The 57,671-nt window shown below is 55.8% G+C and carries 51 protein-coding genes and 1 tRNA gene (1 of these 52 running past the window's edge); 30 read left to right on the top strand and 22 right to left on the bottom strand.

What is annotated here, in order from left to right; all coding sequences use genetic code 11:
* From ADIMK_RS00275 to cysG, 5 genes are all read left to right on the top strand, one after another.
* Positions 1-526: the 3' portion of a nitrite/sulfite reductase gene (locus tag ADIMK_RS00275; RefSeq protein WP_036182260.1), read on the top strand. The gene continues 1,133 nt to the left of window position 1, outside the view; the window shows 526 of its 1,659 coding nt (coding positions 1,134-1,659); its start codon lies off the left edge, out of view; the stop codon is at positions 524-526.
* Complete coding sequence (locus tag ADIMK_RS00270; RefSeq protein WP_036182258.1) at positions 510-992, top strand: DUF934 domain-containing protein; 483 nt, start codon at positions 510-512, stop codon at positions 990-992. Before ADIMK_RS00275 ends, ADIMK_RS00270 begins: the two co-directional genes overlap by 17 nt.
* 15 nt (positions 993-1,007) lie before the next feature.
* The gene (locus ADIMK_RS00265; protein ID WP_036182256.1) at positions 1,008-1,631 is read left to right on the top strand and encodes a phosphoadenosine phosphosulfate reductase domain-containing protein; all 624 of its coding nucleotides are present in this window, start codon (positions 1,008-1,010) and stop codon (positions 1,629-1,631) included.
* Between the two features lie 182 nt (positions 1,632-1,813).
* Positions 1,814-3,934: a hypothetical protein gene (locus tag ADIMK_RS00260; RefSeq protein WP_036182254.1), complete on the top strand. Its 2,121-nt coding sequence runs from the start codon at positions 1,814-1,816 to the stop codon at positions 3,932-3,934.
* Positions 3,935-4,001: 67 nt separating this feature from the next.
* Entirely contained in the window at positions 4,002-5,399 is a 1,398-nt protein-coding gene (cysG, locus tag ADIMK_RS00255) for a siroheme synthase CysG (protein ID WP_036182252.1), read from the top strand.
* Between the two features lie 24 nt (positions 5,400-5,423).
* Here the strand turns inward: cysG and nhaD are convergent, their stop codons facing one another.
* Both nhaD and ADIMK_RS00245 read right to left on the bottom strand, forming a co-directional pair.
* Entirely contained in the window at positions 5,424-6,665 is a 1,242-nt protein-coding gene (gene nhaD, locus ADIMK_RS00250) for a sodium:proton antiporter NhaD (protein WP_036182250.1), read from the bottom strand.
* A 473-nt stretch (positions 6,666-7,138) separates the two neighbouring features.
* Positions 7,139-7,687 carry a tRNA1(Val) (adenine(37)-N6)-methyltransferase gene (locus ADIMK_RS00245; protein WP_156042707.1) on the bottom strand — a complete coding sequence of 183 codons (549 nt, stop codon included), beginning with the start codon at positions 7,685-7,687 and terminating at the stop codon, positions 7,139-7,141.
* Between the two features lie 63 nt (positions 7,688-7,750).
* Between ADIMK_RS00245 and ADIMK_RS00240 the strand changes: the two genes are divergently transcribed.
* A complete protein-coding gene (locus tag ADIMK_RS00240; protein WP_036182248.1) occupies positions 7,751-8,032 on the top strand; it encodes a GIY-YIG nuclease family protein in 282 nt (93 codons plus the stop codon).
* Between the two features lie 253 nt (positions 8,033-8,285).
* Here ADIMK_RS00240 and ADIMK_RS00235 read toward each other — a convergent pair whose 3' ends face one another.
* The 3 genes from ADIMK_RS00235 to ADIMK_RS21130 form a co-directional block, all read right to left on the bottom strand.
* Complete coding sequence (locus ADIMK_RS00235) at positions 8,286-10,022, bottom strand: DEAD/DEAH box helicase (protein ID WP_036182246.1); 1,737 nt, start codon at positions 10,020-10,022, stop codon at positions 8,286-8,288.
* A gap of 149 nt (positions 10,023-10,171) precedes the next feature.
* Positions 10,172-10,786 (bottom strand): glutathione S-transferase N-terminal domain-containing protein, encoded by a 615-nt coding sequence (locus tag ADIMK_RS00230; protein WP_036182244.1) that lies wholly within the window; start codon positions 10,784-10,786, stop codon positions 10,172-10,174.
* Positions 10,787-10,807: 21 nt separating this feature from the next.
* Entirely contained in the window at positions 10,808-11,569 is a 762-nt protein-coding gene (locus tag ADIMK_RS21130; protein WP_051692218.1) for a hypothetical protein, read from the bottom strand.
* A gap of 196 nt (positions 11,570-11,765) precedes the next feature.
* Here ADIMK_RS21130 and smrA point away from each other — a divergent pair, with 196 nt between their 5' ends.
* From smrA to ADIMK_RS00210, 3 genes are all read left to right on the top strand, one after another.
* Positions 11,766-12,347, top strand: a complete 582-nt coding sequence (gene smrA, locus ADIMK_RS00220; RefSeq protein WP_036182242.1) for a DNA endonuclease SmrA — start codon at positions 11,766-11,768, stop codon at positions 12,345-12,347.
* 131 nt (positions 12,348-12,478) lie between these two features.
* Positions 12,479-13,216, top strand: a complete 738-nt coding sequence (locus ADIMK_RS00215) for a hypothetical protein (RefSeq protein ID WP_036182240.1) — start codon at positions 12,479-12,481, stop codon at positions 13,214-13,216.
* Positions 13,213-15,339 carry a tRNA(Met) cytidine acetyltransferase TmcA gene (locus ADIMK_RS00210; RefSeq protein WP_036182237.1) on the top strand — a complete coding sequence of 709 codons (2,127 nt, stop codon included), beginning with the start codon at positions 13,213-13,215 and terminating at the stop codon, positions 15,337-15,339. Before ADIMK_RS00215 ends, ADIMK_RS00210 begins: the two co-directional genes overlap by 4 nt.
* Position 15,340: 1 nt before the next feature.
* On the opposite strand, the gene ADIMK_RS00205 is transcribed toward ADIMK_RS00210, so the two are convergent.
* Together ADIMK_RS00205 and ADIMK_RS21125 are read right to left on the bottom strand one after the other, a co-directional pair.
* Positions 15,341-16,141: an MOSC domain-containing protein gene (locus ADIMK_RS00205; protein ID WP_036182368.1), complete on the bottom strand. Its 801-nt coding sequence runs from the start codon at positions 16,139-16,141 to the stop codon at positions 15,341-15,343.
* A gap of 9 nt (positions 16,142-16,150) precedes the next feature.
* Entirely contained in the window at positions 16,151-17,545 is a 1,395-nt protein-coding gene (locus ADIMK_RS21125; RefSeq protein WP_051692216.1) for a methyltransferase, read from the bottom strand.
* A 122-nt stretch (positions 17,546-17,667) separates the two neighbouring features.
* Here ADIMK_RS21125 and ADIMK_RS00195 point away from each other — a divergent pair, with 122 nt between their 5' ends.
* From ADIMK_RS00195 to ybaK, 3 genes are all read left to right on the top strand, one after another.
* Positions 17,668-17,889: a DUF3820 family protein gene (locus tag ADIMK_RS00195; RefSeq protein ID WP_197027437.1), complete on the top strand. Its 222-nt coding sequence runs from the start codon at positions 17,668-17,670 to the stop codon at positions 17,887-17,889.
* A gap of 69 nt (positions 17,890-17,958) precedes the next feature.
* Positions 17,959-18,522, top strand: coding sequence for a hypothetical protein (locus tag ADIMK_RS21120; protein ID WP_051692214.1), 564 nt, complete (start codon positions 17,959-17,961; stop codon positions 18,520-18,522).
* A gap of 13 nt (positions 18,523-18,535) precedes the next feature.
* Positions 18,536-19,012 (top strand): Cys-tRNA(Pro) deacylase, encoded by a 477-nt coding sequence (gene ybaK / locus ADIMK_RS00185; RefSeq protein ID WP_036182234.1) that lies wholly within the window; start codon positions 18,536-18,538, stop codon positions 19,010-19,012.
* Between the two features lie 53 nt (positions 19,013-19,065).
* Here the strand turns inward: ybaK and ADIMK_RS00180 are convergent, their stop codons facing one another.
* Together ADIMK_RS00180 and ADIMK_RS22385 are read right to left on the bottom strand one after the other, a co-directional pair.
* Entirely contained in the window at positions 19,066-20,457 is a 1,392-nt protein-coding gene (locus ADIMK_RS00180) for a sigma 54-interacting transcriptional regulator (protein WP_036182231.1), read from the bottom strand.
* A gap of 207 nt (positions 20,458-20,664) precedes the next feature.
* A complete protein-coding gene (locus ADIMK_RS22385) occupies positions 20,665-21,000 on the bottom strand; it encodes a dodecin (protein ID WP_438267739.1) in 336 nt (111 codons plus the stop codon).
* Between the two features lie 34 nt (positions 21,001-21,034).
* On the opposite strand from ADIMK_RS22385, the gene ADIMK_RS00170 reads away from it, so the two are divergent.
* Positions 21,035-22,018, top strand: coding sequence for a hypothetical protein (locus tag ADIMK_RS00170; RefSeq protein ID WP_036182228.1), 984 nt, complete (start codon positions 21,035-21,037; stop codon positions 22,016-22,018).
* Between the two features lie 5 nt (positions 22,019-22,023).
* Here ADIMK_RS00170 and ADIMK_RS00165 read toward each other — a convergent pair whose 3' ends face one another.
* The 6 genes from ADIMK_RS00165 to ADIMK_RS00145 form a co-directional block, all read right to left on the bottom strand.
* The gene (locus ADIMK_RS00165; RefSeq protein WP_036182225.1) at positions 22,024-22,761 is read right to left on the bottom strand and encodes a J domain-containing protein; all 738 of its coding nucleotides are present in this window, start codon (positions 22,759-22,761) and stop codon (positions 22,024-22,026) included.
* Between the two features lie 37 nt (positions 22,762-22,798).
* Positions 22,799-23,494: a vWA domain-containing protein gene (locus ADIMK_RS00160; RefSeq protein ID WP_036182223.1), complete on the bottom strand. Its 696-nt coding sequence runs from the start codon at positions 23,492-23,494 to the stop codon at positions 22,799-22,801.
* 83 nt (positions 23,495-23,577) lie between these two features.
* Positions 23,578-25,332 carry a bifunctional ornithine lipid synthase OlsF gene (gene olsF / locus ADIMK_RS00155; protein ID WP_051692212.1) on the bottom strand — a complete coding sequence of 585 codons (1,755 nt, stop codon included), beginning with the start codon at positions 25,330-25,332 and terminating at the stop codon, positions 23,578-23,580.
* A gap of 89 nt (positions 25,333-25,421) precedes the next feature.
* Complete coding sequence (locus ADIMK_RS22045) at positions 25,422-25,598, bottom strand: hypothetical protein (protein WP_197027436.1); 177 nt, start codon at positions 25,596-25,598, stop codon at positions 25,422-25,424.
* Between the two features lie 72 nt (positions 25,599-25,670).
* Complete coding sequence (locus ADIMK_RS00150) at positions 25,671-26,012, bottom strand: HopJ type III effector protein (protein ID WP_368085812.1); 342 nt, start codon at positions 26,010-26,012, stop codon at positions 25,671-25,673.
* Positions 25,999-26,985, bottom strand: a complete 987-nt coding sequence (locus tag ADIMK_RS00145) for a ketopantoate reductase family protein (protein WP_036182221.1) — start codon at positions 26,983-26,985, stop codon at positions 25,999-26,001. The genes ADIMK_RS00150 and ADIMK_RS00145 overlap by 14 nt, the downstream gene beginning before the upstream one ends.
* Before the next feature lie 139 nt (positions 26,986-27,124).
* Between ADIMK_RS00145 and ADIMK_RS00140 the strand changes: the two genes are divergently transcribed.
* A complete protein-coding gene (locus ADIMK_RS00140) occupies positions 27,125-27,436 on the top strand; it encodes a DUF6482 family protein (protein ID WP_036182219.1) in 312 nt (103 codons plus the stop codon).
* Between the two features lie 8 nt (positions 27,437-27,444).
* Here the strand turns inward: ADIMK_RS00140 and metG are convergent, their stop codons facing one another.
* Positions 27,445-29,484 carry a methionine--tRNA ligase gene (gene metG, locus ADIMK_RS00135; RefSeq protein ID WP_036182217.1) on the bottom strand — a complete coding sequence of 680 codons (2,040 nt, stop codon included), beginning with the start codon at positions 29,482-29,484 and terminating at the stop codon, positions 27,445-27,447.
* 143 nt (positions 29,485-29,627) lie between these two features.
* Here metG and ADIMK_RS00130 point away from each other — a divergent pair, with 143 nt between their 5' ends.
* The 7 genes from ADIMK_RS00130 to ADIMK_RS00100 all read left to right on the top strand — a co-directional run bounded on the left by ADIMK_RS00130 (position 29,628) and on the right by ADIMK_RS00100 (position 38,963).
* The gene (locus ADIMK_RS00130) at positions 29,628-30,830 is read left to right on the top strand and encodes an HDOD domain-containing protein (protein WP_036182215.1); all 1,203 of its coding nucleotides are present in this window, start codon (positions 29,628-29,630) and stop codon (positions 30,828-30,830) included.
* 90 nt (positions 30,831-30,920) lie between these two features.
* Positions 30,921-32,009 carry a tRNA (uridine(54)-C5)-methyltransferase TrmA gene (gene trmA / locus ADIMK_RS00125; protein WP_036182213.1) on the top strand — a complete coding sequence of 363 codons (1,089 nt, stop codon included), beginning with the start codon at positions 30,921-30,923 and terminating at the stop codon, positions 32,007-32,009.
* Between the two features lie 23 nt (positions 32,010-32,032).
* Positions 32,033-35,554, top strand: coding sequence for an acyl-[ACP]--phospholipid O-acyltransferase (locus ADIMK_RS00120; RefSeq protein WP_051692210.1), 3,522 nt, complete (start codon positions 32,033-32,035; stop codon positions 35,552-35,554).
* Between the two features lie 43 nt (positions 35,555-35,597).
* Complete coding sequence (gene apbC / locus ADIMK_RS00115) at positions 35,598-36,692, top strand: iron-sulfur cluster carrier protein ApbC (protein WP_036182211.1); 1,095 nt, start codon at positions 35,598-35,600, stop codon at positions 36,690-36,692.
* 148 nt (positions 36,693-36,840) lie between these two features.
* Entirely contained in the window at positions 36,841-37,407 is a 567-nt protein-coding gene (gene dcd, locus ADIMK_RS00110; protein WP_036182209.1) for a dCTP deaminase, read from the top strand.
* Between the two features lie 20 nt (positions 37,408-37,427).
* Complete coding sequence (locus tag ADIMK_RS00105; RefSeq protein ID WP_036182207.1) at positions 37,428-38,069, top strand: hypothetical protein; 642 nt, start codon at positions 37,428-37,430, stop codon at positions 38,067-38,069.
* Between the two features lie 105 nt (positions 38,070-38,174).
* On the top strand, positions 38,175-38,963 hold the full coding sequence (locus ADIMK_RS00100; RefSeq protein WP_036182206.1) for a hypothetical protein: 789 nt from the start codon (positions 38,175-38,177) through the stop codon (positions 38,961-38,963).
* Positions 38,964-38,977: 14 nt separating this feature from the next.
* On the opposite strand, the gene ADIMK_RS00095 is transcribed toward ADIMK_RS00100, so the two are convergent.
* From ADIMK_RS00095 to ADIMK_RS00085, 3 genes are read right to left on the bottom strand one after another with little or no spacing between them, the layout of a single operon-like run.
* Positions 38,978-40,276 carry a TolC family outer membrane protein gene (locus ADIMK_RS00095; protein WP_036182204.1) on the bottom strand — a complete coding sequence of 433 codons (1,299 nt, stop codon included), beginning with the start codon at positions 40,274-40,276 and terminating at the stop codon, positions 38,978-38,980.
* 1 nt (position 40,277) lies between these two features.
* Complete coding sequence (locus tag ADIMK_RS00090) at positions 40,278-41,495, bottom strand: GGDEF domain-containing protein (protein ID WP_036182201.1); 1,218 nt, start codon at positions 41,493-41,495, stop codon at positions 40,278-40,280.
* A gap of 54 nt (positions 41,496-41,549) precedes the next feature.
* Positions 41,550-42,737, bottom strand: coding sequence for a pyridoxal phosphate-dependent aminotransferase (locus ADIMK_RS00085; protein ID WP_036182198.1), 1,188 nt, complete (start codon positions 42,735-42,737; stop codon positions 41,550-41,552).
* 256 nt (positions 42,738-42,993) lie between these two features.
* Here ADIMK_RS00085 and uvrB point away from each other — a divergent pair, with 256 nt between their 5' ends.
* The 7 genes from uvrB to ADIMK_RS00050 all read left to right on the top strand — a co-directional run bounded on the left by uvrB (position 42,994) and on the right by ADIMK_RS00050 (position 52,395).
* Positions 42,994-45,009, top strand: a complete 2,016-nt coding sequence (gene uvrB, locus ADIMK_RS00080) for an excinuclease ABC subunit UvrB (RefSeq protein WP_036182195.1) — start codon at positions 42,994-42,996, stop codon at positions 45,007-45,009.
* Between the two features lie 177 nt (positions 45,010-45,186).
* The gene (locus ADIMK_RS00075) at positions 45,187-47,031 is read left to right on the top strand and encodes a methyl-accepting chemotaxis protein (protein ID WP_036182192.1); all 1,845 of its coding nucleotides are present in this window, start codon (positions 45,187-45,189) and stop codon (positions 47,029-47,031) included.
* A 251-nt stretch (positions 47,032-47,282) separates the two neighbouring features.
* On the top strand, positions 47,283-48,362 hold the full coding sequence (locus tag ADIMK_RS00070) for a TRAP transporter substrate-binding protein (RefSeq protein ID WP_036182189.1): 1,080 nt from the start codon (positions 47,283-47,285) through the stop codon (positions 48,360-48,362).
* 83 nt (positions 48,363-48,445) lie between these two features.
* A complete protein-coding gene (locus ADIMK_RS00065) occupies positions 48,446-48,982 on the top strand; it encodes a TRAP transporter small permease subunit (RefSeq protein ID WP_197027435.1) in 537 nt (178 codons plus the stop codon).
* An 18-nt stretch (positions 48,983-49,000) separates the two neighbouring features.
* The gene (locus ADIMK_RS00060; RefSeq protein WP_036182186.1) at positions 49,001-50,287 is read left to right on the top strand and encodes a TRAP transporter large permease; all 1,287 of its coding nucleotides are present in this window, start codon (positions 49,001-49,003) and stop codon (positions 50,285-50,287) included.
* Positions 50,288-50,373: 86 nt separating this feature from the next.
* On the top strand, positions 50,374-51,732 hold the full coding sequence (locus tag ADIMK_RS00055) for a cache domain-containing protein (protein WP_036182184.1): 1,359 nt from the start codon (positions 50,374-50,376) through the stop codon (positions 51,730-51,732).
* A 9-nt stretch (positions 51,733-51,741) separates the two neighbouring features.
* Positions 51,742-52,395 (top strand): response regulator transcription factor, encoded by a 654-nt coding sequence (locus tag ADIMK_RS00050; protein ID WP_036182181.1) that lies wholly within the window; start codon positions 51,742-51,744, stop codon positions 52,393-52,395.
* On the opposite strand, the gene ADIMK_RS00045 is transcribed toward ADIMK_RS00050, so the two are convergent.
* Complete coding sequence (locus tag ADIMK_RS00045; protein WP_081849602.1) at positions 52,383-53,213, bottom strand: ABC transporter substrate-binding protein; 831 nt, start codon at positions 53,211-53,213, stop codon at positions 52,383-52,385. The genes ADIMK_RS00050 and ADIMK_RS00045 overlap by 13 nt on opposite strands.
* 63 nt (positions 53,214-53,276) lie before the next feature.
* On the opposite strand from ADIMK_RS00045, the gene ADIMK_RS21115 reads away from it, so the two are divergent.
* Together ADIMK_RS21115 and ADIMK_RS00035 are read left to right on the top strand one after the other, a co-directional pair.
* Complete coding sequence (locus ADIMK_RS21115) at positions 53,277-55,922, top strand: bifunctional diguanylate cyclase/phosphodiesterase (RefSeq protein WP_156042705.1); 2,646 nt, start codon at positions 53,277-53,279, stop codon at positions 55,920-55,922.
* Between the two features lie 134 nt (positions 55,923-56,056).
* Positions 56,057-56,133 (top strand) — tRNA-Val (locus tag ADIMK_RS00035).
* A 200-nt stretch (positions 56,134-56,333) separates the two neighbouring features.
* Here ADIMK_RS00035 and ADIMK_RS00030 read toward each other — a convergent pair.
* Together ADIMK_RS00030 and ADIMK_RS00025 are read right to left on the bottom strand one after the other, a co-directional pair.
* Positions 56,334-57,230, bottom strand: a complete 897-nt coding sequence (locus ADIMK_RS00030) for a shikimate dehydrogenase family protein (RefSeq protein WP_231516963.1) — start codon at positions 57,228-57,230, stop codon at positions 56,334-56,336.
* Positions 57,208-57,671: tripartite tricarboxylate transporter permease (locus tag ADIMK_RS00025; protein ID WP_036182176.1), on the bottom strand; the 464-nt coding region annotated here is incomplete at its 5' end. The genes ADIMK_RS00025 and ADIMK_RS00030, both read right to left, overlap by 23 nt.

Below are 57,671 nucleotides of genomic sequence, written 5' to 3'. Positions count from 1 at the left end.
TCTGGTGCTGGCCGATGTAAAAAACGCCGACCTGTACGCCGTGTGGCAGAAGCTGGCCGAGCACAATATGGCGCGACCAAATATCGGTACGCTGACCGATATGATTGTCTGCCCGGGCTTCGATTTCTGTGCACTGGCAAACGCCAAAACCCTGAATATCGCTGAGCAGATCAATCAGGCGTTTGACGATATGGATTACCTGTATGACCTCGGTGATATTCGACTGAACATGTCCGGCTGTATCAACGCGTGTGGCCATCACCATGTCGGCAATATCGGTATTCTCGGTGTCGATAAGAAGGGCGAGGATTGGTATCAGATCACTATCGGTGGTTCTGATCGCGAAGATGCGTCTCTGGGCAAAGTGCTGGGTAAATCAGTAGCCGCCGATGATGTCGCCGATACATTGAAAAAGATTCTGGAAGCCTACGTCGAGCAGCGCACCGACGAGGAAAGCTTCCTCGAGTGTGTGCGCCGTGTGGGTGTCGACCCGTTCAAGGAGAAAGTCTATGCCGTTGCTCATTGATCGACAGATTGTTAACGAAAACGGCTGGCTTCTTGTGGAAGAGGCTGAGACGCTGCCGCAAAGCGCTGATCTGTTGCTGCCGCTCGCGCTCTATCTCGAGTGTGGCGAGACCCTCAAGGGGCATAAGGGCCGGATTGCGGTGAAAGTAAACGGTGATGATGATTTGACACCGGTACTCGAATCCAAGGATCTGTTCGCAATGATTGCCATCGAATTTCCGGCCTTTCGTGATGGTCGAGGTTTCTCGTTGGCGCGCATTCTGCGTCGAGCAGGCTACAAGGGTGAGCTTCGTGCTGTGGGCTCACCGGCACGTGACCAGCTTGGGTACATGGAGCGTTGTGGTTTCAATGCATTCGAGTTTGCCGATGAAGAGTTCTCGGACGATTTTCTTAAAGCCTTCGGTGAGATCAGTGTGCGCTATCAGGGCAGTTCGGATGATCCGCGCCCGGTTTACCTGCAGAATTAATTCAGGAGACAGGATATGAGTATCGATCTGGCGGCTGCGAACGCAGCTCTGGCAGGTAAAACCCCTCAGGAGATTATCAAGTGGGGGCTGGATCAGGCCAAGCGTCCTCTGGTGACGACGAACTTTCGTCCCTATGAGGCAGTGATCCTGCATATGGTTACGCAGATCAAACCTGATGTTCAGGTGTTGTGGGTCGATTCCGGATACAACACATCAGCAACCTATCGTTTCGCCGAAAAGGTGATCCAGGATCTGAATCTGAACATCGTGACCTACATTCCGCAGATGACGGCCGCGCGTCGTAACGTTCTGATGAAGGGTATTCCCGATATCGATGATCCGTTGCACGAAGAGTTTACCCGTCAGGTCAAGCTTGAACCGTTCCAGCGGGCGCTGGCCGAGCTCACACCTGATCTGTGGTTCAATGCCATTCGCAAGGATCAGACAGAGTTTCGCCAGTCATTGGATGTTGTAACGGCAAGCAAGGATGGCGTGATTAAGGTGGCTCCGCTGTTCCACTGGAGTGAAGCCCAGATGGACGAGTACCTCGCGCAGCACGGTTTGCCCAATGAAACCGACTATTTCGATCCGACAAAAGCGCTTGAAACGCGTGAGTGTGGTTTGCATACACAGCTCTGATCGGCATCGTTAAGCAGGTTCATGTAAAGCCGGACGGTTCGCCGCCCGGCTTTTTCATATCCAAACCTGACCTCAGGTGGCAATTTTGCGCATGACAAGGGTCACGCCATCTCGTTGAGTGGGTTAGAATCCGGTCAATCGATCACAAGGCTTTCGGGTCTTAATAGCAGGGAGCGAACACAATGAACAAGCTGGCAATACCAGCACTGATACTGGCCGCGGTTGTGGTTATTGGAGCCTGGCTATGGAAACCCGGTGCGGGGGCAGGTGATGAGCTGACGGCGTATGTGCCGGCGGACACGGCGTTGTATCTGGGGGGGCAGGCGAATGCCGAGGTCAGCAAGCGGATGCAGGATTACCCCATCGGCGCGATTGACCCGGCCCAACTGGAGATGTTGTTCGAGCGCTTGGAGGCTGATGGTGCTTCTAATGCACCGGGCGCAAAGCTATTGAAAGCGATGCTGCTTGATTTTGCGGCGCACTCCAGCACCTACGGTACCCTGTTCTCGCACTACGGTTTCGACTTGAATGCGTCGCAGGCTGTCTACATGCACGGTCTGTTTCCCGTCCTGCGAATGCATATTGCCGACAAGGTGGCGTTCGACGCTTTTTGGGCAGGCCTGACAAAAGAGTCGGGTGTGACGCCGAAAGAGGAAGTGCGTGAAAACGTGACCATTAAGCGCTGGCCGCTGAGCAGCGAGGGCGCAAAGGGCGCTATCGATCTTGTGGTCGCGATGCAGGACTCGCTGGCGACGGTAACCTTGTTCTCGTCCACCGATAGCGACGAGGCTCAGCTGGAGCGCATCGGCTTGCGCAAGCCGCAAACGAGTCTTGCTGACACCAAAGAGTTGCCGGAGCTGATCAAGGCTCAGGGCTTTACCGACGATTTCGTTGGCTTTATCCATATTCAGCGGCTGGCTGAAGGATTGCTGGGTGCGAAGGACGGTGCGCTTTCGCATGATATTGGCGCGCTTGCCGCGTCTGAGGGGCAAACTAACCCGTTCGATCGCGATCTGTCACTGGTGTGTCGAAACGAGATCGCCGCACTCTTTGCCGGTATGCCGCGAATGGTTTTCGGTTACCAGAGTGTCAATATCAAGGACGAGAGCGTCGAGATTAACGCGCGCTCTTTGCTTGAGGTAGCGTCCGCCGAGGTGGTGGGGCCTTTGATGGAGTTGCGTGGACACCTGCCGGGGCATATCGACGGTGAGCAGATGCTGGGCGTGGCAGTGGCCACCAATATGGATACCCTGGTGCCGGCCTTGACCAAGCTTTGGCGTGCGGCGGGCCAGCAGACGTTCCAGTGTCCACAGCTTCAGCAGGCGCAACAGAAAATGATGGCGACCAGCCCGGCTCCGCTCGGAATTGCGACCGGCATGGCGCAGGGTATCAAAGGTGCTGCGCTATCGCTCTACGACATACGTTTTTCCGATGCCAGTGGCATGCCTGAGGCTGTTGACTTCCTGTTTAGTCTGGCGACAGAGAACCCGGAGCTGGTGCTTTCCCTGTTCAATACAACCGTTGTGCCTCAATCCGGTGGTCGGGTGCCTGAGTTGCCGCTTAATGGCGAATTGACCGATGTTGATCTGGGCTTTTTGTCACCGGGGCTGAAAGCCACTTTGGGTCTGCAGGGTAGTCATCTTGTGGTGTATTCGGGCACTCAGGGTGAGGAGGCTGCCAAAGCGCTGGCCAGTGAAAAGCTGGAAAGTAACGGTTTGATGGCGGTGAGTGTCGATTACCCGAAGATTGCGCGTTGGGTGTCTTCGCTTCCGGATTCGCTTTTGAGTCAGGTGGCTGGCGCAAGTGAGGAGTTTTGTCTGGGTCAGGCGCGTATACGTAAGGCGATGCAGAGTCAGCCGATGCGAATGACCTACAGAACCGATATGGAGTCCGGCGGGTTGTCGGGACAGACTCGCATGGAGATGCTGCCGGTTTCCCAGCCTGCACCCAAGGCGGAGGATCTGGTGGGTCGTTATGAACTGCGTGATCTGAATCAGAACTGCGGTCAGCCGCCGATGATCGGGCATGAAGAGATCAATACCGACGGCACGGGTTTTTACACCGAATATGATGCGACCGGGCAGTGCGAAACCCTGCGTTACAATTACCGCTGGACTAGTGTGGGTGATCAGCTCCGCTTCGATGTTCAGGGGGGCGAGTATCGTGATGGCTGCGATCTGGAGTGGGAGGCGCTGGATCCTCACACTGCACGTTGCGAAATTCTTGCCACAGATTCCGGGTTTGATTGCATCTACACTGATGATGACGGTGAGGGAATGTATCGCTACCAGCGCGTGAACTGACACGGAACTCGGCAGGGAGGCCGCATACGCCAAACCTAACCGCATTTGAATATCGGGAGTACAACAGGTGGACTACCTGCCACTGTTTTTTGATCTGAAATCACGGGTCGCGCTGCTCATCGGTGGAGGTGATGTGGCGCTACGTAAGGCTCGGCTCCTTGTGCGGGCCGGCGCCTGTGTGCGTGTCGTCTCGCGTGAGGTGCATGCTGAGCTCGATGAGCTTGTCGAGCTGCATCAGGGGCAGGTAATCATTGGGGAGTACCATCCAGCGCTGATGGACGAGGTGGCGCTGGTGGTGGCTGCCACCGACGATCAGGCGTTGAATGAGCGCGTGCACTATGATGCGCTCGCTCGCTCATTGCCGGTCAACGTGGTTGATAACCCGTCCCTGTGTACTTTCGTATTCCCTGCAATTGTGGATCGCTCGCCGATTGTCATCGGGATAAGTTCTGGTGGTCAGTCTCCGGTGCTGGCGCGCTTGCTGCGGGCCAAGCTGGAGACGCTAATCCCCAGTGGCTACAGCCGTCTTGGTACGCTGGTCGGCGGATTTAGGGATCGGGTGAAGGCGCGTTTTTCGAACGTTAACGAACGGCGCAAGTTCTGGGAGCACGTGCTTCAGGGTGAAATAGCTGAGCGCGTCTTTTCTGGACGTGACGAAGAAGCGGCTGAAATGCTCGAGCAGGCGCTGTCGTTCGAGTCCGGTGAGGCCGTGGGCGAGGTTTATCTCGTGGGGGCCGGGCCCGGGGACCCGGAGCTACTCACCTTCAAGGCACTGCGGTTAATGCAACAGGCAGATGTGGTGATTTATGACCGCTTGGTGTCCCCCCAGGTGCTGGATCTGTGTCGACGTGATGCCGATCTGATCTATGTCGGTAAGGAACGCGATAATCATAGCGTGCCTCAGCATGGGATTAATGCGCTGCTCGTGGCCCATGCTCGGCAGGGGAGGCGGGTCGTACGTTTAAAAGGGGGGGATCCCTTTATTTTCGGTCGCGGCGGCGAGGAGATTGAAGAGCTGCGTGCAGCGGGTATCCCGTTTCAGGTAGTGCCGGGTATTACGGCTGCCAGCGCCTGCTCGACCTATGCCGGGATTCCCTTGACGCATCGGGAGTACGCTCAGTCGGTCAAGTTCGTGACGGGGCAGTTGAAGAACCGGACCTCCGATCTGAATTTCAGTGAGCTTGTGCACCCCAATCAAACGATCGTGTTTTATATGGGCCTGCATACTCTTGATCATCTATGTCGGGGATTGATCGAGCACGGTAAGCCGGAAAGCACGCCTGTAGCGATTGTCTCGCAAGGGACTTCGCCGCAGCAGCGCGTCTTGACTGGAACATTGTCGGATATCGTTGCGCTTCAGCAGGTGGCTCAGTTACCTGCGCCAGCGGTTGTCATAGTCGGTGAGGTCGTTGAGTTGCAGTCGCGTCTGTCGTGGTTCGGAAAGGCAGAGGGGAGTCAGGCTTGAGCCTGAACCCCTCGCTCTGCGTTATCAGTGCAGGATGCTACCGATAACCAGACTGCCGGTAAACCCGATTGAATATGCGATAAGCAGGTAGAAGGAGTAGCGGGCAAAGGAGCCGAATGTAACCGCCTCCACTTTGCTCATAGCCACGATACCGGCCGCAGAGCCGATCACCAACAGAGAGCCGCCGACGCCGACTGAGTAGGTCAATGATAGCCATTGGCCGTGCGTCATGGCGATATCTGCTTTTAGTAGTGCAGCCGTCAGCGGTACGTTGTCGACCAGTGATGACAGCAAGCCCATTACGAAGTTGGCGCCTGTTGTCGGCAGCATGTCGTAAATTCCCACCAGCGAGTGCAGAACACCGATCTCTTTGAGCATGCCAACGAGCAGCAGTATACCGAGGAAGAACAGCAGGGTGTCGTACTCAATCACACGGATATAGTCGAGCAGGCTCTCGCGTTCATCGTCCTTGTAGCCTACGCGGCCGATCAGGAACATGATCGAGAGACCGAACAGGAAGGTCAGTACGGGCGGGATGCCAGCGATCACGTTCAGTATGATTGTGCCGATAATGGTCGACAGAAAGATAAGGGCGATGACCTTGCCCACGCGGTCATCGCGCCGCTCAGTCGGTATTATTTCCACTTCTCCCTGGAGTGGGCGGGCCAACAATGTAGCCAGTACCATGACGCTGATAAGCGCCGGTAATGAGAGGAACAGCAGGTCTTCTATGGCAACTTTGTTTGCCATGAATATCATCAGTGTGGTGACATCGCCGGTGATCAATGCAACCCCGCCTGAGTTAACCGCAAACACCACCATGACGGCGAAGCGAAGTGTTTTCTTCGCCTCCATTCTCAATGACAGCACGAGAGCGATCGATACTAGTGTCGCTGTAATATTGTCCGACAGTGAAGAGAACGCGAATGCAAACCCTGCAACCATGAACATCAGCTTGCGTTCACTCACTTTGCGGGGGAGTACTTTGTAGATCAGTGTTTCGATCAGACCCTGATGGTTGAGGAAGGCGACAAAGGTCATTGCTGCCATTAAGAACAGCCAGAGGCTGGCAATTTCAAGAAGGTTTTCGTCCAGTTTCTCGAGAATGGATTCCTGTGTTTGACCCGCTTCGGGAAAAAGAAATATAAGCATCCAGGAGAGGGTGCCGAAAAAGAGTGTGGTTTTGGCTTTGTTGACGTGAATGACGTCCTCGAGCACGATCGACAGGAATGCCAGTCCTGCAATCAGGATTAGAAGAGTATGCATGCAAGATGCTCCGGTAAGTGAACGCGCAGCGGCTTACTTACGGCGGGGCGACCGTGCGTGGCGAGAGGGCAAAACGGTGCAGAGGGGCTGGTTTATAGACCCAGAAGATCGTTTCCCGAGCGATGCAGAGGGTCAGTCCGTATGACTGCGCAGAGTTGCGCCCAATTCTACTCCCTGCCTAAGGTAATCGAAAGTCTAGTATCCTACTGATTTAGTACCGAATTCGCTCTCCTGATGTACAGGGTTGGGAGCGGGCTCTGAGTTTTGTTCGTGTCAGCGCGAGAACTCCGGTGATTCACATCTCAGTCGGGTATAAAACGGGTAGAACAGTCGGCCGGCTTCTACGCTGTGGATCGGGTGTTTTGCATAGAGTATGAGCGAGGTTTGCTGTAGGTCGCCTTCCTCCGGCGAGATGGTCAGAATCACTCGATGTGGGGCATCGTCGGGTTCACTGGCGATTGCAAACGTGTGTCTCAGGTGGAGCCCGTGGCACTTAAGGCAATCGAGTGATGGTGCTGCATCAGTGGGCAGCAGCACATACGCTTTTCCGTGCGGGTTAAGTAATCTTCGAATGCTAGCGAGAAGTGCATCGAGCGATAGGTGTGTATCGTGCCTTGCCTTGCCTGGCTCAGGCGTGAGCAGTCGTTGAGTGTAGAGTCGCTGAAAAAAGGTGGGTTGCAGAGGATGGCGTCGTAGGTCTTGCCGGTGGTGAACGTCGTGATATCGCCTTCGATCAATGTGAGACGATCATTGAACGGACTCAAGTTGAAATTGCTCCTCGCCTGAAGCGCGGACTCGGTATCCAGCTCTATCGCATCAACCGTGGCGTTGGGTGCCCGCTGAGCGGCGAAAAGTGCCAATAGGCCGCTGCCGGTTCCGATGTCGAGGATGGTTCGGGCGCTTTCAATAGGTGCCCAGGCTCCCAGGGTGCAAGCATCGGTTGTTACCTTCATGGCTGCGCCTGATTGTTCGATACGAAACTGCTGGCATTGGAAGTATGGATTGCGTTGGCGTCGGGTCATGTCGGGCAGCTGCTGTCTCAATAAGCATGGCGCATTGTCGGGGGAGCTGGCACACTCGCGACCATGCAGAACTGGTATGTCTATATTGTGCGGTGTGCCGACGGGAGTTTCTATACCGGCGTCACTACCGATCTTCAAAGGCGTGAGCGAGAGCATAATGGCGAGGGTGGTCCGGGTGCCCGCTACACGCGTGCCAGACGTCCGGTCGCGATGGTGTGGTCCGAGGTGCAGAGTGATCGTTCATCGGCGCTCAGGCGAGAGTACGCGATCAAGCGTCTGCGTCGTGCTCAGAAACTGCGATTGATATCAAATGGTCGTGTTTTGGGGGCTGAAGGTGAGGCGTGAATATCGATGCGCGGACTGCGCGAAGGGATGAAAATCTTTCAGGGCAAAGGTTGGCTTTTCGGCGGGCAGTTTCAATGTGCTTGTCTATACTGGCAGAGTATCAGCACACGAAAGGTGTGGTGAGCAGCAGGCATCCATTACCTCCATGCCTTAGCATGGTCCTTAGCCGGAATCTTTCCGGCGAATACGGGGGCGCCCTCGGCGGGGGCGCCCCCATTTTATTGCCGTATTACAGCAGGGTGTATTTCAGCGTTCAGGCGCGCTTTTGGTAGGGGCGTTTGGCTCCACCCTGACGGCGCTGGCCACCACCTCGGTTTTCTGTCCAGGGGCGAATCTCCAGACGCTGTCCGCAAATGCGTGCACGCTTGAGTGTCTGCAGCGCATCGGCAGAAAGTCCGCGCGGAAGGTCAACGGTGCTGAACTCATCGCTGATGTTGATGCGGCCAATGTTGTTGCTTTCCAGACCCGCCTCATTGGCGATAGCGCCGACGATATTGCCGGGTTTGACGCCGTGCTGGTAACCGACACCGATCCAGAAGCGCTCCATGCCCTCAGCCGGCGGCGCATTGCGTACCGGCTTGCGACCGTTGCTCTGGCCGTTGCTCTGGCCGTTGTTGTCGCGCGGTTCGCGGCGCGGACGGGTGGCATTCGGGTCAGGCTCATTCTCGTTGAGCAGGAACGGCTGGTCGGCATAGAGCAGCGATAATGCCGCGGCACAAACGTCGGCCGGCGCCATGGCGTCGTCACCGTCGGTCAGCGATGCCACCAGTGTGTTGAACTGGTTGATCTTGTCGCTTTCGGCGGCCGTCTTGATCCGCGTCTTAAGGCGTTCGATACGCAGCGCATTGATCTCTTTGGCGGTCGGCAGAACGAGCTGCTCCAGCGGCTGGCGCGTGGTGCGCTCGATCTGGCTGAGCAGGCGCTGTTCGCGCGGTGCAACAAACAGAATGGCATCACCTTCACGACCAGCACGGCCGGTGCGGCCGATACGGTGGATGTACGATTCGGCATCATAAGGGATGTCATAGTTGATGACATGACTGATGCGCTCTACATCCAGGCCACGGGCCACAACGTCTGTAGCGATAACTATATCGAGCTCGCCACGCTTGAGCTTCTCGACGATGCGTTCGCGCTGTTGCTGTGCGATATCGCCATGAAGTGCTGCTGCCGGGAAGCCAGCGGTACTAAGCTGTTCGGCGAGCTCCTCTGTGGCGGTTTTGGTGCGTACAAATATCAGGCTGGCATCGTGCTCCTGAAGTTCGAGCAAGCGAGTCAATGCAGCCATCTTGCTCATGCCGCGAACGGTCCAGACACGCTGTCTGATCGTGCTGGCTGTAGCGGTCTGGGCGGCGATCTTGATCAGCGCAGGTTCACGCAGATAGTTGTCGGCGATATGACGGATTGCAGTCGGCATAGTGGCCGAGAACAGGGCGATCTGGCGCTGCGGAGGCGTATGCTGAAGGATCCATTCGACATCGTCGATGAAGCCCATGCGCAGCATTTCATCTGCTTCGTCCAGCACCAGAGTCTGCAGCTTGTCCAGCTCAAGCGTACCGCGACGGACGTGGTCCATGACGCGACCGGGTGTGCCGATGATCACCTGTACGCCGCGGCGAAGCGCGCGCAGCTGGCTGTCGTAACCCTGACCACCGTAAATGGATAGTGTGCGCAAGCCGGTCAGGTGGCGGGCGTATTTTTCACACGCTTCGGCAACCTGCAGAGCAAGTTCGCGAGTCGGTGCGAGAATCAGTAGCTGCGGATACTGTTTAGCGGTGTCGATACGCTGTAGCAGCGGCAGCGCGAAAGCAGCGGTTTTACCTGTGCCGGTCTGTGCTTGACCGAGAATGTCGCGACCTTCCAGCAGCGGCGGAATTGCGCCGGCCTGGATTGGAGATGGGGTTTCGTAGCCAACCTCTGAAAGAGCCTGAAGAATAGGAGCGGAGAGTCCCAGATCACCAAAAGAGGTGGGAGCTTCGGAATTTGACATGCTGTGATTGTATACCTGAGTCGAGAAGAGGCGTTGCTGCAGGAACAATCAGGCAGCGTTGCCAGTAGGAAAGGAGCACATACTACGCATGCCGAGGAGGAATGTCCATGCTGGAATGTATTATTGTATAAAAAATGTCCAATTGTTGATCAGGGTACCTGCATCCCGCGCTGGACAAAAGGCAGCCGCGCCATGCGTTGCATCCATTGGGCAGCAGCGGGGAAATCGGCGAGATCGACCATCTGCCACTCGTGGCGACAGGCCCAGGGGTAGATCGCAAAGTCAGCGATACTGAGCTCATCAACGATAAACTCGCGATTTTCAAGCCGGGCGTCGAGCACCCGCCATAAACGCTGGGCATCCTTGTTGTAGCGCTCGATGGCATAGGGGATTTTTTCCGGCGCAAAACGGTTGAAGTGGTGTGCCTGGCCAAGATAGGGGCCGAAACTGCCCATCTGCCACATGAGCCACTGAATCACTTCATAGCGGGCGCTGGGTTCGTCAGGTATGAACTGCCCGCATTTTTCCGCCAGATACATCAAGATCGCGCCGCTTTCGAACAGGCTAATCGGCGCTCCGTCAGGGCCATCCTCGTCGACGATGGCAGGAATCTTGTTATTGGGCGAGATCGATAGAAAGTCAGGTTCAAACTGCTCTCTATTCTTGATGTCGATCGGGTGCACGTTGTAATGGAGTCGGCAGGCTTCGAGCATTATCGAAATCTTGCGGCCATTAGGTGTGCTCCACGTGTACAGATCGATCATGTTGGTCTCCAGTCTCTCTCGCTATTCGTTGGCGAAGTGGTTATAGATGCTAATCAGCTCCTCTTCACTGAAGCGGATGATCAGCAGTTGCTGGCCAGGCTGAATCATATCGGGATCACGCCCGAGCAGCCCCTGACGGTAGTTATAGACCAATGTGTCCTTAACTTTTCGATCGAGAATGTTGCCAAGAAATGAGCTCGACTTGTCTGCAAGGCGCTCGTCGGCATCCTCGGGTATGACAGCACTGAGCGTACGACTCTGCTGTCCGAGTCGAATGCCGCGGGCGAAGGTTTCGGTCAGGCCCCTTTGCATGATGCCCCACAGACCTTGTCGGTCATAGTGGTCAACCGCGTGTATATAGAACACATCATTCGGGTTGCGGTTGGGATCATTCAGCAACTCCTTCAGACGTACCCGGTTGAGCTCAGGCAGATCAACCTCGGAGAGGTTGCTGGTGGTGCCGATCAATCCCAGATCGACACCGAAACTGGTGGCTGAGCTGGCACTGCTGGTTTCCGTCACGATTTCTGCGTCGACTGCACTCTGCTCTGGCAGTTCGATCAACTGCTCGGCTGTAACGAAATTGTTGGCTGCCGCAACGTCGATGGGCTCTTTGGCGCTGTCCCCGGTCAGGGATGCGATGTGCTCCTTGGCGGCCGCTACCGTTTCCGAATCGATGGGGGGGCTGGTTTGTTCTTCAGGTCCCGATGGAGAGGGGGCCCAGAAAAGATAGACAGCAATGGCGAATATAACTGCAATCAGAATGGCGGCAAGTTTCTGCATAATGATATCCGCAATAGTCCCTTGTCGGCGGCACGTGAGTGGATACTAGATGTGCCGGTGCTGTGATCTCACCATAATCGACTCTTGCGTTTAGGGAAAGTTGCGGATCAATCAATATGAGTTCTGGAAGGTGGCGCAGCAGTAGCGTTATGCTCGGGTTCTGTCGAACGGTGTATCTAGACGGAGGGCCTAAACCATGAGCGAAGAGGATGAGTTCTTCGAAGTGATGGCGACGGACGGGGTGCGGCCTATCAAGTCTGACAGCCGGGTTCATGCGCGTCGCAGTGCACGCCCAAGGCTTGATCCAAAGCATATAGCCCGCCGAATCGCAGCTGTCGGGGGCGAACGGGAAGGAATGCCGATATCCCCGCAGTGTCTTCTTGATCCGCTGGATCCCATAGAGTGGAAGCGCGATGGTGTGCAAGAGGGGGTGTACCGTAACCTTCGTCTGGGGCGTTACACAGTGGATGCACGATTGGACCTTATGCACAGAGCGCTTGCCCAGTGTGTTGATGAGGTGGTGGACTTCGTACAGCAGTGTGTCGAACTGGGAATTCGCACGGTACTGATCAATTACGGTCGTTCACGTGACAGAGAGTCTCATGCCAATCGTGTCAAAAGCGGACTGGCTGTCTGGTTGCCCGCACTGGATGAAGTGATGGCATTCCACAGTGCTCAGCCCCAGCACGGTGGAAATGGGGCAATATATGTCTTGCTACGCAAAAATGAGCAGCAACGCCTTCAAAATCTGGAGCGTCATCTTCATCACGGGCGTTGATACTTCTGGTTGTTTTGCCGCGTATCTCGTTGCAGGCAGGAAGAAAAAACGCTTTACTGTCAGTAGTTAAGGGATGGGCCTTTGCAGTCTGTGCCTATGAAAGCTCGAATTTAGGCGAGAGCATTAGAACGATGGAACCCTCTTTTCACGAGGAAGGCTGGCGCGGCCTTGATGTATTGTTGCTAGCAGCAGCGATTGTCATATTGGTTGTGGCAGGTTTTTCCGCCGTACAACAGGCGTCACTGTGGCTTCCAGGTCTTGCGGGGCTGGCCTTTGTTTTGCTCATACTTGCTTATCTGAATTTGAGACAGCGGCGCGCGCGGCTATTGGGGCGCTTGAGAGATCTGGAGCGCTCGCTGATAGGGGAGCGCATGACCGATAGCGAGACCGGGGTGGCCTTGCCGCAGTGGTTTGCCAGAGTACTGGACACCGAGTGTCGCAGAGCCGTCAGGGATTTTACGCCGATAACGCTGATGCAGCTTGATATCAAGGCTGGCGATCCCGCACTTAAAGCGATGATGCGGGTTAAGCTGGCCGCTATGTTGACCGAAGAGATCTCGCGTCCCGGTGATCTGGTCGGCATCGGAGAGCTTGGCGACCTTCAACTGCTGCTGCCATCCACGAATGAAAATGCTCAAGCGCTCGCCATGCGATGCATCGAAAATGCAGCTTCGCAGGTTGAAAGTGATGCAATCGAAGTGCGTCTTGCGGCTTGTACGCTTCAGCCGAAAGCGGATTTGAACACCCGAAAAATTTGTGATCAGCTCGATCGGCTGTTGCAAGAGGTGCGTAATGAGCCGAGCGGTAGCTACCGCTATCATGCAGAACCTGCTGGAGTGGGCGCGTTTAACTCTGCCGTCACCTCATGATCGGCGCCGAGCTCTGTGAGCTTCAGACTTATCTTGGCGCAGCTCGTCACCGGGCTCTGATATGGATAACCGGTGCGCGCGATGAATCACATCGCCTGGCCGCTGGTTTAGCTGCTGGATTTCCACCTTCTACCACCGGTGCGGTCGTCAGCGATATCTCCTGCGCCTATTCCGAAATCACAAGGCTCCCCTCCCAAACCACTCAGCTTTTAGGGCGAACTCTTGGCTGGGCTGTCTATGATGCATTTGCCGGCTTCAATCCGAATAGCTTTGCCCAGATTGCGGGGACGGTGGCCGCCGGTGGTTGGCTGATTCTGATTACGCCTTCCAAGACTGATTGGATCTCTTACGACGATCCCGAGTACCACAAGCTGCGGGTAGAGCCCTGGACAGCGGGTATGCTCACCCCGCGATATCTTGCTCGTCTTGTGCGACTCCTGGAGGGCGACCGGTCCGTTGTTAGATTAGGTAACGGCGCCTTGGCGCTGCCCAACTGGGTCCACGCTGATAGCGCCATTGAGCCGGTACAAACACGACCACCGTTTATGAGTCCTGATCAAGAGCGGGTGGCAGGGGTTCTGACCGGAAGTATCGCCAAGCGACGCTGCGCCTATGTTCTCAGCGCCGACAGAGGGCGCGGCAAGTCTGCAGCAATTGGCTTGGCACTGGCCGCGATGGCGTGCGGAAGACCGCTTCGAGTGCTGATTACTGCGCCGTCAAAATCGGCATTGTCTGCTGTATTTGAAAGGATCGAATCGGCAACAGGCGCGTTGCAATGGAACGGGGAATTCGCGCAGGTTGGCGAGCTTGAGATCGTCTACTTGACGCCAGCCGAGGCCTGCCAGCGACTGCCATCAGCGGACCTTCTGGTTGTCGACGAGGCCGCGGCAATTGCAACCCCTCTGCTCAAGAAACTGAGCGGCCATTACGGTCGGTTGATTTTTGCGACGACCCAGCATGGATATGAGGGCAATGGGCGCGGGTTTACACTGCGCTTCCTTGATGAATTAAAGCGCTTGGTGCCCAGTGTCGAAGAGTTGCAGATGAGCACACCTGTACGTTGGGCTGAAGGTGATCCGCTTGAGCAGGTCGTTACACGGATGCTTCAACTTGACGCCGAGTCCGAGGAGCCTGTCGTTCGGGGCCAAATACCGTTGGTCGTCGAGTGTCTGGACCGGGATAGGTTGGTGGTTGACGAGTCTTTGCTTCGACGCTTATTCGGGTTGTTGATTCTCGCCCACTACAGAACAACCCCCGGTGACCTCAGGGTAATGCTCGATAGCCCCAACTTGCAGATTTATGTCCTGCGACGAGGGGATGAGCTGATTGGTTGCGCGCTTATAGCCCAAGAGGGGCCGATATCAGAAGAGCTCGCTCGGGGGGTGTGGGAGGGGCATCGCAGGCCCACGGGGCATTTGTTGCCTCAGGCATTGATCGCACACGAGGGCGAGATCTGCGTCGCACCTTGGCGGGGGTGGCGGATTTTGCGTATTGCGGTTCACCCGGCGGTGCAGCAGCAGGGGATGGGGAGCTATTTGCTCCGGATGATCGTTGAAAAGGCGCAAGACGCCAGTGTCGACTATCTTGGTGCCAGTTTCGGTGCAACGGATGCGCTTCTTGGCTATTGGCGCAGAAGTGGTTTCTTACCGGTGCGCGTCGGTGACCAAGAGGATCCTGTATCGGGGTGTCATTCAACGCTTGTGCTGAATCCGCTCTCGGCACAGTGTCGAGCCTGGTTTTCCGGTATGAGGGCGCGTTATGCAAAGCGTTTGCGTTATCGATTGAATGGGACGTTATCCAGCCTGTCGATAGAGCTCCTACCGAGCCTCTTCAGTGAGTTGTCCTTAGCGAGGCTCAATAATGATGATACGAGTCGGCTGGTGGGTTTCGCACGGCATAAACGCTCCCTTGAAAGTACTTTGCTCGAAATGGATCTGCTTTTGCTGGCGACGGTCGCCAGTTGGCCTGATCTGGGCTTAGCTTCAGAGGATCAGGCGCTTCTGGTCGATCGTGTATGGCGCCAGCGGGATGCATCCGAGGTGAAGCATCCGCAAGGGCGTAATGCGCAACTTGAGCGTCTGAGGCATCTGACGGCCCGCTTACTGGACGCTCTTGCGGACTGAGTTATTCCAGTATTGTCACGGGTTCGCCAACAGTGAGCAGTCCCGGTTTGGTTACCATCAGGTTATGCCCGAAACAGACGCGCCCATCATCGCTTCGATGAATGCGTGCGAGGGTACGAAGTGGCTCTGATCGCGGGTGCTTCTCGCCGGTTAGTGGGTCACGGGTGATCAGTACACAGCGTTCGCAGGGCTTTACCAGTTCCAGTTCCACTTCACCGATGGCAATCCGGCGCCAGCTATCTTCTGCCCAGGCTTGCACACCTTTGATCACGACATTAGGTCTAAAACGCCGCATTTCGATATTGGATACACCCTCATCTCTGATCGCTTGAAGCGAGTCCTCGTTGGTCAGCAATAAGGGATAGCCATCGGCAAACAGCACAGGGCGTTCTGGCGTGCGCCCCGCTACGCGGTAGCTGTCGGGGTCGTTGTAAATCAGATGAACCGGTTGTTCCAAGTAGTCGCCGAGCCATTGATCGACGGATTCGGGAACCCGTTTGCCGGCAACAATATCGTTCCAAACCTGAACATCCTGACGCTGATCGCGAATATCCTGATAGTGCAGATAGATCGGCAGTTTTCCCGGGGCGCTCAGAATCAGTCCGTCATGAACCAGAGTTGAAATCAATTTCAGCAGTCTGGGTTCTTCGCGTGCGGTAATGAACCGGCCTTCCGGATCGCAGACCATGAATCGCCTGTCCATCGCCAACCCCCGGGTTTCCACCCAGGCACTGGGCAACGAAATAGGGGCGCCAGATTTAACCGGATATATGAACAGTTCACTTAGAACAGGAGAGGGCATGTTCTTTCCTTAGATTTCGCCGCCGGTGAGCTGTTTCGGGCGACGGCAGATTACCAATAAGCCTGAAATCATCTTGCCCTGTTCCTGTCGTAACGGGAAGCGTTCGCAGCTTAGCAGCTCAAGGCCTGCTGAGTGGGCGCGATCCCGAATGTGTGTCTCGCTGTGTCGATAGCGCCCTGACGAATGCAAAAGAAGGTCTGTATCCGTGGACTCGACGCTGAACGCGAACAGTCCGCCGGGTTTGAGGGCCATTGAGGCTACTTTGAGTACAGGGTACAGATCACCGGTGTAGATCAGAACATCGGTTGCACATATCAGGTCCATCTCGAGTTGTCGTGCCAGCCAGGCATTCATCTCTTCGTGATGAAGTTGGTCATAACCGCCTTTTTGCCGGGCCTGTTCAAGCATGCCCGAGGACAAGTCGCAGCCTAGCAGTTCACTGAGTACGAAGTGCTTACGCAGGGCTCGCCCCAATAGTCCGCTGCCGCATCCGAGATCGGCAACCCTGCCGATTTGTTTGGGAAGCAGCGCGGCAATTCGTTCCACAAGAAGTTCAGGGGCCCTGTATTCAAGCCGTCGCACAAGTTGACGTTCAAACTGCTCGGCGTGAGCGTCGTACAGATTGCGAACGTAGTCTGCGGGCGCGCTGGCCCCGATGTGGCCGCATGAGGCATCGATCATGTGCCGGGCACCTGCGTGCGATGGGTCACGCTTCAGCAGGAGCCGGTATATGATGAGTGATGCGTCGGTTTCACCCTCTTCGGCCATGTAGTCTGCAACGGACTGCAGCTGCTGTGGACTCATATGATCGCACTCAGCCAACAGTTGAGCCTCGTTGCCGGTCAGCAGCATCGCGAGGGCATACTCGCCCTGTTCATCAGCTTCTAAGTCGCCATATGACTTAAGCTGCTCGATGTGGAGCAAGGCATCCTGGGTTTTGCCTCTCTTGCGTGCGGCCCTTGCCAGCGTGAACTGTGCATCGGGCATTTTGCTGAGTCCAGGGAAGCGCTCAGTTGCCTCTGCTATTGCATCCCAGCGCTCAAGATTATCCAGCAGGTTCAGGTAGTTGAGCTGGAACGCGCCTTCGTCGGATTGCAGACTCAAGGCCTGCTCGATTGCAGTCAGCGCCTCTTCAAATCGTTCCCGCTGCTGTAAAGCTAGCGAAAGATTACTCAGCGCCTGGGCCTTGAAGCGTGGCGCCACGGGTAGCTCGGCTGCGCGCTTTAGCTCTTTGCAGGCAATGATCGGGTTGCCTGATCGCATTTTGATAACACCAAGCAGGTGGCGAGCGTTGAAATCGTTCGGGTTGCGCTCGAGCAGCGACTGGCAGATAGCCTGGGCACTGGTATAGGCACTCTGCTGCATCAGCATCAGTGCTTGGTGTAATGGGTTGGTCTCGGACATGGAGCTGAGGTTCTGTTCTTTGCAGCTTTGATTTCAGTGGTGAATTTTACCGCCTAAGCTTGCTCCCCTGCCAGATTGTAAAGGGTTCGACGGTGTATACTGCGCTGATGTGAGGGGGGTATATGGAACTGGATAGTGATCAGCTGGTCGACCTTGTGAATATGAAGATGCCGTTCGGCAAGTACAAGGGGCGTGTTCTGCTCGACTTGCCGGAGCCCTATCTGGTCTGGTTTGCAGGCAAGGGGTTTCCCGCGGGGAAGCTGGGTGAGCGGCTTGCTTTGCTGTACGAGATCAAGTTGAACGGTCTCGAGTCTATACTCGAACCGCTGAGAAAAAGGGTATGAGCCCGTTTGGTTTGGGTTAAGCCAAGGCTCGTTAGCCTGGCTGGCAGGCATTAAAAGGAAGGTAATACGATGAGAAAGATTTTGCTGAGTGCTTTGGTCGTTGTGTCATTGCCGGTTCTGGCGGCCAAGCCCGAGTGGGTGGACGATAAACATCAGGGTAAAAAAGGCAAACCTGAGCTGGCGCAGGAGTCTTCAGTTTCCCATCGAAACGAAGATCACGGTAAGGAGCGCGATAGAGCTGATGGCGGTCGATATGAGTTGCGTGATCGCCTGTCCGTTGATGATCGAGATCGCTTGCTCAGAGGGGTTCTCGTCGATCATTATGGTGTTGAGTACCAAACTGAAAAAAAACGGTACAAGTCGCTGCCGCCGGGGCTTCGCAAGAAGCTTGAGCGCGGAGGGGAGTTGCCTCCGGGATGGCGCGACAAACTGGTTCGTGGAGAGGTGATTGATCCGGTTATCTATCGCAATGCCGAGCATCTGCCCTCTGATCTTCTCAACCGTTTGACCGGGCGCCAGGACGGTATCGAATTGTTGCGGGTTGGCGATCGGATTGTGCGCGTGATGGAAGGTAGAGGTACCGTTTTGGATGTGATCGATCTGACCGATCGCGCACTCGGACTTTTCGAATAACGGTGGAGAATGGATGACCCCAGCCATAAAAGCGCTTGAGCGTGCAGGTGTCGCATTCAGCATTCATGAGTATCAGCATGATCCTGCAACGCCGGCCTATGGGTTGGAAGCTGCGGAAAAGCTGGGGTTCCCCGCCGAGCAGGTTTTTAAAACGCTGCTGGTTGCGGTGGAGGGCGATGCTCGCCGGCTAGCCGTTGGCATTGTGCCGGTCAATGGCATGCTGGACCTAAAGGCGATAGCCAGCGCGTTGAAGGTCAAAAAGGTTGCCATGGCGCAGCCGTCAGATGCCGAGCGTGCCACCGGATATGTTGTCGGTGGAATCAGTCCTCTGGGGCAGAAAAAGCGCCTGCAGACGGTGCTTGATGCCAGTGCCAGTGGTCAGGAAACGATACTGGTCAGCGGTGGGCGCAGGGGCTTGGATATTGAGCTCTCGCCTGAGGACCTGTGCTTGGTAACAGGGGCCAGCCGAGCTGCAATCGCTCGGGTGTGATTGCTCGACACGCATGAGCATGAATGAAAAAAGGGCCAGTTGGCCCTTTTTTGTTATCCCTGCGTGCCGGTGCGATCTTGAGTCGCTGCCGCATCGCTTTTCGCGCGACGACGGCGAACCTTGAACCGGGAGGGCTCCAGATCATGTTTGCCCAGAAGCTTGTACAGATCGGTTCTGTTGCGCTCAGCTATGCGAGCGGCATGGGTAACGTTGCCTTCGGTAATCTGCAGAAGTTTGATCAGGTAGCGTCGCTCAAACTCGGCACGTGCCTCGTTGAACGAGGGGATGACGCGCTCCTGATTATCCATCGCCTGTGAGATCAGGGATTCGGAGATGACGGGGGATGTGCTGTTCGATACCGCTTGAGCCACCACTTTTTTCAGCTGTGCGACATTTCCGGGCCATGCGGATAGGCCAAGCAGGTGGATGGCGCCTGGAGACAGGTTGCGCACCCGGCGGCTTTGTTTACTTGCTTCCTGCGCCAGGAAGTGGCGTGCCAGTAGTGGAATATCTTCTGCGCGCTCCTGAAGCGACGGGACGTCCAGATTGACCACATTCAGCAGGTAGTAGAGCGATTCGTCGATCTCGCCGTTGAGCATCGCATGCTCAAGGTTGCGCTGGGAGCTGGCGATAACTCGAACATCAACAGGCTCGTCCTTGTCGCTGCCGATGGCGCGTGTCCGGCCGGATTTCAACGTGGTCAGCAACTTGGCCTGAAGAGCCAGCGGCAGATCACAGATGTCCCGCAACAGAAGCGTGCCGCCCTGAGCGCGAGACAATACTCCCTGCTGTTCGCTGTTGGCGCCGCTGAAGGCGCCGCGGCTGTGGCCAAAAAGCTCCGATTCCAGCATCTGCTCGGGCAGGTCGCTGCAGCTGAGGACTTCGAATGGATTGTGTGAGCGGCGGCTCGCTTCGTGAATTGCCTTGGCCAGCTGTTCTTTGCCGCTGCCATCTGGTCCACTGATTATCAGATTGACGTCCGAAACGGCAACCCGGCGGGCCTGGTCAAGAAGATTCTCCATGATCGGACTGCGGGCAATAATTTCGGCGCGCCAGCGCTGGTCACGGCGTTGGTTGGCAGCATCCAACGCCGCGCGCACGGTGTCTAGCAGATGGGCGCGATCGAAAGGTGGCGTCAGTATGCCAAAAGCACCTTGCGCGGTGGCTTCGAGTGCTTCTGGAAGTACCTGTTGGTTTACGATCAGGATTCGCGTGATAGCGGGGTAATCATGTTGAATCAGTTCGCTCAGCGTTAGTCCATCGCGTGCACTGGTGCGTAGATCGCACAGGGCAAGTTCAATTTTTCTCGAGTCGAGCAGTTGCAGCGCTTCGTCACCGGATTCTGCTGTACGCACTCGGTAACCGGCGCCAACCAGGTACTCATTGAGCTGCTGGAGCTGTTCGCTGTTTTGATCGACAAGAAGAATTTGTGGGGTGGCGGTCATCTTTTGGGCTCCTGGCACGGCTCGACTAACGGCGATGCTACGATGAACACGGGTTCAGTTCCGTTGAGTCGCGGCTGCACGTAGGTAAAAGCAGCATCTCTTTTGCGACACTATTGAGCAATTGTAACAGTTGTTTTAAATTTATCGAATAGCTAAAAGCGCATCGCACCCGAAGGCGAAGCGCCTGTTAGTTGTTGTTAAGTCATATTATTCGAGGCGAAAACCGATCTTCAGGACAACTTGGTAGTGGGCGACCGCGCCATCCTGTATATGGCCTCGCATCTCTTTGACCTCCCACCAGTTCAAATGTTCATAGCGCGAGGCAGCTTCGGCGACAGCGCCCTTGATCGCGTCTTCGTAGCTGCTGGTAGAAGAGCCTGCGATTTCGATGATCTGATAGTTATGTCCTGGCATCTCGATCTCCTTCTTTGGACGAAAAGTGTCGCGTACATGATACTGATAATAGCAGTGCGCCTTGGTTTTGCAGCGCTGCATCGCCCTATGCATGACGGCTGCGTGCTTGAGCCTGATACTGTCGGTCACTAAGATCACATGATGTTTCGCAAGGATTGCTAAGATGCTCCGTTACCTCTTGTTTTTCCTGTGTATTACTCTTGTCTCAGGCTGCCAGCTAAGGCCGGTCTTACCAGACGATGCCATCTATCAGCGCGGTTTGGTTTCGATTGATGCACAAGGGGCTCGTTTTCAAGCATGCGGTCGCGAACAGTGGCACTCCATGGGCGAGATGCCCGATACTCTTCGGCAAGAGTATTCGAGGCTGAGCGCGGGACGAGAGGGGCTGCCGATATATGTCGAAGGTTGGGGGAGGGATTCTTTCGAGGGCTGGCAGATTCTTGACCCGAGAGTGATCGGAGGCGATCTCGATAGTTGTCTGGAGCCTTTCACCGGTACGGCTCTGTATGCTGGCGGGCTGGAGCCTGCCTGGTCTCTACTGTTAAGTGACGAGCGTCTGGTTTTCAATCAGCCCGGACGACTGCGAACGCTGGTATTCGACCAACCCAAGCGAATGCGTGTGGGTACGCTCTGGCGCTGGTATCAGCGCTTGGATGATGGCAAGGGGCAGCTGGATGTCGCGTTTGAGGTGGAGCGCAAGCCCTGCCGGGATGAGCAAGGCGTCTGGTATGCGCTCACTGCGCACGTAAATCTTGATGAGGTTCTTTTCGATGGATGCGCCCGGTATGGCGATCTGCAGCGTTTGACGCTGGCCTCACGTTACAGAACTCCGGCAGGTCAGTATCTACGTGATATCCATGTGCTGATGAAGGCCGACGGCAGTGCGCGATTGATTGAGGAAAATCACAATGGCCTGCCGTTGGTACCCAGAGCGGGGGCGTGGCGATTTTTAAACAGCGATCGAATATTGCTGGAGCTTGCCCGTGATGGCAGTGAAGGTGCGGTTGATACACTGCTGTGGAAGCTGGGCAATGACGGATCGCTCACGCTGCTGAATGACGATCCTGCCCTCGGGCGAGGTTTGGAGCTGCAACCTTTGGGGGCGCCGCTCCAGTGGCCTGAAGGTGGTCGCAAGCCACTACCCTGATCCATTCAGTCTTTTAGTAGCAGCGTCTTGGCGTCATTGATACGGGAAGCAAGCCAGGTGCTGCCACCGCGGTCGGGATGATTGCGTTGAATCAGGCGGCGATGAGCTTCGATAATGGCAGCTCTATCAGCCTCGGGCTCCAACCCCAGAATCGCCAGCGCTTCTTCACGGGTCATGTTTGAACTTGTGGTCGATACCTGCTCATCGGAGTTTGTTGCACCGGGGTCATCGACACGCCACTGTGCGCCGAAACGCTTGTCGAGATAGGTTTCAAGCAGCCGCGTGGAGTCAATGTCACTTGCCCGACATTCACTCAGGAGTTGCAAAAACTCTTCTTTGCTCAAGCGGCTCAAATTGTGGCCTTTCAATGTCCCCTCAAGTATCTCGCCATCCATCACACCTGAGTCATGTTCAAGTGTCATGGCGATCATCCGGCTGCGCACGGTGGATGTTCCGCCGCTTTGGCTTCGGCTACGCCTGCGGCTTTGGGTGTGGCGGTGTATCCAGGGAAGTACGCGCATCAGCAGGGGGAGCAGCCGTTGTACCAGTGGAAGAAGAAGCGCCACAAGGGCGCCCAGCCAGTGCAGGCGGCCGGTTATCGCAAGGAACAACAGCCCTAGCAGTATCAGCAGCAGCGCAAGCTTGAGTCCGGCGCGGGTGCGCTCTTGCGGTGGCTGGCGTCTGAGCCACAGCCAGCCTCCCCCTGCTATCAGTCCGAACAGAATCAACCCGATCGGGTTCACAATCGCTCCTTGTCAGTCATCGAAATGTCGGCTTGGGCTAGCGTCGTAACTGTCGTGTTAAAGCCAGTAGCTCATGACTGCCAGCGCCAGCATAACGTTCAAGAGCGGTTAGCCCACCTGTGGCATAGACAGCGGCTGCGCCAAGCAGTTCTTTCAAACGTTGGGCGCTGTTGAGGTCGAATCGTGCAAATGCCCCCCCTGAAAGGCGTGCAAGCTGCTCAAAGAGCAACTTGCCGTGAGGGTCGTCGCCTTCATGAAAGGCGAAGATGGGGGTGCCTCGAAGGCCCAGTTCGCCAGCCATTTCGCACAGGGCGTCAATGGGCTCTTCACAACAATCGCCAATTATGACGATGGCATTGATGGGGGCGCGGCTATTTTCATAAAGGGCGTGCTTGAGTACTCGACCGATCTGAGTGTGGCCGCCAAGGCAGGTGACCTCATTCATCTGGTCGAGAAGGGCTGCGGCGTTATTGACCCAGCCTGAGTGGTTAAACTCGCGATAGCCGCGGTAGTAGCACAGCTGAACCTGTAGCTCCCCATTTGCAGAGCTGGCGAGGAACATCTCGCTTTGCAGCTGGCAGGCACGGTCCCACGTCGGGCTGCGACTGGCTGTTGCGTCCAGGGCAAAAAGCAGGCGTCCGCAAGTATCGCTTTGCGTGGCCAGCCCTTTTGCCTGGCTAATGAAGGCCTCTATCTCGGAAGAGCTGGAAGCCGTTTTTAACGATTTGCCCATTTTCAGAGTCCACAAGTCTTACTAACCGACACCAGAAGGTGTCTTGCTTCAGTGTAGACCGCAGACTCTGTTAGCCCCAGCGATCAGGCCAGCGCCGCCTCAGAACTCGCGATGGTTTCAAGCGTGTCGCCAATGTAGCGCTGGCGCTTGCGGTCTTTTACGTACTGGGTATCGACCAACACCAGTCCGTCGACGCAGAAGTTGAAGTCGGCATCGACGCCGAAATCGAGGAAGCGTACGCCGCCTGGCTCACACAGCTCGCTGTACTGTTTGTAGAGCGTTGGTACAGAGACACCCAGGAATTCGAGTTGCTCCTTCAGAACAGTAAAGTCGGCGCTGTAATCGTCGCCTTGAAACAATCTGAGCATTTCGGCGCGGCTGTCTTCGTCGATGACGTAAGGGCTGTTGGAGCGCCCGAGATTGTCTCGGTCGCCGAAATAGTGACTGTAGAACCATACAAGCAGGTCCCGAGCTCGTTTGGGGTAGCTGTTACTCAGACTCACCGGCCCGAACATATAGCGGATATCGGGGCGGCTGCGCAGGTAGGCGCCGATCCCGTACCAGAGATAATCGAGGCTTCTGCGACCCCAATAGCGTGGCTGTACAAAGCTGCGTCCGAGCTCGATGCCTTGTTCGAAATAGGGTGCCATATCGGCGTTGTAGTGAAACAGGCTTGCACTGTAGAGCTGTTCCGGCAGCGTCGAACGGTCAAGTCTAGACACTTCCGCCAGCCGGTAGGCTCCCGCGATCTCCAGATCCTCTTCGTCCCATAGGATCAGGTGACGGTAGTGGTGGTCATATTTGTCGAGGTCACGTCGTGCGCCTGTTCCCTCGCCGACACACCGAAAGGCTATCTCCCGAAGTCGACCGATCTCAGCCATGACGGCTGAATCGCTCTGGTAGTCGAATAGGTAGATTTTTTTGCCATCAGAGGTTTCGCCGAGTAACTCGGATGCACGCAGTTCCTGCTTGAGGATCTGCCGGTTCTGGGGGTGCGCGATGGTTTTTTCGGTCTTGAACAGGGGGGATTTGTTGCGTGCAATGCGGTAAAGGTGTTTTTTAAGCAGTTTTGCCTTGAGCTTGGCTGCAACCGGAAGCGTGTCTATCTGGCTGAACGCAATCGGCTCGCCGATTCGAACGGGCAGGGTTTTGGAGCGCTTGTTGAACATCTCATGAGCCAGCAGCAGCGATGACATGGATTTGTTCAGCGTCGAAAGGCCATAGAACAGCGCGGAGTTTTTGCCGCCGACGAAGACCGGCAGAATTGGCGCATTGCTTTTGCGTGCAAACATCAAAAAACCGCTGTTCCACGGGCCGTCCTTGATGCCGGTAAAACCCGCGCGGGAGACCTCTCCGGCCGGGAAAACGATGACGGCCTCATCGTTTCGCAAGCAGTCCACGATGCGCGCGATGTCCCGCTTGCGTGTGCCCTGACCAAGGTTGTCGACGGGCAGAAACAGATTTTGAAGCGGGTCGAAATGCATCAGGACGTCATTGGCGATAATGCGAACGTCGCGACGAACCTCGCCAACCAGCTTCAACAGCGCCAGGCCATCCAGAGCGCCCAGTGGGTGGTTGGCGACGATGATAACCCGGCCGCTTGAGGGGATGTTGATCCGCTCTTTGCTGCTGACGCTGTAGCTGAAGTTGAAATAGTCGAGAACCCGGTCGATGAATTCGAAGCCGCTGACATCTTTGTTCTCGTCCAGAAAACGGTTGATCTCCCGTTCTCTGACCAAACGGCGAAGGCAGAATAGGGTAGAGCGGCGAACCGGGGCTGGCTTGGCGGCAAACCCCGGATATTTGCTGAGGAGTACCTGTTCGACGTTGATCTGCATCTTGAGTCCCGACAGTGTTACATGACGGCGACCAAGGTAAGACGAACAGGTGACGCAGAATTGACGTTATTGTGACGCTTGGATGACGATTAGTCCTCCTTCATCGCCTCTTCCCACATATCCCTGTCTTCGACTCTGCGGCCGCGATTCTGTCGGCGATCCTTTTTGCCCGGCTCAAAACGAATATCTTCGCGACGGTCCGGTTGTTGGCGGCGGTCCTGCCCCGAACGGCGGTTACGTCCGTTCCACTGTTCGTTTTCTGACATCAGATTTTCCTTTTATGGTTCTTCTTTCCCTGTAGGATAGCGCAGCTCATTAGCCAATGTTGAGCCCTTGGCTCAAATCCGCTTGAGTGCTTCGCTCTCGAATTTTACTCCACTCCAGCCGCTGCGCATGAAGTTGCGTATATTGCCATGGTCACTGCCCTCGGGGGTTGCCAATACATCTTGGTAGAAGCGCCCGAAACACTTAAGCGTCTGCTGTTCGTTCAGCTTCATCAGCTGGCCGAATGCCAGAATCTTGCAGGAGCCGCCGTTTTCGCCAGCAGCGTTCTGCTGCTCGCCGTTGCGGAATGCGCAGGGGGTATACTCAAAATGAGCATCTATCACCGCAATGGTATCTTCGAAATCCAGTGACGTATCGTTGCCGATGCGCTCTGCAAACTGTTCAGGTGTCATCATCTGCGTTTTGTCCGTTCAGGTTATATAAAGAGGGCGAGGCTACATCCATTTCGAGTAGTCGCGTCACCAAAGACGTGATGGGCGCATTGAGCTGTAGTTGAACGCATCGGCGTATGACAGCGCCGCTTATGCTGTCCAGCTCCAGAGGGCGGCCTTTCTCACGGTCGACCAGCATGGAGGTTTTAATGGCGTCGAACTGGCTGATCAGTGTAAACATCTCATCGATATCCGCTTGAGTCAGTTCTACGTCATCGGCACGCGCGGCACAGGCCGTCTCCTGCATCATGCTGTAAACGCTGTTGCCAAGTGCGGGGTCGGATGTGAGGCTTCGGGTATCCAGCCCCGTCAGAGCCGATAGCGGGTTCACACCGTTATTGATCAGCAGTTTTCGCCATAGTTCGCGCCTGATGTCGTCACTGACATGTGTCGGTATGCCAGCCTGTTCGAAGCAGCTTTCCAGAATCTGAGCAAATGATTGCGAATCGGGTGTCATTTTGCTGTTCGGCCAGGGGCCGAAAATGATTTGAGCCGGCCCTGTAGCTTCGATAATGCCGGGCCTTTGGATGTGTCCACCTATGCGGACAGCCAGTCCGCCGAATGTACGGCAGTTGCCGACCGACTGAGCAATCCGGGACTCGTTGTCGACCCCGTTCTGGAGTGACAATATCGGGGTATTCGCATGACTAAGCCACGTATCGAGCTGAGTCAGAATCCCGTCGGTGGCGCCTGATTTAAGCGTCAGCATGATCAGATCGAATTCGCTGGCCATTCGATCATTGATCAACGAGCTCAGGTCAGTGACGTCAACGGGGGCCAGAAATTCAAAGTCGGTATGGACGACATGAAGCCCGCTTTTGCGCATGGCCTCTAGGTGAGGTCCGCGTGCGACAAATGTGCAGTCGTGTCCGGCTTTCAGAAGCTTTGCGCCGTAGTAGCATCCGATTCCGCCGGCGCCCACGATGAGAAAACGCATCTGTGTTACTCCCTGTGTGTGCTATGTGTCGCGCTATTGTCCATTGGTATGCTCATTCGGAACCATCGCGTCGATGGTAGAACCAGTTTCCATATTTGACCGTATACGTCTATAGCGTGAGTAGATTGGGAGATCAGAGTTGAAAATCACCATAGACGAACTCAGGCGTAGTGCCGCTCCGGTGAAGCGTCTTGTGTTGACGGCTGCCGAGGGCAGTCTCTACACCGCTGAGGTATCGACCGACGATGGGCGATACTCGATATGCGATGCTCACGGGGCAATACTCTGCTTTCGCAGTCAGTTGGATGCGAAACGACTGTTCAAAGGGATGGGTATTTCCGACACCCGTCTGGTTCATCACAGCGCATATGGCGAGATGATCGGCTTGTCCGAAGATCGGGTTGAGCCGCTGGAGGTCCAGCTGCTCAACCCGGATCAGGATCTCTCCTGAGATGGGCGTTACTTGATCCTCATCCCCGGCTGTGCGCCTTCGTGCGGTTCCAAAATCCAGAGATCCTGTCCGCCAGGACCTGCTGCCAGAACCATGCCCTCGGAGACGCCGAACTTCATTTTACGTGGTGCGAGATTGGCCACCATGACCGTGAGTTTGCCTTCGAGATCTTCCGGCTTGTAGGCGGATTTAATACCGGCAAAAACATTTCGGGTTTCGCCACCGAGATCCAGCGTCAATCGCAGCAGCTTGTCGGCGCCCTCAACATGCTCGGCCTTGGCGATTCGCACGACACGCAGGTCCACTTTGGCAAAGTCAGTAAAGTCGATGGTGTCAGCGATCGGCTCTTGGGCATCGGCTGCTTTAGCAGGGGCTGGGGAGGCGACGGCTGCCGCGGCCTGAAGGTTCTGTTTGGAGTCTTCGATCACTTTCTCGATCGCCTCGGGCTCCACTCGCTGCATCAGCGGTTTGAACTTGTTGATCTTGTGACTCAGCAGCGGCTTCTCAACGGCGTTCCATGCGAAAGTGTCAATATTCAGGAAGGCAGCAGCCTCTTCAGCCACTTGAGGCAGAACCGGCGCCAGATAGCTGACTATCACGCGGAACAGGTTGATTCCAAGCGTACAGCAGGCCTGAACTTCCGCCAGGCGGCTTTCGTCCTTGGCCAGCACCCAAGGCTCGGCGGTATCGATATACTGGTTTGCCTTGTCGGCGATCTGCATGATCTCGCGCATGGCGCGGGAATATTCACGCTTCTCATAGGCCTCGGCGATGCTGCGTCCGGCCGCAACGGCTTCATGATACAAAGCGGCATTGGTGAGCTCAGAGTCGAGCATGCCGTCGAACTTCTTCTGAATGAAGCCCGCGCAGCGGCTGGCAATATTGACAACCTTGTTAACCAGATCGGCATTTACACGCAGACGGAAATCATCAAGGCTCAAGTCGATATCGTCGATGCCGGAACCGAGCTTGGCCGCGAAGTAGTAGCGCAGATATTCGGGGCGCAGGTGCTTCAGGTAGGTCTCAGCCATGATGAAAGTGCCGCGGGACTTGGACATCTTCTGGCCGTTGACCGTCAGGAAGCCGTGGCAGAACACGCCGGTTGGGGTGCGGAATCCGGCACCGTGCAGCTCGGCAGGCCAGAACAGAGTGTGGAAATAGGCGATATCCTTGCCGATGAAGTGGTAAAGCTCGGCATCGGATCCCTGTTTCCAGTAGTCATCGAAATCCACGCCATTTTTGTCACACCAGTTCTTGAAGCTCGCCATGTAGCCGATCGGTGCATCAAGCCAGACATAGAAGTATTTGCCCGGCGCATCGGGAATCTCAAAGCCCCAGTAGGGCGCATCACGGGAGATATCCCACTGCTGCAGACCCGATTCGAACCACTCGTTGAGCTTGTGCTTCATCTGGGACTGAACATGACCGTCAACCCACTCGCGCAGGAACTGTTCGAAGTCTTCCAGCTTGAAGAAGAAATGCTCGGAATCCTTTTCGATCGGCTTGGCACCGGAGATTGCCGAGTACGCGTTTTTGAGCTCAATCGGCTGATAGGTGGCGCCGCAGGCTTCACATGAGTCGCCATACTGGTCGGCAGCGCCGCATTTGGGGCACTCGCCTTTGATGAACCGGTCGGGCAGAAACATCTGTTTCTCAGGATCGAACGCCTGGGTAATGGTGCGACGTGCAATGTGGCCGGCATCGCGCAGACGCGTGTAAATCAGCGTCGCAAAGTGGCGGTTTTCGTCGGAGTGGGTAGAGTAGTAGTTATCGAAACCGACCATGAAGCCAGAGAAGTCGCGCTGGTGCTCGGCACTGACCTGATCGATCAGTTGCTGAGGCTCAATGCCAAGCTGGTTGGCCTTGAGCATAATCGGAGTGCCATGGGCGTCGTCGGCACACACGTAGGTGCACTGGTGGCCGCGCTGTTTCTGGAAACGTACCCAAATGTCGGTCTGGATGTATTCTACGAGATGACCCAGATGGATTGGGCCGTTGGCGTAGGGCAGGGCACTGGTGACGAGAATCTTGCGCTTGCTGTCGGTCATCGGTAGCTCAAATCGGGTTCATTGGGATTCAGGCGGCCGATTCTACGCCGAAACTTGTCTGTTATGAAGGTGGGGCGCTCTCGGGGCTGCCTGGAACGGCGGCTTGTGACGTTAATGTCGATTGGATTATGCAGGGATGTGCGATGGGAAAATTGATCATATGTGATCTAACGGAAGCATCGGGTAAGTTACCCGGCCTTGCGGAGCTGCAGCCGGAGTATCTGGCCGGTCAAGACGCATTGTTTGATGCGTTGCAGCAGGCCGACGTGGAGGCGGTTGCAATCCGCAGTCGTGGCGACGACCCAGACGCCCATGCCTGTTTGCGCGAGATCGCCAGGAGCAGGCCCTGGATTATCCGTATTCAGCTCAATAGCGACTCGACCGCACGATATCAGACGGAAGCGAGCGATGTGGCGGATGCCTCTATTCCAGCCACGGCTGAAGCATCGCGTGTTCAGTTCATTCTGGAGCGGAACCGCCCTGTTATAGCCCGATTGAGAAATCCGGGTATCGAGGCCTTGCTTGGTGAGTTTGGCGAAATTGCACCATTGCCAGAGCAGGTTGCCGGACTCAACCGGATGATCGATCAGCAGGTAAATGAAAGTACTGCATCGGTTGCGCCGTTATTCAGAGGGTGTCTGGATTACATGAAGCAGCTGATGGAACTGCTCAACAATCCGCTGTTCGGTTATGACCGCCATCTTTTCAGTATCAACGAAACGGTGCGTCTTGTGGGGCTTCGCACTTTACGCGATCTCAGCATCATGGCGCATCTGATGCACGTGTTTCCCCAGCCCGAGGAGTGGACCAGCTTTTCGTTTGAACATCTGCTGAGTCGTAATCTTGCCTGCGCGCGTTTGTCGGAGCGCATCGCCCGTGATGCAGGATCGGACCGGGTCAGTATGGGTAGCGCTTTTGCAGCAGGCCTTTTGCATGACATCGGCATGCGGGTAATGGTGTGCTTCGATCCGGGGCGATACCGTCACTCAATGGAAAAGGCCGCGGTATTGAAACAACCGATCTACGCTGTCGAAAAGCTCGACTATAAGTTGACTCATGGTGAACTCGGGGCTTCGATACTGCGCCGTTGGGGCGTCTCGCCGCGGGTGGTGCGTGCAATACTCTTTCATCATGTCCCGAAAGCTGCCGACGATAATGCATACAGTACACTCACCGCCGTGCATGTGGCGGATGCGTTGCTGCCATCTCTGCTCAATGTGATGGATTGTCCGCTTGGCGGGCATTTGTCACTGAGTTACCTCGATACTATAGGGCAGATGGATCGGCGAAGCGTATGGGAAAACATGGCGCTGGATCACGCCAATCAGCTAAAGGCGCATTGGTAGGCGCATGAGCACCGGGACTAGGCCTGTTGGAGTGGGGCGGGGCGCCTGTTAGAATCGCGCCCTGTTTTGCCAAGCCCGCCGAGGATATCGATGCCGCTGCCCCAGGTCGATCCGACCCAGTATGAAAATCAACTTATCCGCAAACGCGAACGCATAGAGCGTGATTTCGCGGAGTTCGAACTGCCTGAAATAGACCTTTTTCGCTCGCCGGATACACGTTATCGAATGAGGGCTGAGTTCAGGGTCTGGCATGACAGTGATGATCTTTACTATGTCATGTTTGAACCAGGCGACAAGCGGGCACCGGTTCGTATTGATACTTGCCCTATGGTGTCCGAGCGCATTCATAACATGATGTTTGAGCTGGTCGAGGCTCTGAAGCCCGATCCGCGGTTGCGATTCAAACTGTTCCAGGTCGACTTTCTCAGCACGCTCTCAGGCGAGCTTCTGGTGAGCCTTCTGTATCATCGCCCCATCGGCGAGGAGTGGACTGACGCTGTGCGCCCGCTCAAAGAGAAGTTTGGTATCGACATTATTGGTCGCTCACGCAAGAACAAGATTGTGCTGGATCGCGACTTCGTGATCGAACGGCTGGATATCGATGGCCGCATATACAGTTACAAGCAGACCGAAAACAGCTTCACTCAACCCAATGCCGAAGTCTGTCGCCAGATGATCCATTGGGCGCTTGATGCCAGCCGCAATGCGGGGGGGGATCTGGTGGAATTCTACTGCGGTAACGGCAATTTTACCTTACCGCTGGCGCAAAACTTCCGCCGGGTCGTAGCGACCGAGATATCCAAAGAGTCGGTACGTTCGGCCCGCTTCAATATAGAGCAGAACGGTATCGACAATATTGATGTGCTCCGCATGCCCTCTGAAGACCTGTCACTTGTGCTCAAGGGGCAGAAAGAAACGCGCAAGGTAAACGGGCTGGCCCTTGATGAGTGCGACTTCACGACGGTTCTGGTTGATCCGCCACGGGCGGGTCTTGACGATGAGACCGTCTCTCAGGTGGTTGAATACCAGCATATACTCTATATCTCCTGTAACCCGGAAACGCTGCGCGAGAATCTGCGGCAGATTACCAAGACGCACAAGGTGGAACGTTTCGCGATCTTCGATCAGTTCCCCTACACCGAACATCTGGAGTGTGGCGTTTATTTGACGCGTATCTGATTTCGGTTTGCTCTGGAGGGCGTATGGCGTCAAGGCAAGATGAGCACCTAAGACACTATCGCCCTCTCTGGCGATTGGCAGGCTTCCTGCCGTTTATCGGCGTTGCGTTCCTGAACGCCATGCTGGATCTCGGTCACAAGATTCTGATCCAGAACACGCTGTTCAAGTCCTACGATGGGCCTGAACAGGTGCTGTTGACCGCAGTGGTCAACGCCCTGATTCTACTGCCGTTTATCCTGGTGTTTACGCCGGCGGGTTTTCTCTCGGATCGATTTGCTAAGCCAAGAGTGATGCGGGTGTCGGCAGCGGTCGCCGTGGTGCTGACGCTGATCATCACGTTCTGTTATTACCAGGGCTGGTTTATACCGGCGTTCGCCATGACGTTTTTGTTGGCGATGCAGAGTGCGTTTTATTCCCCGGCCAAGTACGGCTACATCCGGGAGTTGGTCGGTACGGATAACCTGAGCAGCGCCAACGGCTGGGTTCAGGCCGCCACGATCATCGCCATCCTCGGTTCCATTGTTCTGTTTTCCCTGCTGTTTGAGCAGCGCCTGGCGCTCACGGTGCTGGTCGAGCATCAACCTGAGGATATTCTGCGTCAGGTTGCGCCTCTTGGATGGCTGCTGGTGGTGCTGGCGGTTATCGAGTGGCTATTGTCATTGAGAATGGGCGAAGGGGCAGCTCAACATGACCTTACGCTGGATATGCGCGCCTACCTACGGGGGCAGATGTTACGCAAGAACCTCTCGCGAATTTTCCAGCACCGACCGATCCTGTGGTCAGTTGTAGGTCTGGCGTTGTTCTGGTCGATCAGCCAGGTGATGGTGGCCGTATACCCGGCGTATGTGAAAGCCCACCTGGGTGAGGTGAACACCTTCCTGATTCAGGGTGCGATGGCGCTTGCCGGGGTAGGGATTCTGATCGGGTCCATTTTTGTAGCCTCGGCCTCTCGACACCACATCAATACCGGGCTGGTGCCCGCCGGTGCCATTATCGTCACCCTCGGGTTGGCGCTTTTGCCGTTCAGTCAAACGCTGGGACAGGCAGGTGTACTGTTTTTTCTGATCGGTCTGGGTGGCGCAATGGCGATTGTGCCGCTCAATGCGTTGATTCAATTTCACGCGCCAGAGGGTGAGAGTGGATCGATTCTGGCCGGAAATAATTTCCTGCAGAACGTGGCGATGTTTTCCTGCCTGTTGGCGACTGTCGGCAGTGCGTTCTGGGCGGTGCCAGCCAAGGCGCTGTTAATTGTGCTGGCGCTCAGTGCGGCGGCCGGTGCTGTATTGGCGTTTGTTCGATTGCCCGAGGCTATGCTTCGCCTGCTGGTACGTATTCTTATGCGTAACCGCTACAGGCTGGAGGTGCTCGGGTTCGAACACATGCCCGCCGATGGAAAGGGTGTGTTGTTACTGGGTAACCACATCAGTTGGCTTGATTGGGCCATGGTCCAACTCGCGTGCCCACGCCATGTGCATTTTGTCATGGAGCGTTCCATATACGAGCGGCGCCTGTTCAAGTGGTTGCTTGATCTGTATCGCGTCATACCGATTTCGCCTGCCAGCAGTCGCGATGCGATGGAGCGCGTTGCGGCGCTGCTGGAGAAGGGCGAAGTTGTGTGTCTGTTCCCAGAGGGTGCTATCAGTTACAGCGGCCAGTTGGCACCGTTCAAACGTGGGTTCGAGCGCATCGGCAAGGTGGTCCGTCGCGAGAACGTGCAAATTCTGCCGTTTTATCTGCGAGGTTTATGGGGGAGTCGTTTCTCCCGGTCCAACGCTCGGCAGAAGAGTTCACGCCGTGCTGGGTGGAAGCGTGATGTTATTGTTGCGTTCGGTGAGCCAATGTCCGTGACGGCCGATGCAATTGAAGTTCGCCAAGCCGTTTCGATACTGTCCATCCGAGCCTGGGATGCCTATACCGATACCCTGCCGACGTTGCCGCGCGCATTCGTGAGAACGGCAAGGGCGGCCCCATCTGAGTGGGCGTTGACCGATCTGCAGGGGCCGGCGATGAGCCACCTGCGGGTGTTGACGGCCTGCGCTGTGCTGCGTCGGCACCTTTGTCATTGTGTCGGTCAGAGGGTGGGCGTGCTGTTGCCATCTGCGCCGGGCGGTGTGATCGGTACTCTAGCGCTGATGATGAGTGGACGAACCCTCGTCCCGCTTAACTACACCGCGCCGTTGTCGGTGCTGGAAGAGTGCTGTGCCCGGGCGGAGGTGCAGACCATCGTGACATCTCGGCAGTTTATCTCGCGACTGGAACAGCGCGGGCTGGATATGAAGCCGCTGTTGTCAGGCAAAAAGGTGATCGAACTCGAGTCCATCAAGGCACGGGTCGGCCCAGTGGAGCGGCTTCTGACGCTTGCCATGGTTCGGCTCATGCCGGTTTCGCTGGTTGAGCGGTGGCTCGGTGGTGGTCGTACACTGGATGACACACTGGCTATTCTGTTTTCATCGGGCAGCGAAGGGGCGCCGAAGGGCGTTATGCTCAGCCATCGTAACGTGATGGCCAATCTCAAGCAGATTGCGGACGTTTTCAATATTCGTGACGATGACTGCGTGCTCGGAACGTTACCGCTGTTCCATGCCTTTGGCCTGACCGCGACCACCATGATGCCGCTGATTGAAGGCGTGCCGCTGGTATGCCACCCGGATCCTACGGATGCGGTCAACGTGGGAAAAGCGGCCGCTCGTTGGAGGGCGACTTTACTATGCGGCACGAGTACCTTCCTGCGGCTTTATACCCGCCAGAATCGGTTGCAGCCGGCGATGTTCGAGTCTTTACGGCTGGTCGTATCGGGAGCTGAGAAACTATCCCCGCAAGTGCGGGATCAGTTCGAGAATCGCTTCCACAAGTCGGTGCTGGAAGGTTATGGCTGTACCGAGACAACCCCCGTCGCCAGCGTAAACCTGCCCGACTATCTGGATACCAATTATTGGACCCTACAGGTTGGCAACAAGCCGGGAACGGTCGGGATGGCATTGCCCGGTTCGTGGTTTTGTATTGTCGATCCTGAAAGTCTCGAGCCACTGCCTGTTGGCGAAGCAGGTATGGTGCTGATTGGTGGTACGCAGATCATGCAAGGGTATCTGGATGATCCCGAACGTACCCGGAAAGTAATTGTGGAACGTGACGGCGTCCGTTGGTATGTCAGTGGCGACAAAGGATATCTGGATGCTGATGGTTTCCTTACGCTTGTGGATCGATATTCCCGCTTTATCAAGGTGGGGGGCGAGATGATATCGCTCGGCGCAGTTGAAGAGCGTGCGCAGAAGATTCTGGGGGCGGATGTGGCGCTGATGGCGACGTCGACTTCGGATGCTCGCAAGGGGGAGCAGGTCGTCCTGTTGGTTGAGCTAGGTGAGATGTCTGACGATTCGGGTGATCTGTTGCGCAAACAGTTGGTCGAGGGGGGGATGCCGCCTTTGATGGTGCCGACGGCGGTTTTCCTGATTCCCGAACTGCCTTCTCTGGGCAGCGGGAAGCCCGATCTGAAGGGGGCTAAGCAGGTGGCGCTGGACTTGATGGGTGCGGATTCGTCACAATAGCTGACAAAGTTACTCGGGAATTGTAAGTGTAAGAGGTAAATTGATGTCAGATCTCGATCAGGCCCGAATTCAGGCGTGCATAGAAGCGTGGGTTGATCCGTGGCTGAAGCAGTCATTGGGCGAAGCGCATGCGGTTAAATCGGTCTCAGTAGAAGGGGGCAGTGTCCGCGTTGAGCTGGAGTTGCCTTATGTGTGTGCCCAGGACCATGAGGCGATCAGGAGCGCGTTGACGGACGCCGTGCATGCCGATTGTGGTGATGCTCCGCTGGAGATTCGCATAGCCCAGACGGTCGCTGCCCACGGTGGTCAGAATAAATTGCCTGGATTGGCTGGAGTGCGCAATATCATCGCTATTGCTTCCGGCAAAGGCGGGGTCGGAAAATCGACGACTACGACTAACCTCGCGCTTGCTCTCAAGGAGCAAGGAGCGCGAGTCGGTGTGCTTGATGCCGATATCTACGGGCCTAGTCAGGGTATGATGCTCGGAGTGCCTGCTGGTACTCGACCGAAAACGGCCGAGGAGAAATATTTCCTGCCGGTGGAGAGTCTGGGCATTCAGGTGATGTCGATGAGTTTTCTGGTCGATGAAGACACGCCGATGGTATGGCGCGGGCCGATGGTCAGCGGTGCATTGCAGCAGTTGCTGAATCAGACACGTTGGGATGATTTGGATTATCTGCTGATCGATATGCCGCCGGGGACTGGCGACATCCAGCTTACGCTCTCCCAGCGAGTGCCGGTATCCGGTGCGGTGGTTGTCACAACACCACAGGATATCGCGCTGCTTGATGCCAGAAAGGGGATCGAGATGTTCCGCAAGGTGGATATCCCTGTACTGGGCGTAATCGAGAATATGAGTACCCATATCTGCAGCAACTGCGGCCACGAAGAGTCTATTTTTGGCAGTGGCGGCGGCGACAGGCTGGCCCGGGACTACGACTGTGAGCTGCTGGGGCAGATGCCGCTGGCGCTGGCGATACGTGAGCAGGCCGACAACGGTAAGCCGAGCGTAGTTGCTGATCCCGAAGGGCCTCACGCTAAACGGTATCTGGAAATCGCGACCCGTCTGTCCGTGCGCTTGGCGTTGAGGGCAGGGCAGGCGAGTCGCATTCCCAATATCTCGATCTTCGGCGACTGACCGCACCGTTTCCTGAAGTTCTCAGCCGGCGGGTTTTGCGTGTGCAGAATGCATACGGAATACCCGCCGATACTGGCGTTTTTACATTGAAGCGCTGTAGAATGGCGCCTCTTTATCGCCGTGCATACAGGGGCTGGACAGAGTTTTTATGGGTATTAAGTCAGACAGCTGGATCCGCCGGATGGCCGCCGAACACAAGATGATCGAGCCGTTCGAGCCTTCACAGGTACGTCGCGTCAACGACCAGCCGATCGTGTCCTATGGCACATCGAGCTATGGCTACGATGTGCGCTGTGCGGATGAGTTCAAGATTTTCACCAATATCAACTCATCTATCGTCGACCCTAAAAACTTCGACGACGGAAGCTTTGTTGATGTGAAATCCGATGTTTGCATCATTCCACCCAATTCGTTTGCACTTGCGCGCACGGTTGAGTATTTCCGTATACCTCGGGATGTGCTGACCATCTGTCTGGGTAAGAGTACCTATGCGCGTTGCGGTATTATCGTCAATGTCACGCCGCTTGAGCCCGAGTGGGAGGGCCATGTGACGCTTGAGTTTTCGAATACCACACCGCTGCCCGCTAAAATCTATGCCCATGAGGGCGTGGCGCAGATGCTGTTCCTGGGCGCGGATGAGGTGTGTGAAACGTCATACCGCGACCGTGGTGGCAAGTACCAGGGGCAAACCGGCGTTGTTGTGCCCCGAACCTGATATCGATGCATCGGCCTTTCATGAATTATAGCCTCAAGCAGATCGAAGATTTCTGGCAGCAGGTCGAGCGCACGCTCGATCAGCTGCTCGCCAGCCAGGGTGATACGCAGTTCGAAGCGGATTCATTGCTGGCGGCGTACCGCCTTTCATTGCAGAAGATTGACCGTAACCTGACCTTTCACTTCGAGCGTGAGTCCGACGGTGGGCCGGTGGAAATGGTGTTTGGTTGCGATGGGTATCCTGAGTCCATTCATGCGGTACTCAGTGTGGTGGGTGCAGCGCCCGAGCTAACCGGCATCAGCTTTCGGGCCTTTAACGAGCGCTACGACCCGGTGCCGGCATTTGTTAATCTGGGCGACGAGCTGTGTGAAATCGACGAGTTCTGGTGTTCGCTCAGGGAGCTTAAGGGCAAGTTGCAGTTGGCGATCTACATGGTCGATGCGCCCAAAATTCTCGAAATGGATCCTCGCGTAGAGGCTGCCATGATCCTGCTCGATGCTCTTATCGGTGAGTACGAGCTTATGACGCGCGTCTGGTCGCTTGACTGGTACGAGCTGCCGACCGATCCCGTCGATTACGGCCTGATTCCACTCTCCAATCTGCGTCATGCGTTTGATGGCATGAAAGAGAGTGTCGAACCCGTCGGAATTACCATTCACTGATCCTGTTGGGGTGGTTGTAACATTTTTTGCAGTCGCGAAGATGTGCAATCACCGTGATGGCGGTTAGTATTAAAGCTGATTTCGCCTGCTTTGGGGGTGCCCGATATGAGTCGTCGTTTGGCTGATCTTCTCGATCAAGTGCGCAAGGAATATGTGCAGACGATGCTGGATCATGGCGCGACTGAGCCCTACCTGACCGCACACCGTGTCTGCAATACAAGGCTTTGGCTCTCGGGCCCTGATTTGGCCGAGCTGATCGCTGAAGATCCAAAACTGCTTTCTGCCCGGGCAAGTGACCTAATCGACGATGATCGAGAACGTGCCAACCCCTGCGTTGGCGCCATTGTGACCAGCAATATTGTGGCGGCGGCGTTGGAAGGGTTGCTGGCCGTTGCAGTTAATCGTGAGTGGCTCGATGTTGACTCTGATGGACGTGTGCTGGTCGATGCGCATGAGCTGGATTCGGTGCCGTCTGTAACGGGGGTCGACTACTCCGATGCTGGCGATTTTACCCCAGCGCGAGGCCGCAGCCGTCTTAGTGAAATGTTTCATGTGGCCGAGCAGGCCTATCTGGAGCGCTTGGGTGAGGGGCCACATGACGCCTACCAGCTGGCGCTGATGGTGTCCTCCGATCACTCGATATTCACGCTGGATGATTTGGCGCCGCTATTACAGGAGAACCCGCTGTTACTGGGGCTCAGAGCTGATGATCTGGTTGATGAAGAGCTGTTCGATGGCGACCCGCCTGCGGGGATTATAGTCAGCGCCCATCTGGCTGAAATGTTGGTTCAGCAGTTGCTGGAAAGGGCGCTGGAATCGGGCGCTATCGGACATGACAGTGAGGGGCAGCCCATACTGTCGGAAGCCGATGAGGACAATCCGACAGTTCACTGATTGGCGTGTGTTGGTCAGGGTTCGAGCCAACTGTCCAAGGCGATGATGTCTTCGGGGCTCAGGCTGCCGACCACCTGTTTGAATTGGAACAGGGTGCTGACGTGATCGTAACGCGCATTTGCGTAGTTGAGCTTGGCCTGATATAGCGCGTTCTCGGCATCGAGTACGTCGACTACGTTACGTGTACCCACCGAAAAGCCTTCTTCCGTTGCCTGTAGGGCTGTTTCCCTTGATTTGATGCTCTGGGCTCTGGCCTTGACGCTCTCGACGCTCGTGTTCAGATCCCGTAGCAGAGAACGCGTTTGTTCAATCAGACCGCGGCGCTGATCTTCCTGATTGTAGAGTGCGGCCTGATTGCGCAGGTTAGCTTCGCTGACACCCGAGCTGAGTGACCCGCCGGTATACAGCGGCATAGACAGCGACAGCGCGATGCTATTGCTATCGCTCCAGTCTCCCCGCTGTGTGGACTCTCCGTTTTGCATCTCCAGTGAAAGAGTCGGTAGACGCTCGGCTCTTGCTGCCTGAAGTGAGCGACGACTGGCTTCCTGATCATACTGGCTAATACGGTATGTCAGGTTGTCCTGCAGTGCGCGATCCAGCCATGAGTCGGGTGAGTTGGGCGTCACCGATTGGATCGGGTATTCGCTTTTAAGGGGGGCGATGGTGCCAGCTTCGCCGCCCCCGAGGCGCTCTACCGCTTCCAGACTGTTGCGAAGAGCGCCCTGTGAATCGATCAGCTGCACCGCAGCTTCGTCATAGGAGGCCTGTGCATCCAGGACATCGGTGATGGCGATCAAGCCAACATCGAACTGCGCGTTGACCTGATCAAGCCGTCGCTTTAGGGCTCGCTCTTTAGCTTGGGCGAGATCTAAGGCGCTCTGAGCGCGAAGGACGGCAAGGTAAACATCAACCGTGCGCTGAATCAGCGACTGCTGCGCCAACGCAAATTCAGTCTGTGCCTTTTCATCCAGCACCTGCCCGCGACGGAAATTGAACCAGCTGCTGGCATCGAAGACGGGCTGGCTCAGCGCCAGTGTATAGCCGTGGCTGTTGCCATCGAAGTTTCGCGTGTCGGAGCGGGTTGTATCGGCACTCAGGCCGACCTGGGGAAGCAGTGCAGCGCGAGACTGTGGCAGCGCTTCTCTGTCTGCATTGTAGGTGGCTTCTGCAGCTTTCAGCTGAGGGTCATTTGCCAGTGCGCGAAGATACAGATCGTGCAACGCTCCAGCGTACGACTGGGATGAGCCCAGCGTGGCCATTAGCGCGGTGGTCAGTATCCATCTCCTTGAACCGGTTACGGCTTTGTTGCGCATTCTATAGTCCCTTGTTCTGGTTACGGGCGAGCTTGGCTTGGCGGAGCCTGCGATCGCTCAGCAGCATGAGGTCGTCACTGCTGCCGTTGGTTTCCGACAGGCTCGCCACGCCTGCGCTTGCGCTAAACTCTTTGAGTCCTGCGTGTTCGCGCATCTCGGCTTCAATCTGTATTAGTCGCTCCCTGAGCGGGGGAGGTTCCTGACGATACGGCATTAATACGACAAATTCGTCGCCTCCGAAACGAAAAACTCTGTCTTCCGGGCGGCAGATGTGGCGCAGCTTCTGGGCGAAGTCGCGCAGTACAGAGTCTCCGAACTCGATTCCGGCACTCTGGTTGATAGAGGAAAGGCCATTGATATCCAGCATCGCCATTTCGCAGTTTTGCTGATAATGGCGATAGTGCTCTTCGAAGGCGACTAGTGTCGAGTCAAACGCATCGCGACCGGGTAGGGCGGTCAGCTCGTCGATGGGAAACGTGTCCAGGTTCGGAAGATCGCCGCTAGGCTCTCGTCCATTCACTGCCAGGTGGCTGGCGATCAGGTCGGCGCACAATGACAGGAGTCTGCCGGTCAGTACAAGATCCTGTTTGCCATCAAAGCCCCAAACGCATAGGGTGCCAGCGGCCTGACCGCTGTTGTGGTCGACGCGCTGCAACATCGCCAGAGCAGAGCCGTCGTGCTCAAGAAGTGGATCGTTAGGGTATTGCTCGGCGGGGCGGATTAGCGTCAGTGCTTCGTTGCCGGCCTGGTAGAGCGCTGCCAGTACGCTGTTCTCAAGTGGGATCTGCCGGGGTGGCTGGAGGTCGCCTGAGTGCCAGTGTCCGAGCAGGTCATCTGAATTGGCGGTTTTATGCTTGAGCGCTGCGCAGTGTGGCCAGTCAAGTAGGGGGCCTAACACGGTTGCAGAGGTCAGCCAGGGGTCTCCTCCTTGAGCAAGGGCTGGTAACAGCGATCTGACCAATTGCCTCTCCCCATCGCTGCGCATGGCATCAGTGCCGATGATCAGCTGGTGCTGTTCGGCAGCAAGGGGCTCGAAAAGGTAGTTCCCGAACATTTGCGGGCCGTCGGCCGTTTCTGCCCATTTGGCTAGGGCAGCGCGCATGCTTTCGGGTAGTTCGGCAAAGCGGGTGTTGTGCCACTCGGCGGAGTTGTCTCTGAAGAGGGCGATGGGGTGTGAAGAGTGTTTGAAAATCTCGGTGATGATGCGGGTTTTCAACACCGGGCCTCCGTAGCAGGAAGAGAGCGGCAGGAGGTGTCTCCTGCCGCTCGGTCATCAGCTGTTGAGTGCCTTCGCGATACGTGCTATCGCGTCTTTGAGCACATCCATGCTGGTTGCAAATGACAGGCGCATGTTGCCCGGTGCACCGAATGCGGAGCCGGGAACCATTGCAACGCCTGCTTCGGTCAGCAGGTATTCGGCCAGTGCGATGTCGTCGGCGAACTCAGGGCGTGAATCGATAACGCTCTGGAAGCTCGGGAACGCGTAGAATGTGCCGTCCGCTGGAATGCACTCGACGCCTTCAATCTCGTTCAGTGCCGCAACTACGAAGTCGTGACGCTCCTTGAACGCTTTCACCATCTCCTTGACGCACTCCTGATCGCCTTCGAGCGCTGCCTGAGATGCAATCTGAGAGATCGACGTCGGGTTGGACGTGCTCTGAGACTGAATCTTTTTCATCGCGCCAATCAGCTTCGCAGGCCCGGCTGCGTAACCGATACGCCATCCGGTCATGGAGTAGGCTTTGGATACGCCGTTGAGCACGATGGTACGCGGGTACAGGTCAGGGCAGGCGTTCAAAATGTTACAGAACGGCTTGTCGGTAAACAGGATGTGTTCATACATATCGTCTGTCGCAATCAGCACATCCGGGTACTTACGCAGCACCTCGCCGAGAGCGGCCAGCTCTTCGAGTGTGTAGGCAACGCCGGTAGGGTTTGACGGGCTGTTGAGAACAACCAGTCGAGTACGCGGGGTTATTGCCGTATCGAGCTGTTCCGGCGTGATCTTGAAACGCTGTTCCTGGGTGGTCGTAATGATCACCGGCTTGCCGTCGGCTACCAACACCATGTCGGGGTAGGAAACCCAGTACGGAGCCGGGATGACGACTTCGTCACCTGCATTGAGCAGAGCCAGAGACAAGTTGAAAAAGCTCTGTTTGCCGCCGCAGGATACGAGAATCTGGTTGGCTTCATATTTCAGGCCGTTATCGCGCTCGAACTTGGCAATAATCGCTTTTTTCAGCGCGGGGGTACCGTCAACGGCCGTGTATTTGGTGAAACCGTTGTTAATGGCGTCGATGGCGGCCTGTTTAATGTGGGCCGGAGTATCGAAGTCCGGTTCGCCGGCGCCAAGGCCGATGATGTTTTGCCCTGCTGCGCGCAGTTCAGCGGCACGGTTGGTGACCGCCAGTGTCGGCGAGGGTTTGATGCTGTTTACACGGTTGGAGAGTTGCACGTCCAAGCCTAGGTTCCTCTTGCTATCAGTGCCCGAAAAACGTCGTGAAGTCTAACTCGATGAGCATACAGGATTCGGGGTCTACTCTAAATCCCTGAAAGGGTAAAAAACTGTCCGGGCGGCGACTTTAGTGAATTAAGTTGCCGATAAGAAATCCCTTGGCGCTGTGGTGATATTGATCTGGCCTGCCGTTCATTTGGACATGATTTGGCGATCCCAAGCGCGTTATACTCACCGGTTCGCTTCACTGCAGGATAGAAGGATGAAAGAGAGATTCAAGGTAAGTTCTTCGTTTGAGCCGGCCGGGGATCAGCCCAAGGCGATCGCTCAGCTCGTTGAGGGGCTCGAATCGGGGTTGGCGGCGCAGACGCTTTTGGGTGTGACCGGCTCGGGTAAGACTTTCACCATGGCGCATGTGATTGCCTCCGTGCAGCGCCCGACGATTATCCTCGCGCACAATAAAACGTTGGCCGCGCAGCTCTACGGCGAATTTCGCGAGTTTTTCCCCGATAACTCTGTCGAGTACTTCGTTTCCTACTATGACTATTACCAGCCAGAAGCGTACGTCCCTTCGTCGGATACCTTTATTGAGAAAGACGCCTCGATAAACGATCACATCGAACAGATGCGGTTGTCGGCCACCAAAGCGCTAATGGAGCGGGACGATGCAATCATCGTCGCGACGGTGTCTTCGATTTACGGTCTGGGTGATCCCAAATCCTACTTGTCCATGATGCTTCACCTTGACCGCGGGGACGTGATCGATCAGCGGGCGCTGTTGAGGCGTTTGGCCGAACTGCAATACACCCGAAACGATATCGAGCTACATCGCGGTACCTACCGGGTGCGCGGGGATGTAATTGATGTGTTTCCTGCAGAATCGGAGATGGAGGCGGTGCGCATAGAGCTGTTTGACTCTGAGGTCGAGCAGATCAGCTATTTTGATCCGCTAACCGGTGAAGTGCTGCGCAAGGTGCCACGTGCGACGATCTACCCCAAAACGCACTACGTGACGCCACGGGAGGTGCTGCTCGAGGCGGTGGAGCACATCAAAGAGGAACTGCGTGAACGTCTCAAGCAGATGCGTGACAATAATAAACTGGTTGAGGCCCAGAGGCTGGAGCAACGCACCCTCTATGATATCGAGATGATCATGGAGTTGGGATACTGCTCCGGTATTGAAAACTACTCGCGTTACCTCTCCGGCAGAGGTCCAGGGCAGCCGCCGCCGACCTTGTTCGAGTATCTGCCGGACAACGCGCTTGTCATCATCGACGAATCCCATGTCACTATCCCGCAGTTGGGTGCCATGTATCGTGGCGACCGCTCACGCAAGGAAACCCTTGTCGAGTACGGCTTTCGTTTGCCATCGGCGCTGGACAACCGGCCTTTGAAGTTTGAAGAGTGGGAGCGGCTCGCACCACAGATGATTTTCGTGTCGGCGACCCCGAGCAAGTATGAGGCGGAGCATGCCGAACAAGTGGTCGAACAGCTCGTGCGGCCCACGGGGCTTATCGATCCGGTTGTCGAGGTGCGCCCGGCCACGACTCAGGTGGATGATCTGTTGTCTGAAATACGTCAGGTGGCCGCTCGAAACGAACGCGTAGTGGTCACGGTGCTGACCAAGCGCATGGCCGAGGATCTGACCGAGTTTCTGGCTGAGCATGGCGTAAGGGTGCGCTATCTGCACTCCGACATCGATACAGTCGAGCGAGTTGAGATCATTCGTGATCTGCGTATCGGTGAATTCGATGTGCTGGTCGGCATCAACCTGCTGCGTGAAGGTATTGATATGCCGGAGGTGGCGCTGGTCGCCATTCTGGATGCTGACAAGGAAGGTTTCCTGCGATCCGAGACGTCGATGATCCAGACCATCGGGCGCGCGGCACGAAACGTTAACGGTCGCGCCATTCTATACGCTGATCGTATGACCGGGTCCATGGAGCGGGCTATTGGCGAAACGCAGCGGCGTCGTGAGACGCAGAAGGCGTTTAACGAGGCGCATGGCATTACCCCGCGAGGTATCGTCAAATCCGTTGCCGACATTATGGAAGGTGCCAATATCCCCGGTCGTAAGAGTAGTCGGGGCGGAAGGAAGACGGTTGAGCCAGCAGCCAACTTTCGTGTCGATGAAAGCAGCATGAGTACGGAAGAGCTGGCGCGTGCCATCAACCGGCTTGAGGATCAAATGTATGAAGCGGCACGCAATCTGGAGTTCGAAAAGGCGGCGCAGCTGCGCGATGAGCTGGAACGGATCAAGCACGCATCGATATCCTAAAGCTGACTTCAGGCTTGTTTTGCGCGGCTAATGTGATAAAACGTAAGGCGTTGCGACTAAAGTCGCAAAATGCGGACAGGACTTTTGGGGGAGCCACAGAGAGGGCTTGGGTGCTGTTCACATAAGATCCCGCCAAGAGGTGGGGCGATTATTATAAAGTGTTACAAAGGAACATCCATGTCCTATCTGAAGCTCGGGTTTAAACAGAACCTGTTACTCGTGGTCATCCTGACCATTCTTGGATTTGCAGCGCTTGTTACCCTGTCAATATCCTCCCTCAGTAAACAATCGGCGGCAGCTGAGCAGGTCGACCTTCTGGGTCGTTGGGTTATCGATTTGAGTAATATCAAGTCAGATGTATCCAATGTCTCACGTCTTGATGGGGCGCGGGCCAAAGAGGTTTTGGTGACGCTGCAGGAAGAGAAGGCCTCCGTGCTGAGTGGTCTGAGTGATCAGGGGATGGAGCAAGCTGCTGAGCTGCAAGATACGTTGGGCAGCTGGATCGATGTGAAAAAGCGGTTGTTGGAAACCTCCGATTCAATCGGGCGCGCCAATGATCAGGGGCAGCGTGCAGCGGTCAACGAGAAAATGGATGCTTTCGAACGGACACTCTTCTCGTTTATGCGCCAGCCGTTCCGAGTGTTGAAAGATAGCGTATCTCAGGTGTTAGAGCAGCGTACTCCGGAGAGCTTCGCCGCTTATAAAGAGGCCGCCGCCGGACTCAGAACCAGCCTTGTCGAGCTCGACTTCCTCGAAACCTTCGACAAGCCGCTGACTGAAATCGAAACCGAGATGGATAAGCTGATCGACTTGCTGGAGCGCCAGAATAAGGCTGCTGCTGAAGCAGAACAGTATCTGGTTGAACTGAATGAAGAGGTGTCGACCGATCTGGATATGGTGCTCGGACAGTTGGCGACTGCGAGAAACGATGCCAATCAGGCGAGCACTACTGCTCGCACAACCATCTTGGCAGCAGGTCTTGCGGTGTCGCTGGTAGTGTTTCTGCTTCTGATGACAACTTGGCGGAAGTCCACGCGTGCTCTGACCGCAACGTTGGATTCATTGGAGAAAATCGCGGCCGGTGATCTTCAGCAGCGTTTGGCTGTGAGCGAAGGGCGTCAGGATGAATTCGACCGCCTGGGCGTCGCGGTGAACAACCTTACAGAGCAGCTGGGTGGTGTGCTAAACGGTGTAAAAGGTAGTAGCGAGCAGCTGCAGCGCATGTCGTCTGAGCTGAGCCAGACGCTCAAAGTTCAGATTTCGGAGAGTGAGCAGACCGAATCCGAAACCAGCTCGGTCGCGGCGGCGGCCGAAGAGATCAGTCAGACCGTGCTCGAGATGGCAAGTGCCTCAGAAGAGACCAATCGCCTATCAAATCAGGCTCAGGATGCAACCGAAAAAGGCGGCGCGGTCATTACGGGTGCGCTTGGATCTCTGGAGCAGATTTCGGATCTGTTTTCGCGAATCCATGAGCAGCTTAACGACCTTAACGCTGCGTCCGGCCGTGTCGATGGCGTCACCGAGATGATCAATGGTCTTGCCGAGCAGACCAACCTGTTGGCGTTGAATGCGGCGATCGAAGCTGCACGCGCAGGCGAAGCCGGTCGAGGGTTCTCTGTTGTGGCTGATGAGGTGCGGGCACTGGCGGAGAAGACTGTGTCAGCGACTTCAAGCATCAATGAGATCAACACCAACATGCAGGTCCAGATGAAGCAGATATTGGGTGCGATGGAGAATGGCCAGAATCAGGTCAGTCAAAGCCGCAGCCAGGGCGGTGAGGCGATTCAGGAGATGAGCCACATCCGCGCACTGTTCGGCGAGGTTAGCGACCGTAACCAGCAGCAGGCTGCCAGCATCGAGCAGATAGCCGCGACGGCACAGTCGATAGCCCATAGCATGAACGCGGTGTTGGACAACGTATCACGCGGGTCCGAGCGCAGTCGTGAGATCGGAAGCTTCTCCTCCGATGTCGTGGGCCATGCGCAGGGGTTGCAGGGTATGATCTCCCGCTTTAAATGCTAAGGGCGTAAAGCGCTTAAGCGACAGGAAGGGCGACTTCATCGGGAGTCGCCCTTTTTTATTGCCTTACGTATCACTTACGTAAAACTACGTAGTGTGGATTGCGTTGATATACGTATCGCTTGCGCATTTGTACGGGTGCGATTGCGCGGAATTTCGAATAGGTCTGGCCAATTAACCCTGAGAAACTGAAGATCGCTCGGACAGCGTCTAAGCTGTTCCGGTGAACCCCAAAGTGAAAGGACATAAAAACAATGTTGAAACTGACTTTTGCTCGCAAGCTGATTGCAGCTGCAGCCTGTGCTGCGGCTGTGATTGCCCCGGCTCACGCCGCTGAAAAAACCTACCGCCTGAAGCTGGCTGAAACCTGGCCGACCAACTTCGGTACCTTCAGTGTGCCTGCTCGCGAGATGGCCGACCTGGCAGAGAAAATGTCCAATGGTCGCCTGAAGATCGAAATCGACACCGCTAACAAGCACAAATCAGCCTTCGGCGTGTTTGATATGGTCCGCGCCGGCCAGTACGACATGGGGCACTCCGCGTCCTACTACTGGAAAGGCAAGGTTCCCAACACTCTGTACTTCACAACCATGCCGTTCGGCATGACTGCAACTGAGCAGTACGGCTGGTTCTACTACGGCGGCGGTATGGAGCTGATGCAGAAGGTCTATGAGCCGTTTGGCCTGATGTCCGTTCCCGGCGGCAACACCGGCGTACAGATGGGTGGCTGGTTCCGTAAAGAGATCACGTCGGTTGATGATCTCAAAGGCCTGAAAATGCGTATTCCGGGCTTTGCCGGTGAAGTGCTGGCTAAGCTGGGTGCAAGCCCGACCAATATCGCCCCGGGCGAGCTGTACACCTCCCTCGAGCGCGGCACTATTGACGCGCTGGAATGGGTTGGTCCGTCTATGGACCTGCGTATGGGCTTCCACAAGATCGCGCCTTTCTACTACACAGGCTGGCATGAGCCGGCAACCGAGCTTCAGTTCCTGATCAACAAGAAGAAGTTCGAGAGCCTGCCGGAAGATCTGCAGCAGATCCTGCTGACGGCGATGAAAGTATCGGCCTACGATATGACCATCAACTCTCACCATGTATCGGCCGAGAACTGGGTCACCATGAAGACCGAATTCCCAAACGTGCAGGTGAAGGACTTCCCGCCTGAAGTTGTCGCTGCCCTGAAAAAGGCAAACGACGAACTGCTGTCGGAAGCGGCTGCTGCCGATCCGCTGGCTAAAGAGATCCTCGACTCTCAGGCTTCTTACCTGAAGCAGAGCCGTGTTTGGACCGATATTGGCGAACGCGCCTACCTCAACAGCATGGCTGAAGAGTAAACTCTGCCCTGCGGGAGCCACGGCCTGTGCTGTGGCTCCCTCTCTGTGTTGAAACTCACCCCCGGGCCATGAGGTCGTTCACCATGTTTTTGTTACGTCTTGAACAGACGATCGATCGGTTTTCCGATCTGCTCGGCAAGATCGCCGCCATTCTTTTCGTGCTGATGCTGTTCAACGTTTTTTATGACGTTGTCTCCCGTTACCTGTTTAACGCGGTATCGATAGGCATGCAGGAGATGGAGTGGCACCTGTTTGCTGCCATGTTCATGCTTGGCATTCCCTACACGCTGCGTGCCGGTGGCCACGTACGTGTTGATGTTATTTATGACGGCCTTGCGTTGCGCAAGAAGGCCTGGATCGATCTGATCTGTACCCTTGCGCTGCTGATGCCGTTCTGCCTGCTGGTTGCCTGGTACGGTGTTGACTTCGCACGAGAGTCGTTCCAGCTCGGAGAGGGCTCTGGCGACCCCGGTGGTTTGCCGTATCGCTGGATCATTAAATCCGTTATCCCGTTTGCGATGTTCTTCAATTTCATCAGCGGTATTGGTTTGGCGCTGCGTTCAATCAATATCCTGGCGGGACATCACCAGGATGACGATTACACTCCCGTTCAGCACTAAACAGGCAGGGATCAGACAATGATCGGTATTATCATGTTTTTCGCCGCCCTGCTTATGTTGCTGGTCGGCTTTCCAGTTGCCTACACCTTTGGCGGTGTGGCACTGATCTTTGGCGTGTTCGCCGAAGGTCCCGATATTTTCGCTTTCATGCCGTTCCGCGTTCAGAGCATCATGGAGAACGTGACCCTGATGGCGGTTCCGCTCTTCATTTTCATGGGTATCGTGCTTCAGCGTACCCGTCTCGCAGAGCAGCTGCTGGAGTCGATGGGGCAGCTCTTTGGTGGCGTACGTGGCGGGCTGGCAATTTCCACGGTTCTGGTCGGTGCGCTGCTTGCGGCATCAACCGGCGTAGTGGGGGCGTCTGTAGTGGCAATGGGTCTTATCTCGCTGCCCGTCATGATGAAGTACAACTACGACAAGCGACTGGCCTGCGGCACCATCTGTGCGTCGGGTACTCTGGGTCAGATCATCCCGCCGTCCATCATTCTGATCATTCTCGGTGATGTTCTGGGTATCCCCGTTGGTGATCTGTTCAAGGCCGCGGTGATCCCGGGTGCGGTGCTTGTCGGTGCATACCTGATCTACATTCTGGTGATAGCCTGGGCCAAGCCTGAGATGGCGCCGACCGTCCCACGCGATGAGTCTCTTAACCGCCGTCAGTTCTACGTCAAGGCTGTCGCATCGATCGTGCCGCCACTGGCGTTGGTGCTCGTGGTGCTGGGTTCAATCTTTGCCGGTATCGCGACGCCTACCGAATCGGCTGCACTGGGTGGTGTTGGTGCTCTCATTCTGGCGATCATCTACCGTCAGTTCAGCTTCAAGATGATGATGGAAGCGTCAATGGAAACGGTCAAAGTTACCGCGATGGTATTTGCCATCCTGCTCGGTGCGACCGCTTTCTCGATGGCGTTCAGCTATACCGGTGGTGATTACATCGTTGAAGAGGTGCTGACGGATCTGCCTGGCGGTGCAACTGGCTTCCTGATTCTGTCGATGATTGCGATCCTGATCCTTGGCTTCTTTATCGACTTCGTCGAAATCGCCTTCATTATCGTGCCGATACTGGCACCGGTGGCTGATGCGCTGGGTATTGCGCCTCTGTGGTTTGCAATCCTGATCGCGATGAACCTGCAGACCAGCTTCCTGACGCCTCCTTTCGGGTTCTCTCTTTTCTATCTCAAAGGTGTGGCGCCGAGAGAGATTACAACGCTGGACATTTACAAAGGCGTTATGCCATTCATTCTGATCCAGATACTCATCGTAATCTCGATTATGGTGTTGCCGCACTGGTACGGGCTGGTATAAACAGAGCCTTCCATGGGCAGGGAAGAGCCGGGTGTGGGGAACCACAGCCGGCTTCTCTGTTTTTGTAGCAAAGGACCCTTAAGGCCATGACGCTCAAAATAAAAATAATGCTGTTGGCGATTTTGCCTATGGTGCTGGTGACCTCCTTTACTACCTGGGTAGGCAGCAAGGGGGCACGTCTGCTCTCTGAGCAGGAGATCGAGATATTCGAGCAAAGCCTGCTGGAGTCCAAGCGCCGGGAGCTGCGCCACTATGTTGATATCGCGCAGACCCTGATACGTCGGGTGATTGCCGAATCCGGTACGAATAGAGCCAAGGCGCAGGCCGAGGTAAAGCGGATTCTGCACGACATGACATTCGGAGAGGATGGTTACTTCTTTGCCTACGACGCCGATGGCGTCAATCTGGTGCATCCGATACAGCCGGAGTTGGTAGGGCGTAATCTGATGGATATACAGGATAAAAATGGCGTCTATGTCATTCGCGAGCTGATGGCTGCAGCTCATGAGGGGGGCGGTTACCGGCGTTATCTATGGCAGAAGCCTTCGCGGGAAGAGATCGAAGAGAAGATCAGTTATGTCGTCACCATACCTGAGTGGGGGTGGATGATGGGAACCGGCCTTTATATCGACGACATCAGCCGCGAGGTCAACAAAATTCGTGGCGAGGTGAATCGCAACATTCGTGAAAACGCGTTCACGGTCAGTGTTATCGTACTGGGTACGGTATTGATCATCGTGTTGCTTGGCGTTGCGATCAACCTGCATGAAAGCCGTCTGGCCGATGTGCGGCTTCGTGCTCTAGCTCAGCGTTCAATCCTGTTTCATGTCAATGAGCGGCGGCGGTTTTCCCGCGAACTGCATGACGGCATCAACCAGCTGATGGTATCGGTGCTCTATCGTATGGAACTGGCGCAGCGCCGCTTGTCAGCCGGTGACAGCAAAGGGCTCGATGACCTCAGCACTGGGCGCCAGGTGCTCAATGAGGCGATTCAGGAGGTGCGGCGCATCTCGCATGACCTGCGTCCGAGCATATTGGATGATCTGGGCCTTGAGTCGGCACTTGGTAATCTGCTCGAACAGTTCTCGGAACGCACCGGTGTTCGCATCAAGCGAGAGATTTCGCTGCCTGAGAAACGCTTGCCGGAGGATATCGAGATGACGCTTTACCGGCTGATTCAGGAAGCGTTGACCAATGTTGAGCGGCATGCCGATGCCAGCGAACTGGTGCTGAGGCTCGACCATATGCGTAATGCAGTGAGGCTGGACCTGAAGGATAACGGTCGCGGGTTTGAACAAGTTTCCAATCAGCATATGCTCGGCATAGGGTTGCGCAATATGAGAGAGCGCGTTGAACTACTCGGAGGCGAGTATCGACTGGATACCGGTGTGGGCGAGGGAACACGCATTCGTGTACGCCTGCCGGTCAAAGCGGTGCGTGCGTAAGGAGAGAACATGAGCAGCGAACCGATCAGGGTAGTATTGGTTGATGACCATCCGCTGGTGTTGGATGGCATCCGTGCCCGTTTGGAAGAGGAAGCCGGTATTAGCGTTGTCGGCGAGGCCTGCAATGGTCAGCGGGCGCTCGAACAGGCCAAGGCGCTCGAGCCCGACGTCATGCTGATGGATGTGTCGATGCCGGTAATGAACGGCTTTGAGGCGACTCGTGCGCTGCGGGAGCAATGCCCCAATGTGCGTGTCCTGATTCTCAGCATGCATGACAACCGCGAATATATCCTTCAGCTGATTCAGTCAGGCGCCTCGGGCTATATTCTGAAAGATGTGTCGTCAGAAGAGATGGTCAAGGCGATTGAAACTGTGCATCAGGGCGGCACCTATTTCAGCTCAGGTGCATCTCAAACCCTGTTCAGTCGTTTTGACGAACCCGCGACACCTGTTCAGGACACAGGCGTACTAACCCGCCGGGAATTGACGGTGCTCAAGCTGCTGGCGGAGGGGCGTAACAACAAGGAGATTGCACGGGAGCTGGATATCTCGGTACGCACGGTTGAAACCCACCGCCAGAACATTAAATCGAAACTTAATATTCAGACGGCGGCAGGTCTTGTGCGCTACGCAATCGAGCACAATCTGGTTCAGATGTCCTGATCGCCGACAACGGCCGGTAGCAGGTCAAAATGGCCGGCGGCCTCTTTCAGGCGACCATCCTGTTTGATCTGGTCGACAAACTGGTTGACCCGTGCCAGCCAGTCGGGCTGATCTTTCGCGACGGCATAGGCGTATTTGAATGGGCGCGGTGAGGCAATGTCAGCCGGTTCGATAAGCTTGGCCCAGTCGTAAAAACGCAGAACTTTGCGCGAGTATGGATAGTCGGTAATGAAAATGTCGGCACGTCCGGACAGCACCGACTCCTCCCGTTCACGCGGATCGCGGACCGTCAGTACTTTGGCCTGTTTCAGGTTTTCCCGCATGTAGGTTTCCATGTACGTACCTTCCTGCACACAAACCACTCCACCGGGCTGATCAATATCGTCCCAGGCCCTGAGGCTTGGGTGGGTCTTGGTCGTAACACCATACATGTGGCTCGCCAGATAGGGCTTGCTGTAGTCGATACGCTGAGCGCGACTGGGTGTGATCGCAATGGAGAACATGCCGATATCGCACTTGTCCTGTTCGATGTCGTCCATGAATCGCCCGAAGTGGGTTTCGACAAAAGTAAGCTTCACATTCAGATCTTGGGCAAAGGCGCTGGCCAGTTCGATATCAATGCCTTCAAGCTCACCGGTTTTGGGGTGGCGGGCACTGATCGAGAAATACTCAGGCCAGATGCAGACTCTCAGGTTGTTGTCTGCCTCTATTCTTTGCAGCCGATCGTCCGCCAGGCTTACAGTCGGTAGGGCGAAGGCAAACAGAAATAAAAAAAGGGTTAAAAAAGTCTGACCTGAAGCAATAGGCCGTAGGCTCATGGTGCGCTCCTTCCACAATAACGTATATCATGCCGACTATATGCAGTTTGGGGTTTCCTGCCATTGATCTGGAATCGTATTTTTGTCGTTCCTTTGATCGGAGTCGTGCTCTGCGCCTGTTTTATTGCGATTTATTTCGTATTTCAGGCGATAGGTGAGTCACGCGCTCGGGTTAGTATCGCATCCGAATCGGTGGTGTTGGCGCACACACTCGAAAGTGGCCTGGTGCGCAGCATTCAGGATGTTCAGGGACGCCTCAACAGTCTTCGTTCTCAGCTTGAATACACTGAAGACCTGTTTTTTGTGCCGGATGAGTTGCAGCGGCGCCTCTCAGCGCTGATCGAGATGAGTCCTCAGTTGCGCGAGCTTGCAGTTGTGTCCCCCGAAGGATTGGTACTCGGCAGCTCCCAGGAGGGGGCTATCGGCAAGACAGCCCCAGGGCTGAGCTGTCTTGCTGAAGGGGATACCCATCTGCCGATGCTGTTTGGTCGTGCGCTTGCTGGCCGCTCCCTGACTGAAACCCTTGCCCCGGCGGGCGTTTATCAATTGCCAATCTGCATGCCCTTGTTCAAGGGGGCAGGTAATCTGGTGGCCTGGATCGTCGCAGTCTGGAATCCGGATGCGGTGCGTGCCCAGTTCAGGCCGTTGATCGAACAGCTGCCGTTGAGCCTTCAACTGATGAGCTACGACGGGCGGCTGATGGTGGCGGAACCCGCAGAAGGTGTATTGCCTGGATATAGTCTCGGGGATCAGGAGCCTTTTCGATCGCGCCTTGCCGAGAGAGAGTGGGGCAGCTTCGAAGTTGAGGGTAACGGGCGCGAGTATCTGGTGAACTATCGGGCCACCTCGCTTTATCCTGTCGTGCTGACACTGAAATATGACCTGACGGAAGGCCTCACGTACTGGCGGCAACTGATGTCCAAATTGCGTTGGCTTGTCACCGGAATCGTCGCGATGATATTCGTTGCAACCGGATTTATGGTGCGTCAGTTCAAGCGCGAGCAGCAGATGGCTGATCGGTTGCAGCTGTTGGGCACTGCCATCAGTACCACGGCGAATGCTGTGATCATCACGGACCGCGAAGGGGTAGTGCAGTGGGTCAACCGTGCGTTCACTCAGCTGACAGGATATGAGCCCGAGCAGGTGGTCGGCCGAACGCCAGCAATTCTCAACTCGGGTGAACATCCCAAAGCGTTCTTTCACGAGTTGTGGAATACCATATCCAGTGGTCGAGTATGGCGCGGTGAAGTGGTTAACCGCACCCGTGCAGGCGGCCGGCTGATTGTCGACCAGACTATTACACCGATACGCAGTGATAATCTTGAAATCGACCATTTCGTGGCGGTGCATGAAGATGTTACGGCACGACGGGAGGCTGAACAGCGGGCGCTATTCCTTGCGTTCCACGATCAGTTGACAGAACTCCCCAACCGGCGCCGCCTTACCGAGAAACTCGGCGAGGCGTTGCAACTGCCGGACCAGCGGGATATCGGTCTGCTGTATATCGATCTCGACAACTTTAAAACGGTCAACGACACTCTCGGCCACGGAATGGGTGATGAGTTGTTGGTGATTACGGTGCGTCGCCTGACCAATGCCGTGAGCGACGATATCTGCCTTGCACGTCTCGGCGGTGACGAGTTTGCGATGCTGGTGACCGAAAATGTCGATAAGTCCTGGCTGGAAGAGTTGGCGGCGCGTCTGATCAAGGTGCTGGCGCAGCCAGTCGAGCTGAAGGGTACGCGCTTCCAGCTTTCCGCCAGTATTGGTGTCGCCATCGGCACCAGCGGCGAAGCGGAACCCGCAACGCTGCTGCGTCAGGCTGACCTGGCGATGTACAAGGCCAAGCATGATGGGCGCAATCTCTACCGCTTCTTCGACGTGAAGATGGATTATCTGATGCGTCGTCGTGTCGATCTCGAGCAAGGGTTGAGAGTTGCGATGTCGGGTGAAGGTGAGCTGTCGATGCGCTACCAGCCCATTTTCGATGCCAATACGTTAAGGCCGTTGGGCCTTGAAGTGCTGTTGCGCTGGCAGAATGAAGCGGGTGAATGGATATCGCCTGCCGAGTTTGTTCCGGTTGCCGAAGAGAGCGGCATGATCGTCCAGCTTGGGGCCTGGCAGATGGAAGAGGTGATCAGTCAGCTGGCTACCTGGGATGCTGAAGGGCTGGAAGTGGGCTACCTGAGTGTGAACGTGTCTGCCGTGCAGCTTGCGCGGGACGACATCGCCGGGCGCCTGCTGCACCTGCTGGCCCGTTACCACATAAGCACCGACCGTATCGTTGTTGAAATTACCGAAACAACACTGATGAGCAAGGCGCCACTGGTTAAAAGTAATCTGGCGGCGCTTGAAGCAGCCGGTGTGTGTGTATCCATCGATGACTTTGGTACCGGCTACTCGTCGTTGAGCTACCTGAAAGAGCTGCAGGCCGATTATCTGAAGATCGACCGCAGTTTTGTCGTCGGGATCGGCAAGAACCGCAGTGATGAAGAGATTATCAACGCCATGCTGGCGCTTGCGCGCAGCCTGCAAATGCGTGTGGTGGCCGAAGGTGTGGATGATGCCTCTCAGCTGAGGTTCCTGCAAAACGCCGGCTGTGACTTGATTCAGGGCTACCTGCTCAGCCGACCGCTGACCAATCTGGACGCGGCGCAACTATTTGATCGGGCACGGAATGGGCTGACAGTCCTCGCCGGTTCTGCATGATCAAAAAATGATCTAAGACCTTGAAAACGAATAGAAAAAATCTGAAAAAATATTATAGCCGGGGCTTGCTAAAGCGTCCGGCATCTATATAATACGCACCACGTTTGAAGGCAGGGCGACTTGCTCAAGCATTTAGGACTATAGCTCAGTTGGTTAGAGCACCACCTTGACATGGTGGGGGTCGCTGGTTCGAGTCCAGTTAGTCCTACCAGAATTCTTAAGAAAACAGCCGCTTACGGATTATGCCGAGCGGCTGTTTTTTTATGTCGAAACGCGGCACCGTCACGCTATTGCAGGCCTATCCAGACGCAAAAAAAAGGCTGCCCTTGGGCAGCCAGAAAACCAGTGTTCTCGGCACTGGTGCTAGAGACTGAGCGCGGACACGAAAAGCGTCAGTCCCGTGAACTTCACTTACCTTTGCAAAGACTCCAAATTGCTATGAAGGGCGTATTGCTGCTGGAAAGCCGCAAGCGCTTTTTCGGCATCGACTTTCACGTCGGTGAAGATTTCGAATGCGTCGATACCCTGATAGATGAACAGATCAAATCCGGACATCAGGGCAAGGCCGTGACGGTGTGCTTCGGTTAGAAACTCGGTATCCAGCGGGGTATAGACGGCATCAAATGCCCATTCCTGACCGCCGAAGAGACTGGCGGGCAGGGGAATGCCCGGGGTTTTGTAGTGGCCGACCGGCGTGCAGTTAACAAGGCCCTGTGTAGACCGGGCTGCGTCGGCCAGGGAATCGGCTGTGGCCACGCTGGCGGTAAAACCCTCCGAGTTGATCGCGTCGGCCAGCGACCGGGCATTGTCTGCATTCAGATCGAATACGATGACCTCGGTAGCGCCGACTTCGAACAGGCCAAAGGCCACGGCGCGCCCGACGCCTCCTGCGCCGAGCAGCAACACCTTGCCTGCCGGAGTCTCACCGAAGCGAGAGCGGTAACCGCGTATAAAGCCCGTATAGTCGGTGTTGGCTGCCATCACCCCATCTTTCAGTAACAGGGTGTTGGTTGAGCCCACGAGTTGTGCATCGGCTCGGGTGATACTTGCATGAGCGAGTGCCACCTGCTTGAACGGGTAGGTTACGTTGCAGCCGCGATAGCCTTCGTCTCTCAGCTGCTGGAGTGTATCGATGAAGGCTGACGGGCTGCTGTCGCGAGGCTCGTGCAATTGATAGTGGATCTGCAGCCCGTTCAGCTCACCCAGTAGTTCATGCAGGGCAGGCGAACTTGATTTGGCGATTGACCGACCGATAAGTCCCAGTTTGATCATGGTATTCAACACCTCAGGCTGTAGAGTCGTTTGCATTGCCCGGATGTCCGGTACTCTGTTTGTCGGAGAGGGTGTGATGTTTCCGCTTGAGCAGCTTCGATAGGGGCGTTTGCGATAACAGCACCAGGACGACAACTGAGAACAGCACGATGGAGAGCGGGCTGGAGAACAGGTTGCCGAAGAACTCGCCCAGATCCCCGCGCTCGGAGATGATCGCCCGACGCCAGTTCTCATCCACCAGTCGGCTCAGGATCACGCCGAGGATCACCGGCCCTACCTGGTAGCCGTACAGCTTCATGAAGTAGCCCAGCACACCGAAGCCCAGCATCCACCAGATATCCGCCACCGAGTTGTTGATCGCATAGGCACCGACGATCGACAGCAGGAAGATCAGCGGGATCAGGATCCCTTTCGGGCACTCGACGATGCGGGCGAACAGCTTGATCCCGGTCAGACCGAAGATCAGCACGAAGATAT

The sequence above is a fragment of the Marinobacterium lacunae genome, assembly GCF_000705555.1.
Taxonomy (GTDB): Bacteria; Pseudomonadota; Gammaproteobacteria; order Pseudomonadales; family Balneatricaceae; genus Marinobacterium_D; species Marinobacterium_D lacunae.
This window is presented reverse-complemented; position numbering and strand designations above follow the sequence as displayed.

Excerpts from the sequence above, each read along its gene's own strand:
- nhaD (WP_036182250.1), bottom strand. The coding sequence starts at position 6,665 with ATGCATACTCTTCTAATCCTGATTGCAGGACTGGCATTCCTGTCGATC.
- ADIMK_RS00170 (WP_036182228.1), top strand. The coding sequence starts at position 21,035 with ATGCTCCGTTACCTCTTGTTTTTCCTGTGTATTACTCTTGTCTCAGGC.
- ADIMK_RS21130 (WP_051692218.1), bottom strand. The coding sequence starts at position 11,569 with ATGCAGAAACTTGCCGCCATTCTGATTGCAGTTATATTCGCCATTGCT.
- ADIMK_RS00065 (WP_197027435.1), top strand. The coding sequence starts at position 48,446 with ATGTTTTTGTTACGTCTTGAACAGACGATCGATCGGTTTTCCGATCTG.
- ADIMK_RS00260 (WP_036182254.1), top strand. The coding sequence starts at position 1,814 with ATGAACAAGCTGGCAATACCAGCACTGATACTGGCCGCGGTTGTGGTT.
- metG (WP_036182217.1), bottom strand. The coding sequence starts at position 29,484 with ATGACCGACAGCAAGCGCAAGATTCTCGTCACCAGTGCCCTGCCCTAC.
- ADIMK_RS00205 (WP_036182368.1), bottom strand. The coding sequence starts at position 16,141 with ATGCCCTCTCCTGTTCTAAGTGAACTGTTCATATATCCGGTTAAATCT.
- ADIMK_RS21120 (WP_051692214.1), top strand. The coding sequence starts at position 17,959 with ATGAGAAAGATTTTGCTGAGTGCTTTGGTCGTTGTGTCATTGCCGGTT.
- ADIMK_RS00245 (WP_156042707.1), bottom strand. The coding sequence starts at position 7,687 with ATGACCCGACGCCAACGCAATCCATACTTCCAATGCCAGCAGTTTCGT.
- ADIMK_RS00095 (WP_036182204.1), bottom strand. The coding sequence starts at position 40,276 with ATGCGCAACAAAGCCGTAACCGGTTCAAGGAGATGGATACTGACCACC.
- ADIMK_RS00230 (WP_036182244.1), bottom strand. The coding sequence starts at position 10,786 with ATGATCGATCTGTACACGTGGAGCACACCTAATGGCCGCAAGATTTCG.
- ADIMK_RS00105 (WP_036182207.1), top strand. The coding sequence starts at position 37,428 with ATGAATTATAGCCTCAAGCAGATCGAAGATTTCTGGCAGCAGGTCGAG.
- ADIMK_RS00150 (WP_368085812.1), bottom strand. The coding sequence starts at position 26,012 with ATGATGACACCTGAACAGTTTGCAGAGCGCATCGGCAACGATACGTCA.
- ADIMK_RS00160 (WP_036182223.1), bottom strand. The coding sequence starts at position 23,494 with ATGGGCAAATCGTTAAAAACGGCTTCCAGCTCTTCCGAGATAGAGGCC.
- ybaK (WP_036182234.1), top strand. The coding sequence starts at position 18,536 with ATGACCCCAGCCATAAAAGCGCTTGAGCGTGCAGGTGTCGCATTCAGC.
- uvrB (WP_036182195.1), top strand. The coding sequence starts at position 42,994 with ATGAAAGAGAGATTCAAGGTAAGTTCTTCGTTTGAGCCGGCCGGGGAT.
- trmA (WP_036182213.1), top strand. The coding sequence starts at position 30,921 with ATGCCGCTGCCCCAGGTCGATCCGACCCAGTATGAAAATCAACTTATC.
- ADIMK_RS22045 (WP_197027436.1), bottom strand. The coding sequence starts at position 25,598 with ATGTCAGAAAACGAACAGTGGAACGGACGTAACCGCCGTTCGGGGCAG.
- ADIMK_RS00215 (WP_036182240.1), top strand. The coding sequence starts at position 12,479 with ATGGAACCCTCTTTTCACGAGGAAGGCTGGCGCGGCCTTGATGTATTG.
- ADIMK_RS00050 (WP_036182181.1), top strand. The coding sequence starts at position 51,742 with ATGAGCAGCGAACCGATCAGGGTAGTATTGGTTGATGACCATCCGCTG.
- ADIMK_RS21125 (WP_051692216.1), bottom strand. The coding sequence starts at position 17,545 with ATGTCCGAGACCAACCCATTACACCAAGCACTGATGCTGATGCAGCAG.
- ADIMK_RS00060 (WP_036182186.1), top strand. The coding sequence starts at position 49,001 with ATGATCGGTATTATCATGTTTTTCGCCGCCCTGCTTATGTTGCTGGTC.
- ADIMK_RS00075 (WP_036182192.1), top strand. The coding sequence starts at position 45,187 with ATGTCCTATCTGAAGCTCGGGTTTAAACAGAACCTGTTACTCGTGGTC.
- ADIMK_RS00270 (WP_036182258.1), top strand. The coding sequence starts at position 510 with ATGCCGTTGCTCATTGATCGACAGATTGTTAACGAAAACGGCTGGCTT.
- apbC (WP_036182211.1), top strand. The coding sequence starts at position 35,598 with ATGTCAGATCTCGATCAGGCCCGAATTCAGGCGTGCATAGAAGCGTGG.
- ADIMK_RS00195 (WP_197027437.1), top strand. The coding sequence starts at position 17,668 with ATGGAACTGGATAGTGATCAGCTGGTCGACCTTGTGAATATGAAGATG.
- ADIMK_RS00045 (WP_081849602.1), bottom strand. The coding sequence starts at position 53,213 with ATGAGCCTACGGCCTATTGCTTCAGGTCAGACTTTTTTAACCCTTTTT.
- ADIMK_RS00120 (WP_051692210.1), top strand. The coding sequence starts at position 32,033 with ATGGCGTCAAGGCAAGATGAGCACCTAAGACACTATCGCCCTCTCTGG.
- ADIMK_RS00100 (WP_036182206.1), top strand. The coding sequence starts at position 38,175 with ATGAGTCGTCGTTTGGCTGATCTTCTCGATCAAGTGCGCAAGGAATAT.
- ADIMK_RS00240 (WP_036182248.1), top strand. The coding sequence starts at position 7,751 with ATGCAGAACTGGTATGTCTATATTGTGCGGTGTGCCGACGGGAGTTTC.
- ADIMK_RS00055 (WP_036182184.1), top strand. The coding sequence starts at position 50,374 with ATGACGCTCAAAATAAAAATAATGCTGTTGGCGATTTTGCCTATGGTG.
- ADIMK_RS00130 (WP_036182215.1), top strand. The coding sequence starts at position 29,628 with ATGGGAAAATTGATCATATGTGATCTAACGGAAGCATCGGGTAAGTTA.
- dcd (WP_036182209.1), top strand. The coding sequence starts at position 36,841 with ATGGGTATTAAGTCAGACAGCTGGATCCGCCGGATGGCCGCCGAACAC.
- smrA (WP_036182242.1), top strand. The coding sequence starts at position 11,766 with ATGAGCGAAGAGGATGAGTTCTTCGAAGTGATGGCGACGGACGGGGTG.
- ADIMK_RS00235 (WP_036182246.1), bottom strand. The coding sequence starts at position 10,022 with ATGTCAAATTCCGAAGCTCCCACCTCTTTTGGTGATCTGGGACTCTCC.
- ADIMK_RS00180 (WP_036182231.1), bottom strand. The coding sequence starts at position 20,457 with ATGACCGCCACCCCACAAATTCTTCTTGTCGATCAAAACAGCGAACAG.
- ADIMK_RS00145 (WP_036182221.1), bottom strand. The coding sequence starts at position 26,985 with ATGCGTTTTCTCATCGTGGGCGCCGGCGGAATCGGATGCTACTACGGC.
- ADIMK_RS00030 (WP_231516963.1), bottom strand. The coding sequence starts at position 57,230 with ATGCAAACGACTCTACAGCCTGAGGTGTTGAATACCATGATCAAACTG.
- ADIMK_RS00265 (WP_036182256.1), top strand. The coding sequence starts at position 1,008 with ATGAGTATCGATCTGGCGGCTGCGAACGCAGCTCTGGCAGGTAAAACC.
- olsF (WP_051692212.1), bottom strand. The coding sequence starts at position 25,332 with ATGCAGATCAACGTCGAACAGGTACTCCTCAGCAAATATCCGGGGTTT.
- ADIMK_RS00210 (WP_036182237.1), top strand. The coding sequence starts at position 13,213 with ATGATCGGCGCCGAGCTCTGTGAGCTTCAGACTTATCTTGGCGCAGCT.
- ADIMK_RS00070 (WP_036182189.1), top strand. The coding sequence starts at position 47,283 with ATGTTGAAACTGACTTTTGCTCGCAAGCTGATTGCAGCTGCAGCCTGT.